52 protein-coding genes and 1 pseudogene (1 of these 53 running past the window's edge) are annotated in these 57671 nt (G+C 35.7%); 35 read left to right on the top strand and 18 right to left on the bottom strand.

All coding sequences use genetic code 11. The features are described 5' to 3' along the window. On the bottom strand, window positions 1-284 hold the beginning of the coding sequence (locus DMP16_RS00270; protein ID WP_069284813.1) for an acetoacetate decarboxylase family protein. Its footprint begins 499 nt before the window's first position; the window shows 284 of its 783 coding nt (coding positions 1-284); its start codon is at window positions 282-284; the stop codon falls past the left edge of the window. A 95-nt stretch (window positions 285-379) separates the two neighbouring features. Here DMP16_RS00270 and DMP16_RS00265 point away from each other — a divergent pair, with 95 nt between their 5' ends. The 9 genes from DMP16_RS00265 to DMP16_RS00225 all read left to right on the top strand — a co-directional run bounded on the left by DMP16_RS00265 (window position 380) and on the right by DMP16_RS00225 (window position 8975). Beyond that, the gene (locus tag DMP16_RS00265) at window positions 380-1780 is read left to right on the top strand and encodes a hypothetical protein (protein WP_069284352.1); all 1401 of its coding nucleotides are present in this window, start codon (window positions 380-382) and stop codon (window positions 1778-1780) included. Window positions 1781-1784: 4 nt separating this feature from the next. Continuing rightward, window positions 1785-2180, top strand: a complete 396-nt coding sequence (locus DMP16_RS00260) for an SCP2 sterol-binding domain-containing protein (RefSeq protein ID WP_069284812.1) — start codon at window positions 1785-1787, stop codon at window positions 2178-2180. A gap of 48 nt (window positions 2181-2228) precedes the next feature. Then, window positions 2229-3776 (top strand): AMP-binding protein, encoded by a 1548-nt coding sequence (locus DMP16_RS00255; RefSeq protein ID WP_069284351.1) that lies wholly within the window; start codon window positions 2229-2231, stop codon window positions 3774-3776. Between the two features lie 87 nt (window positions 3777-3863). After that, on the top strand, window positions 3864-4955 hold the full coding sequence (locus DMP16_RS00250; RefSeq protein WP_069284350.1) for a biotin/lipoate A/B protein ligase family protein: 1092 nt from the start codon (window positions 3864-3866) through the stop codon (window positions 4953-4955). Between the two features lie 84 nt (window positions 4956-5039). Next, window positions 5040-5825 carry a PaaX family transcriptional regulator C-terminal domain-containing protein gene (locus DMP16_RS00245; RefSeq protein WP_069284349.1) on the top strand — a complete coding sequence of 262 codons (786 nt, stop codon included), beginning with the start codon at window positions 5040-5042 and terminating at the stop codon, window positions 5823-5825. Window positions 5826-6043: 218 nt separating this feature from the next. After that, complete coding sequence (locus tag DMP16_RS00240) at window positions 6044-6397, top strand: PaaI family thioesterase (RefSeq protein ID WP_069284811.1); 354 nt, start codon at window positions 6044-6046, stop codon at window positions 6395-6397. A gap of 28 nt (window positions 6398-6425) precedes the next feature. Next, on the top strand, window positions 6426-6641 hold the full coding sequence (locus DMP16_RS10780) for a hypothetical protein (RefSeq protein WP_069284348.1): 216 nt from the start codon (window positions 6426-6428) through the stop codon (window positions 6639-6641). 551 nt (window positions 6642-7192) lie between these two features. Continuing rightward, the gene (locus tag DMP16_RS00230; protein ID WP_069284347.1) at window positions 7193-7909 is read left to right on the top strand and encodes a helix-turn-helix domain-containing protein; all 717 of its coding nucleotides are present in this window, start codon (window positions 7193-7195) and stop codon (window positions 7907-7909) included. A gap of 64 nt (window positions 7910-7973) precedes the next feature. After that, complete coding sequence (locus DMP16_RS00225) at window positions 7974-8975, top strand: NAD(P)-dependent alcohol dehydrogenase (protein ID WP_069284346.1); 1002 nt, start codon at window positions 7974-7976, stop codon at window positions 8973-8975. A gap of 19 nt (window positions 8976-8994) precedes the next feature. Here DMP16_RS00225 and DMP16_RS00220 read toward each other — a convergent pair whose 3' ends face one another. The 4 genes and pseudogenes from DMP16_RS00220 to DMP16_RS11535 form a co-directional block, all read right to left on the bottom strand. After that, window positions 8995-9705 (bottom strand): aspartate/glutamate racemase family protein, encoded by a 711-nt coding sequence (locus tag DMP16_RS00220; protein ID WP_069284345.1) that lies wholly within the window; start codon window positions 9703-9705, stop codon window positions 8995-8997. Window positions 9706-9709: 4 nt separating this feature from the next. Continuing rightward, window positions 9710-11026 carry an MFS transporter gene (locus tag DMP16_RS00215; protein ID WP_069284344.1) on the bottom strand — a complete coding sequence of 439 codons (1317 nt, stop codon included), beginning with the start codon at window positions 11024-11026 and terminating at the stop codon, window positions 9710-9712. Window positions 11027-11129: 103 nt separating this feature from the next. Continuing rightward, the gene (locus DMP16_RS00210; RefSeq protein ID WP_069284343.1) at window positions 11130-11984 is read right to left on the bottom strand and encodes a cyclase family protein; all 855 of its coding nucleotides are present in this window, start codon (window positions 11982-11984) and stop codon (window positions 11130-11132) included. Window positions 11985-12050: 66 nt separating this feature from the next. After that, window positions 12051-12344, bottom strand: a pseudogene (locus DMP16_RS11535) (AMP-dependent synthetase); the annotation flags it as partial. Between the two features lie 216 nt (window positions 12345-12560). On the opposite strand from DMP16_RS11535, the gene DMP16_RS00200 reads away from it, so the two are divergent. Further along, window positions 12561-12779, top strand: coding sequence for a zinc ribbon domain-containing protein (locus DMP16_RS00200; protein WP_306416235.1), 219 nt, complete (start codon window positions 12561-12563; stop codon window positions 12777-12779). A 356-nt stretch (window positions 12780-13135) separates the two neighbouring features. Here DMP16_RS00200 and DMP16_RS00195 read toward each other — a convergent pair whose 3' ends face one another. Next, window positions 13136-13768, bottom strand: a complete 633-nt coding sequence (locus DMP16_RS00195; protein WP_069284342.1) for a helix-turn-helix domain-containing protein — start codon at window positions 13766-13768, stop codon at window positions 13136-13138. A 54-nt stretch (window positions 13769-13822) separates the two neighbouring features. Then, a complete protein-coding gene (locus DMP16_RS11195) occupies window positions 13823-13987 on the bottom strand; it encodes a hypothetical protein (RefSeq protein WP_221929520.1) in 165 nt (54 codons plus the stop codon). A 528-nt stretch (window positions 13988-14515) separates the two neighbouring features. Here DMP16_RS11195 and DMP16_RS00185 point away from each other — a divergent pair. The 10 genes from DMP16_RS00185 to DMP16_RS00140 all read left to right on the top strand — a co-directional run bounded on the left by DMP16_RS00185 (window position 14516) and on the right by DMP16_RS00140 (window position 24434). Then, window positions 14516-15388, top strand: a complete 873-nt coding sequence (locus tag DMP16_RS00185; protein ID WP_069284341.1) for an XdhC family protein — start codon at window positions 14516-14518, stop codon at window positions 15386-15388. Between the two features lie 63 nt (window positions 15389-15451). Then, entirely contained in the window at window positions 15452-16330 is an 879-nt protein-coding gene (locus DMP16_RS00180) for a xanthine dehydrogenase family protein subunit M (protein ID WP_069284340.1), read from the top strand. Between the two features lie 2 nt (window positions 16331-16332). Next, on the top strand, window positions 16333-16815 hold the full coding sequence (locus DMP16_RS00175) for a (2Fe-2S)-binding protein (protein ID WP_069284809.1): 483 nt from the start codon (window positions 16333-16335) through the stop codon (window positions 16813-16815). Further along, complete coding sequence (locus DMP16_RS00170) at window positions 16816-19176, top strand: aerobic carbon-monoxide dehydrogenase large subunit (protein ID WP_069284339.1); 2361 nt, start codon at window positions 16816-16818, stop codon at window positions 19174-19176. 29 nt (window positions 19177-19205) lie between these two features. Next, window positions 19206-20084: a MoxR family ATPase gene (locus DMP16_RS00165; protein ID WP_069284338.1), complete on the top strand. Its 879-nt coding sequence runs from the start codon at window positions 19206-19208 to the stop codon at window positions 20082-20084. Next, window positions 20050-21054, top strand: coding sequence for a VWA domain-containing protein (locus DMP16_RS00160; protein WP_069284337.1), 1005 nt, complete (start codon window positions 20050-20052; stop codon window positions 21052-21054). Before DMP16_RS00165 ends, DMP16_RS00160 begins: the two co-directional genes overlap by 35 nt. A 201-nt stretch (window positions 21055-21255) precedes the next feature. Continuing rightward, the gene (locus DMP16_RS00155; protein ID WP_069284336.1) at window positions 21256-22164 is read left to right on the top strand and encodes an isocitrate lyase/PEP mutase family protein; all 909 of its coding nucleotides are present in this window, start codon (window positions 21256-21258) and stop codon (window positions 22162-22164) included. Further along, window positions 22161-22604 (top strand): heme-binding protein, encoded by a 444-nt coding sequence (locus DMP16_RS00150; protein ID WP_231961153.1) that lies wholly within the window; start codon window positions 22161-22163, stop codon window positions 22602-22604. The genes DMP16_RS00155 and DMP16_RS00150 overlap by 4 nt, the downstream gene beginning before the upstream one ends. Continuing rightward, window positions 22597-23895: a 3-isopropylmalate dehydratase large subunit gene (locus DMP16_RS00145; RefSeq protein ID WP_069284805.1), complete on the top strand. Its 1299-nt coding sequence runs from the start codon at window positions 22597-22599 to the stop codon at window positions 23893-23895. Before DMP16_RS00150 ends, DMP16_RS00145 begins: the two co-directional genes overlap by 8 nt. 5 nt (window positions 23896-23900) lie before the next feature. Then, window positions 23901-24434, top strand: coding sequence for a 3-isopropylmalate dehydratase small subunit (locus DMP16_RS00140; RefSeq protein WP_069284803.1), 534 nt, complete (start codon window positions 23901-23903; stop codon window positions 24432-24434). 36 nt (window positions 24435-24470) lie between these two features. On the opposite strand, the gene DMP16_RS00135 is transcribed toward DMP16_RS00140, so the two are convergent. Then, window positions 24471-25583, bottom strand: coding sequence for a mandelate racemase/muconate lactonizing enzyme family protein (locus tag DMP16_RS00135; protein ID WP_069284335.1), 1113 nt, complete (start codon window positions 25581-25583; stop codon window positions 24471-24473). Between the two features lie 88 nt (window positions 25584-25671). Further along, window positions 25672-27036 carry an FAD-binding oxidoreductase gene (locus DMP16_RS00130; RefSeq protein ID WP_069284334.1) on the bottom strand — a complete coding sequence of 455 codons (1365 nt, stop codon included), beginning with the start codon at window positions 27034-27036 and terminating at the stop codon, window positions 25672-25674. A gap of 340 nt (window positions 27037-27376) precedes the next feature. On the opposite strand from DMP16_RS00130, the gene DMP16_RS00125 reads away from it, so the two are divergent. The 3 genes from DMP16_RS00125 to DMP16_RS00115 all read left to right on the top strand — a co-directional run bounded on the left by DMP16_RS00125 (window position 27377) and on the right by DMP16_RS00115 (window position 29742). Then, window positions 27377-27841, top strand: coding sequence for a DsrE/DsrF/DrsH-like family protein (locus DMP16_RS00125; protein ID WP_143576791.1), 465 nt, complete (start codon window positions 27377-27379; stop codon window positions 27839-27841). Between the two features lie 127 nt (window positions 27842-27968). Beyond that, the gene (locus DMP16_RS00120) at window positions 27969-28481 is read left to right on the top strand and encodes an OsmC family protein (RefSeq protein WP_069284332.1); all 513 of its coding nucleotides are present in this window, start codon (window positions 27969-27971) and stop codon (window positions 28479-28481) included. Between the two features lie 448 nt (window positions 28482-28929). After that, window positions 28930-29742: an N-acyl homoserine lactonase family protein gene (locus DMP16_RS00115; RefSeq protein WP_069284331.1), complete on the top strand. Its 813-nt coding sequence runs from the start codon at window positions 28930-28932 to the stop codon at window positions 29740-29742. Here the strand turns inward: DMP16_RS00115 and DMP16_RS00110 are convergent. Continuing rightward, window positions 29739-30884, bottom strand: coding sequence for a homogentisate 1,2-dioxygenase (locus tag DMP16_RS00110; protein ID WP_069284330.1), 1146 nt, complete (start codon window positions 30882-30884; stop codon window positions 29739-29741). The genes DMP16_RS00115 and DMP16_RS00110 overlap by 4 nt on opposite strands. 88 nt (window positions 30885-30972) lie before the next feature. On the opposite strand from DMP16_RS00110, the gene DMP16_RS00105 reads away from it, so the two are divergent. From DMP16_RS00105 to DMP16_RS00095, 3 genes are all read left to right on the top strand, one after another. Further along, window positions 30973-31995, top strand: a complete 1023-nt coding sequence (locus DMP16_RS00105; RefSeq protein ID WP_069284329.1) for an LLM class flavin-dependent oxidoreductase — start codon at window positions 30973-30975, stop codon at window positions 31993-31995. Between the two features lie 89 nt (window positions 31996-32084). Beyond that, complete coding sequence (locus tag DMP16_RS00100; RefSeq protein WP_143576789.1) at window positions 32085-33194, top strand: enolase C-terminal domain-like protein; 1110 nt, start codon at window positions 32085-32087, stop codon at window positions 33192-33194. Window positions 33195-33242: 48 nt separating this feature from the next. After that, window positions 33243-34013, top strand: a complete 771-nt coding sequence (locus tag DMP16_RS00095; protein WP_069284327.1) for a Zn-dependent hydrolase — start codon at window positions 33243-33245, stop codon at window positions 34011-34013. A 4-nt stretch (window positions 34014-34017) separates the two neighbouring features. Here DMP16_RS00095 and DMP16_RS00090 read toward each other — a convergent pair whose 3' ends face one another. Further along, complete coding sequence (locus tag DMP16_RS00090) at window positions 34018-35364, bottom strand: MFS transporter (RefSeq protein WP_069284326.1); 1347 nt, start codon at window positions 35362-35364, stop codon at window positions 34018-34020. A gap of 1674 nt (window positions 35365-37038) precedes the next feature. Between DMP16_RS00090 and DMP16_RS00080 the strand changes: the two genes are divergently transcribed. The 5 genes from DMP16_RS00080 to DMP16_RS00060 are packed head-to-tail and all read left to right on the top strand — an operon-like array spanning window position 37039 to window position 42945. Continuing rightward, window positions 37039-39090 (top strand): ABC transporter substrate-binding protein, encoded by a 2052-nt coding sequence (locus tag DMP16_RS00080; protein ID WP_069284325.1) that lies wholly within the window; start codon window positions 37039-37041, stop codon window positions 39088-39090. Window positions 39091-39107: 17 nt separating this feature from the next. Continuing rightward, on the top strand, window positions 39108-40166 hold the full coding sequence (locus DMP16_RS00075; RefSeq protein ID WP_069284324.1) for an ABC transporter permease: 1059 nt from the start codon (window positions 39108-39110) through the stop codon (window positions 40164-40166). Further along, window positions 40163-41035: an ABC transporter permease gene (locus DMP16_RS00070; RefSeq protein ID WP_069284323.1), complete on the top strand. Its 873-nt coding sequence runs from the start codon at window positions 40163-40165 to the stop codon at window positions 41033-41035. Before DMP16_RS00075 ends, DMP16_RS00070 begins: the two co-directional genes overlap by 4 nt. Beyond that, complete coding sequence (locus DMP16_RS00065) at window positions 41028-42041, top strand: ABC transporter ATP-binding protein (RefSeq protein ID WP_069284322.1); 1014 nt, start codon at window positions 41028-41030, stop codon at window positions 42039-42041. Before DMP16_RS00070 ends, DMP16_RS00065 begins: the two co-directional genes overlap by 8 nt. Continuing rightward, the gene (locus DMP16_RS00060; protein ID WP_069284321.1) at window positions 42016-42945 is read left to right on the top strand and encodes an ABC transporter ATP-binding protein; all 930 of its coding nucleotides are present in this window, start codon (window positions 42016-42018) and stop codon (window positions 42943-42945) included. Before DMP16_RS00065 ends, DMP16_RS00060 begins: the two co-directional genes overlap by 26 nt. 178 nt (window positions 42946-43123) lie before the next feature. Here the strand turns inward: DMP16_RS00060 and DMP16_RS00055 are convergent, their stop codons facing one another. From DMP16_RS00055 to DMP16_RS00045, 3 genes are all read right to left on the bottom strand, one after another. Then, on the bottom strand, window positions 43124-44389 hold the full coding sequence (locus tag DMP16_RS00055; protein WP_069284320.1) for an MFS transporter: 1266 nt from the start codon (window positions 44387-44389) through the stop codon (window positions 43124-43126). Window positions 44390-44444: 55 nt separating this feature from the next. Further along, the gene (locus DMP16_RS00050; RefSeq protein WP_143576787.1) at window positions 44445-45443 is read right to left on the bottom strand and encodes an alcohol dehydrogenase catalytic domain-containing protein; all 999 of its coding nucleotides are present in this window, start codon (window positions 45441-45443) and stop codon (window positions 44445-44447) included. Window positions 45444-45526: 83 nt separating this feature from the next. Further along, the gene (locus DMP16_RS00045) at window positions 45527-46675 is read right to left on the bottom strand and encodes an MFS transporter (protein WP_069284318.1); all 1149 of its coding nucleotides are present in this window, start codon (window positions 46673-46675) and stop codon (window positions 45527-45529) included. Window positions 46676-46797: 122 nt separating this feature from the next. Here DMP16_RS00045 and DMP16_RS00040 point away from each other — a divergent pair, with 122 nt between their 5' ends. After that, complete coding sequence (locus tag DMP16_RS00040) at window positions 46798-47586, top strand: winged helix-turn-helix transcriptional regulator (RefSeq protein ID WP_069284317.1); 789 nt, start codon at window positions 46798-46800, stop codon at window positions 47584-47586. Between the two features lie 110 nt (window positions 47587-47696). On the opposite strand, the gene DMP16_RS00035 is transcribed toward DMP16_RS00040, so the two are convergent. Then, window positions 47697-49820 (bottom strand): MMPL family transporter, encoded by a 2124-nt coding sequence (locus DMP16_RS00035; protein ID WP_255446745.1) that lies wholly within the window; start codon window positions 49818-49820, stop codon window positions 47697-47699. A gap of 364 nt (window positions 49821-50184) precedes the next feature. Between DMP16_RS00035 and DMP16_RS00030 the strand changes: the two genes are divergently transcribed. From DMP16_RS00030 to DMP16_RS00020, 3 genes are all read left to right on the top strand, one after another. After that, complete coding sequence (locus DMP16_RS00030) at window positions 50185-50412, top strand: antitoxin VapB family protein (protein WP_069284315.1); 228 nt, start codon at window positions 50185-50187, stop codon at window positions 50410-50412. Further along, window positions 50409-50759 (top strand): type II toxin-antitoxin system VapC family toxin, encoded by a 351-nt coding sequence (locus DMP16_RS00025; protein ID WP_069284314.1) that lies wholly within the window; start codon window positions 50409-50411, stop codon window positions 50757-50759. Before DMP16_RS00030 ends, DMP16_RS00025 begins: the two co-directional genes overlap by 4 nt. A gap of 189 nt (window positions 50760-50948) precedes the next feature. Continuing rightward, a complete protein-coding gene (locus tag DMP16_RS00020) occupies window positions 50949-52472 on the top strand; it encodes a long-chain fatty acid--CoA ligase (RefSeq protein WP_069284313.1) in 1524 nt (507 codons plus the stop codon). Between the two features lie 674 nt (window positions 52473-53146). On the opposite strand, the gene DMP16_RS00015 is transcribed toward DMP16_RS00020, so the two are convergent. From DMP16_RS00015 to DMP16_RS00005, 3 genes are all read right to left on the bottom strand, one after another. Beyond that, a complete protein-coding gene (locus tag DMP16_RS00015; protein ID WP_069284312.1) occupies window positions 53147-54415 on the bottom strand; it encodes an MFS transporter in 1269 nt (422 codons plus the stop codon). Between the two features lie 735 nt (window positions 54416-55150). After that, a complete protein-coding gene (locus DMP16_RS00010; RefSeq protein ID WP_143576785.1) occupies window positions 55151-56428 on the bottom strand; it encodes a hypothetical protein in 1278 nt (425 codons plus the stop codon). A gap of 111 nt (window positions 56429-56539) precedes the next feature. Beyond that, window positions 56540-57671, bottom strand: a 1132-nt coding sequence (locus DMP16_RS00005; RefSeq protein WP_185957789.1) for a HEAT repeat domain-containing protein, incomplete at its 5' end; no start/stop codon positions are given.

Below are 57671 nucleotides of genomic sequence, written 5' to 3'. Positions count from 1 at the left end.
GGTTGGTTTTGGTAAAGTACTAATGGCGATATCACTACCTCATTATAAGAACCATATAAGCTAGAAAAGGGATAATAAGCTTGGAAATACATAAATAATGGCTTGTTATCACCTAACGTGACTAGATCTAGATTATCTGGCACAGTTTCACTTATACCATCTGGATTTCCTTTAAAAATTCCGAGTATAGCGTAAAAATCTCTATAATATGCTGGAGGCTTTAAATATATTGGCGCATGAGCAGGCATGGCGAATGCTTGGTTAACATTTAATTTACCCTTCATTAGTTTATCTTTCACTTATAGCTTAATAAACTTTAATCATGAATAGTTTGTAGTCTGATAAAGATTTAAAAATAAGTAGAATTAAAATAATCATAATGGTAACAGAGAAAGAAAGGGAACTATTGAGAAGAGTGTGGAACGAATCCCTTATGAAGCAATTAGCTCACGTGAGGAGTAGAAGGTTTGGATTAGGATATAGATATGACACTGGAGAATCTATAAGAAAGGGAAATTTGGTTGTAGAATATCCAAAGGGATTGTTAGAATTTAAGTCACAGAAAGAACCTATCCCGTTATCCGATGTAGAAAACGCGTTAATTATGTGGTCAGCTGCTGGACCTAATGGATTAATTTTGGCAGATTTAGGCGTTAATAATAACGTAGCTACTTTCATTTACGCTACTGGTAGGACTATTCCTGGTCCAGATAATGATCAAGGATTGGACTTGATATATATTGTTGATGATGGAGTTTACTACTATAGACCATCACAAGCATCAAAAATATATGAAATTGAAAGAGAAGATGATTTGGGTAAAATAGTTGATTGGTACAAAAATTATTCCATTAAATTAGCGAATGGAAGAACAGACTTAGCTGGTACAATGCCCTTCGCTATGGCCTTTAACAAAAACTTTAACGAGATAGGAAGCACGCTACTACTTCCAATTTATGATGCCTCTAGGGTGATAGTTAACATATTATTTCACTATTTTGAATATGAACGTGTACCAATAATAGATGATAATACTGGCCAATTAGCAGACCAAAATGGTGCTATGAAGAAGCTAATTGATAAAGGTTACTTAACCTCTCAAATCCCATTAACGATGGACCTCTTAGATAGGGCCATAGGGGCAGTTGCTGGTGTAGTTGTTGGAACTTCTGTCCAGAACATAAGATTGATGAGCGAAGCTATTGGCTTAGGAAGTTGGATCTTTGGAGGGATTTATGATTATAGTATAATGGGAGCTTTTTCGCCTCAATTCAGAGGATTGGAAGAGGCAGGTGCTGTAGTGTGCCAACCACCATCTAAGAGTAAGAGATTATGGCCATATAAGGTTGGTATAAGAAATGTTAAGATGAGTTTTTCCATTATAGAGGGTTGCAAAGATTCTCCATATAAAAGTGGGGAAGAACTAGTTAATGATTTCTTAAATATAAAGTACGGGAAATATAAGGAGCCAAATGGTTTAGAATATGATGGAATATGGAGCCAAAATAGAGACCCTAATCTAGTAGCTTGGAAAAGGGATATTTATGACATGCTTAGAAGAGATGAAAAGGTAAGAGTTAAAGAAGAGATAAAGGATGCCGTAGTATCCTTTATAGATTACTCAGTAGCAAAGTATGGAATGTTTCCTAGAGTAGATCCTATATGGATTCCAATGGCTGTTCAAGTTCACCATCTGGATGTAGATTTCTACAAGAAGTATTATAAGGAAGAAGTATTAACTGAAAACATCTTAAGGCATTTTGAAATTTGGCACAGGTGAAATGATGAAATTTCCAAGCCTAGAGTGGGCACAGAAACTATGCGCTGAAATAAATGGTATAAATATTGATGAGATAAAATCATGGAATTGGAACATACTATTTATATTAAAAAATGTACAAAATAGAAATATGAAATTCAAGGTTAATATAAAGGAGGGAAAATGCTTAGGAGTAGAAGAGGGAGAAAATCTGGACGCAGATTACGTAATTGAGGGAGAGTATAGTGTATGGAAGTCGATATTACTGGGTGAATTAGATTTAGCCGTAGCCTTACTATCCGGTAAACTAAAGCTCGTTAATGGAGATAAGCTAAACTTAATAAGACACATTAGGGCAGCTGTTAATATCGCAAGTATAGTCAGAGGCAGAGGTATAACTAACGATCTGGAGATACTCTAAAACTATTTGAACATAAGCTTTTTTAATTTTTTATCTAATTCTACTTTAATGAGATATGAAGAAGTGTTAAAAAGTTTTAGTTGGGATGATGTAAAAAAGTACTTTGGGCAGGATTTTAGGGATAAGCTAATAAGAGAAGGAGGAGAGGTTGGGGTACTTAGGGTAGATGATAAGTGGAACAAGCAGTCATTATCTTACTCTCAACTGAAGGATAAAGCTCAAAAACTGAGTTCCTTCCTTAGAAATGAGTTCAAGGTGAGTAAAGGAGACGTAATGGCTTGTCTAGCTGAGAAAAAGATTGAACAAGTAGTTTACCTAGTCTCAAGTTGGATGTTAGGGGCAATATTTGAACCATTATTTACAGCATTCGGACCATCTGCAATAGAAATGAGAATTAAAGATAAGAAACCCAAAGTAATATTAGTACAAGAGGATCAATACGATAAGATTAAAGACCTATTCGACAACATCATCACTTTTCCCGGAAGGAAAGAGAAGTCTGTGTCTTTTGATGAGGCAATATCTTACGATAAATTGAAGAGGGAGGAATGGGAGAAGATTTCATATAATGATCCCTCTGGCTTACAATATACTTCCGGTACAACTGGAAGACCAAAAGGGGCTTTGCAGAACTTCAGAACACTCTATAGTTTATACGTTTATATGAAGTACGGAATAGGTATAAGGGATGATGACGTGTTTTGGACTCCAGCAAGTCCAGGCTGGGCTTATGGTTTAGGAGTTGGAATAATATCACCAATAATATTTGGGAAACCAGTAATTTTCTTCGATAAACTATTCTCACCGGAGGATACTTTAAAATTCGCTGAGGACTTCAAGATTACAAATTTCGCATTTGTTCCTACAGCATATAGAATGATAATGGGGAAAGTAAGAGAGCCTAAGAAGTATAATTTGAGAATAACTAGAGCGAGTTCTGCAGGAGAACCCTTGAATCCTGAAGTGATAAGGTGGTTTAAGGAAAACTTTGGCTTTACTATTAAGGATCATTATGGTCAGACAGAGACTGGAATGATAGTATATAACGGTTGGGGGTATGAGGCTGATATAAAGCCCGGTAGTATGGGATTACCTGCTCCGGGATATGAAGTGACTGTTATTGATGGAGTTATTGCGGTAAACAAGAATACTGAAGGGTTCTATTTCTTAGGATATATAAATGATGAGGAGAGGACTAAAAGGGCATATAGAGGGGATTGGTACTTAACGGGGGATATGGCAGAAGTAGATAAGGATGGTTACTTCTGGTTTGTTGGAAGGGAAGATGAGGTGATTAAGGTTTCTGGCTATAGAGTAAGTCCTTTCGAGATAGAGAGTGTTCTAATCCAACATCCTGCAGTGATGGAAGCAGCTGTATTAGGAGTAGATGATCCAGTTAAGGGTAAAGTTATTAAGGCATTCATAGTTTTAAAGCCTTCATATAACCCCTCTGAAGATTTAGCCAATGATATTATAAACTTCGTAAGGGAGAAATACTCTAAGCATGCCTATCCTAGGGAGGTTAAGTTTGTTAATTCGTTACCCAAAACTGAAAGTGGGAAAATACAGAAATATAAACTGAGAGAAATGTTATAGTGCTGACTTCCTCCCCACCATAAAGGCTTGTCCTCCCTTTATCAAGATACATAACTATTTAAACTAAAAATTTATAATAGAAACGACATGAATATAAGGTTATTATATTTCGAAAAGGCTGATCCACAGATTTTTAATTTAGCTTCAATCATATCTTATGCCTATTCTATAGGCGAATTAGAGGAGTTATATCCCACGTTGATAGTGATGGAAGGTTTCAGTAGACCTTTCTCATATTTAGGTTATTACCAAGATGTTGATAGAGAAGTGAAAATTGAGAATTGCAAAAGGTATAACGTAGAGTTAGTAAGAAGATGGAAGTTAGGAATGGGAAACATTTTCATGGATAAGATAACCGGAGGATGGGCAATCATATTCCCGCAGAGAATGTTTAATAGCTCCACTGAAGCATATGACGTGTTAGTTGGCAAAGTATTTTTAAATGCGGTAAAGGAGTTAGGCGTAAAGGATGCTGAATACGTGAGTCCGAATGATATAAGGATTAAAGGAAAGAAGCTTTGTGGAACTGGAGTAAGTATTCTAAGTAATAAGAGGGAAGTCTTATTCTTCAACGGATTCACCAACCTTTGGCGACCAGATCCAGAATTGCCTTTCAAAGTTCTTAACATACCACCAGAAAAATTTGCAGATAAAGCTATTAAAAAGCCAGAAGAGTACTTCGCCTCAATAGATATAGATGGGATTTTAACGCCTAAGAGTGGCGATTTCAGAGAGTCTTTGACGAATGCGATAAAGAAAGTATTCGATGCAAAAATTGAGATAAGCGAACTTAATGATGAAGAGGAGAAGATCTGGAGTAAATATCTCAGTATACTGAAGTCTGAGGAGTTCATCTTTAGAAGATCGACTGGTAAGTTTATGGCTAAGAACAGTGTATATGATTATAGATTTGCCCAAAAGAAGTATAGAAAGTTGATTCAAGCATCAGTAGCTTTAAGTGGTAATGAGATTAAGGACGTTATGATCACAGGAGATTTCGGGCTAGTTCCTCCGGATCTTGATGAAGATATAACGAGAGAACTAATAGGTTTAAGATGTGATGAATTTAACGTTGCTAAAGATAAAGTCTTAAAACTGATGAAAGAAGGGTATGAAATAATAGGTGCTACACCAGAGGAATTCATTACACCAGTGTTCATGGCTTGTAAAGGAACATAAAATATCAAATTGTTTTAATCATTTTTGTAGAAATGTAGACAATTATTTAAGACTTTAAAGAGTAAAGTAAATAATGATACCTATATGAAACTAAAAACATTAATTTTTACAATCTTAGGGGATTATAATTTGAGCGGGAGAAATAGCTCCATAAGAGCTAGAAGTCTAGTCAAATTAGTGGAGCCCTTTGGTTTTACGAGTAGTGCTGTAAGAACTACGTTACATAGACTAAAGCGTGAAGGACTCATTACGAGTTCAAATAGGGGGAGTTATGAGTTTTCGCAAGAAACTATCTTAAAGTTTGAAACAGCCATAAAGAGGGTTAAAGAATGGAGGTTTGGTCATTGGGACGGTAAGTGGAGGATAGTGATTTACAATTTTAAGGAAGACAATAAGGCTTTGAGGAATAAGATCAGAAGAGAACTACAGTGGTTAGGTTTCGGATCTTTAGCCTCTTCAACGTGGATTTCTCCCAATCCTTTAGAGGGTGTGGTAAATGAAATGATAGAGAAATATTGGAAGGATGGGGGGAAAGTGTACTTATTTATAGCCTCATTTCCTCAAGATCCTCAAATGATAATCAAAAAGTGTTGGAATCTAACTGAAATAGAGTTGAGGTATAAGAATTTCATAGGTAAATGGATAAAATTAGCTGATAATGCTGATAAACTATCCCCTGCAGAGGCTTTCGTAAATAAGATAACCATTTTGCATGAATATAGGAAGTTCTTACATATTGATCCTGGACTCCCTCAAGAACTCTTACCCCCTAACTGGATAGGTTATGAGGCATATAAGCTGTTCAAAAAAATATATGATGATTTATCCCCCTCAGCTAACAAGTATTTTGAAAGCGTTTATGAAGAATAATTACTGCATTGTAACTTTAATAATATGTAGAATCTTAAACAGTGATTGGTAGACTAACTTCTTTCCCACCAGTGAGCCTCTCCTCACTTTGTAACCTAAAAAGTTATACAAGTCTCATTAAGAATTTTATATCAATATAAAATAAATAGATATCTAAGGTGAGAAAAGTGGAGAATGTAACTGAAGAGCAGTTGACAGCTTATATACAATCGCATCCCATGTCACAACTCTTAGGGATTAAAGTGATTGAAATAGCCAAGGATCACGTGATAGTTAAATTTCCCTTTAAAGAGTTAATAAGTATTCCCGGAGGTATCGTCCACGGAGGAATATCCATGTATGTTTTAGATACTGTTTGCTGGTCCGTAGCTAGGTTAGTTTCGGATAGTCAAGTTCTCACATTAGAACTGAAAATAGCTTTTCTTTCACCATTAAAGGGAAATGAGTTTAAGGTGATAGGTAAGATACTTAAAAAGGGCAAAAGGGCTATTTTTGTAGAAGGAGAGATCTATAACGATAAGGGAGAATTATGTGTGAAGGCCTTAGGGACTTTCATGAAGGTTAACGCTTAATTTAAAGCGTGTTAGATACTAAATTTTATTGGCAAAGGAAGGGCAAGCTTTTCTCCCGGGGTTAAAGTTTTTAAGTGAAGGAAGATCATTGAGGGAAGCCATAAAGCGTAGTGAAAACGTGTCCCTCCTCCTCAATACATATTTACAAGTCTCGAGGAGGGTGGGGTTCCTCTACCCAAGGGATAGGGGTAAAATGGCTGAAGACCTAGCTATCGCTGGACGAGTGGGTATTAATGCCCACTAGCTATGAAGGCGGTAAACTTGTGAACCGCCCTAAGGGAACCCTTAAGGCGGGAAGGAGGTCAGATATTAAATACATACGTTTTTCCGTAGCATTTCCTATCCTATCCTAAAGGGTTATGTTGAGGTCTAAAGGACTACCCTTTGTAGGAGTTGCTTCATATTAGCAACGCTTTTAAATGAAGTTGTTTTAACCCTAGCTTGTTACTAATATGATTATTCATAAATTAATGAGTGATCTTTGCTACACAAAATTTATACTTTTCATCTTATTCTTAAAGGTTACTACCATTTTATAAACATTCGTAAACAATTAAAGAATAACTGTAATTTAATAATCTTCATCTTTTCGAAGCTTTGCTACTAAGATGACGTAATATTAAATCTTTATCATTACTTAACCTATACCATATTACTTTTTTTCATCAATACAAATATTGCCGATTAGTTATATAAGAACCAGGTTGTGCTTCCTCTTCATGATTTTCTCTAAATAAGTTATGGTTATTCGAACGCTAAAAGTATTTTATCAACTGAAACAAAGAATTAAATGTAATGGGAAAAGATATTGCAATTACCTTTCATGAGATGATGGTAGATTATATACATGAGAGTGATTGGACTTCAAAGATAAGTGTAGATAGAGAAAGGCTAGTTGTGTCTCCCTTTTCCTCCTATATTTCATCGGAAGGCGAGATAGAGATATCAACAGTTAAGGTTTATTCCAAAGAGGAACTAAAACTTTTAGAAAAAACTTTAAAGTCACATTGGAAGATCAAGAGAATATTATTCTTATATCCAATAAATGATGGATATCCTAAAGTATTAAGGTTAGGAGTCATTGGTGACCTAAGGGATTCAGTTAGAGGGACTGCTTACACTCTTGGGGCAATAGCGGATTCCTCTTTATACTATGAGACAAGGGAGAAGTGGTCTATTTTATTCATGGATAAATACAGCGTTGACGCAATGAGAAGATTTCTTGAAATCCACGGAAAGGTCTTGAATTTTAAGGTGAAGGAGTTTCAATTACCCATAGATGTTCTTTCTAAGTATGAATTTAAGAATAGATCCCTATTTACTGATAGAGAGGTTGAAGTTCTTAGGTTAGCTTATGAAAGAGGTTTGTTTGAGTATCCAAAGAAGAATAAGATTGAGGATGTAGCTAAGGAATTAGGAGTTACTAAGGCTTCATTAAATGAAGTGTTAAGAAAGACGCTAAAGAAGATAATCAAGAACATAGTTAGTAGTTTGGACGACTATTTCTACTAATAATGTAAAACAGCATACTAGTCTGGGTCATAATTTATTAATTACCTATCTAAACCTATTACCCATGAAGTCTAGGGCTATGATTCTTAAGGAGTTTGGCAAACCCTTAGAGATGGGAGAAATAGAAGTTCCTGAGGCAAAGAAGCAGTCAGTTGTAATAAGGGTGAATGGTGCAGGAGTTTGTAGAACTGATTTAAGACTTTGGAAGGGGACAGAACCCAGACCAGGATTCAAATTACCTTTTGTCTTAGGTCACGAGAACGCTGGAACTGTTGTAGAAGTTGGAGAAGATGTTAAGGGGCTCAAGAGGGGAGATAAAGTAATAGTTTATGCGGTTTGGGGAGACTTAACTTGTAAATACTGCAGGCAAGGCAAATATATGTTATGCAGAAATCAAGCTATCCCGGGACAGTCATATTATTATGGTGGTTTCTCTGAGTACCTTTACATCCCTAACTTTATGTTTCTATATAAGATAAATGTGGATCCAATACTTGCTGCACCCTTAGCTGACGCAGGTCTAACTTCTTACTCAGCAGTCAAAAAGGCTTTAAAATACGCTAAAGCTGACTCAAGTATAATACTTTATGGCTTTGGAGGATTAGGAATTTACGCTTTGCAAATAATTAAAGCTTTAGCTCCTTATCTTAAAGTCTACGTTGTTACTAGATCTAAAGAAAAATTAAATCTAATAGAGGAGTTAGGAGGGATAGGCATGAGACCAGAGGAGTTGAACGTTAAGGATGTTAGTGTAGCAATTGACTTCGTTGGAAATGAGGAATCGACTATGAGAATAGCTAAAACTCTCGAAAGTAATGGAGTTATAATTGAAGTAGGTATGGAAGGGGATAAATTATCAATACCAACATTTGAATCAGTAGTTTGGGAATATAAACTAGTGGGAAGTAATTATGGCACCTTCAACGAACTAGGTGAGTTGATGAGTTTAGTAGAACGTAATTTGATAAAACCATTCGTGATAAAAAGAAGTTTAGAGGAGTTAAACGAAGCTTTGAGAGATCTTGAGAGCGGAAAAGTTTTGGGAAGACAAGTGGTAATACCCTAACAGTTTTTGAGGAAAAAAGTCACTTTAAGAATAAAGTTCCCAATTTTACTTGTACATCAACTTGAAGTCTTCTAACAATATCCCATAGTGTAGCACTATTACTACTTATAACCGGCTTATTTAACTCTTTTTCAAGTTTATCTATTATCTCAAAGGTTCTCCAGTTAGTACAAGAGATGAAGAGAGCATCATACTTATTTGTACTCTTAGCCACATTTAATATGAAGCTATAACTATAATCTGGCTCAAGTTTGCCAATCTGAGTATTATCAACTATACCCATTCCTTTTATGTTCACAACTTCAAAGCCATTAGCTTCTAAGAATTGTTTCTCTTTCTCATTCAGCTCTTCTATGTAAGGAGTAACCACCAGGACTTTACTTGCATCTAACGCTCTTAAAGCTTTAGTTACTGACCCAGACGTAGCTACAGCCTTTATTCCAGTTTTTTCCTCTATCCTTCTCTTTATAAGTTCATGATGATTAGGTCCCTTAAATAAACTGCCCGTGGTACAAGCGTAAGCTATTATGTCAACTTTAGCAGTCTTTAGTTCTATTGATGCTCTCTCAGTTTCCTTTTCCATTTCCTCCAATGATTTTAATGTGACATCTGGCAGAATAATCCTTGAAGTATGAACTGTAAAATCTGGTTCTTTGAATACTCTGTTAAATTCTCTCTCTACTGTAGTGTTGGAGGATGGAACTATTACACCTATTTTAGTCCATTTCATTTTCTCACCTAGTAGTAGCTATTTCTTCCTCCCCCTCATAACTCCTTCCTTTAGTTTCCCCTATTACTAAAGTAGCTATTAACGCTATTATTCCCGTTCCTATCATGTAATATACTGGCATATTAATATCATGTGTAACTCCTATTAAATAAGTTAATAATAAGGGAGAGCTTCCTCCTAAAAGCCCTACACCTATCTGATAAGCCATTGAAATTGCGGTATATCTAACTTGTGGAGGGAATAGTTCAACTAGTACAGCCGGTGTAATAGCTCCAGCTAAATAGTATACAAACAAACCTGAAACTGTTATTGCCGTAATCACTAATTCTGGATTCCCACTCCTTAACATAGAGAAGTAGAAATAGGCGAATATTATCCCAAATACCGCATCGATTAACATTTGATATTTTCTTCCTATTTTATCAGATAGTAGACCAAATAGAGGAGATGCAAAAATTCCTATTATTGATACTATTAAAATTGCAAAGTCTACAACAGTTAAGGACACTGCCGGGTAATGGAATTCCTTAGCTAGAGACGTAGCATAAGATATTGAAAGGGTATAGTTTACGTAATACCATACACCATTAAATATCCCAACTAGGAACAATGCAGCTATTATATACTTCCAATAACCTTTTGCTGCCTTAAATAATGGATTTCTCTCTATTTTACCCTTATCTTGTAATTTTTTAAACACTGGTGAGTCCTCTATTCTAAGCCTAATGATTACAGCTAAAATAGCTATTACGAAACCTATTGCAAAAAGTATCCTCCAGCCTATTGTATCAAAACCATTAGCACCTAATATACTTGTTAGCAGAATCGATAGAGCTGAAATGAGTAATGTTGCTATTGACACTGTTGCTTGTAATATGCCAGAATAGTATCCTCTCCTATTAAGGCTTACGTATTCTGAAGTTAGAGAAAACGATCCACCCCATTCGCCTCCTAACCCTATCCCATCTATCAATCTCATCACAGCAAGAAGTATTGGAGCAATAATTCCAATCTGATAATAGGTTGGAAGTATAGCTACAATAAGTGAACTTAAGCCAGCAAATAATAGGGTAAATATTAGTGAATAAATTCTACCGTACTTATCCCCTAGATAGCCGAAGATTATGCCTCCTAGTGGTCTACCTAAAAATCCTATAAAGAAGACTAAGTATGTTAGCAGTAATGATAATAATGGAACTGATGAAGGAAAGAACTCCCTAGCAATTATAGTTGATAACAGTCCATATAAAAAGAAGTCATACCACTCGAATCCTATTCCTAACGTTGTACTTATTATTGCCTTTGTTTTCATTGAGACCATGATATCCACACAAGATACTACGGGATATAAAGATTAAAAATCTTACATCAGTTACTATTAAAAAATATTTATGATTAACAAGATTTAATTTAAAAAATTTTAATCATATGATAGCTATAGGATTCACCGGGGATGCAGTTGCACCTCTAAGCCTTAGCGGAATAACTATTAATAAGAAATCCTTTCTCTTCTCCTCTTGTAAACTATCAACTAAATCATCTAAATACATGTTATCTATAAGCAAAATTCCGTTCTGAGCTATGAGGAATCTATGAACGGGGAAGAAATCCTTAGTACCTCTCGTTATATATTCGCTCCTAGGAGAATCATTCCCAACTAGTCTAAAGCCCATTTCCGCTAACCATTTAGCACCTTCTAGGCCTATACCCGGTTCTTCATCAGTGTAATCTTTCCAACCCGTATATATTATCGCTGCGTCCCCCTTTTCAACCTTTATATTTCCTAGAGCGTTCTTTAGGTCATTTACCGTCACTTCTTCCACTCTATCCTTAGGAGTATAAAATAGTATTCCCCTAGTTATGATGGGAGGTATAGATGTTATATCCAAAGTATTGAAACCTTCTATATCTTCTTCAACCTCCTCAATTTTTATCTTTCCAAATAGCTCTCCCCTTTCTGAAACGTGATTTAAACCATCTAAATGAGTACCAGAATGGTCACATAGGCTTAACCTCATAGTGGCAAACCCCGTTCCCTCTGGTATATCCTTATCCTTATACTTCCTTTTTGCATCTCTATAAGTAGTCAATCTTGACATGTGAACTGGACCATGAGTTTTAATGAACCAGCCATTATATAAAACCTTAGATAGCTGAATTACAAACCCCTTCTGGATTAGATTTTTCAATTCATCCATTCTCTTTATCTTAAAAAATGTACCGTTACTGCCTTTCTCTATATTCAGATTATAAAGAAGTTGTTCCAAAGCGTTTTCCATAGAAAGATATTAGCTAAAGAAAATAATAAAACTTCAATGGAAAAATAATAAAATAGTTGAGGACTTTTAACTCTGCAAGTTAACCCTTCTTTTCAATTCAACTCTCTTAATTTTACCGGACTCTGTCTTCAGTAACAAATTCAACTTCCCTAGGATATGCATACATAACTACTTTTAACTAATTCGACAATCTCTTGCTTAATTTTCTCACTGGGCTCGTAACCAGTCTTTAACACTATAAACGCTTTTATGATCTCAACCTCTCACAGGGTCTTCTTTTCCAATAACAGCTGATTCGAGAACAGCCAGATGTTGGTTAATTATAAACTCTATTTCCTCCGGTCCGACTCTATATTCGCTACATGTATATACTCATCTATATTAAAATTAAGCAGAGTAGGTCTAGAAAACTCCATAGATTGAAAGTTTGCTCTATCTACTCCTACTTAAGGTCTTTATCAAGAAATCGCTTCAGCTCTTAAACCATATTCATCCCTCCAACCCATATCACCAGTTAGCAAAAATCCTCCTCAAATTTTATTAGCTGTAGCCTCTGGATTCTTATAATGCTATAGTATCTGGCAATTTTACTGCTATCAAGGTAATAAGTTCAATCTGAATATTTGGTCTTATCGTAAACTCATCGAGGCTATAGTTGACAAGCTCTATGAATACGGCATAAAGGTGTTTCTAGTTGTTGAATACAATACTTCACGTTTCTGTGCTTTCCATGACGTTGAAGTGAGTGGGAAGCCTAGGGGAGTTATCAATTGCCCTTTAGGTCATACGCAGTGACGTTAACGGTATATAATGAAGAAGGCAATAAAGAAAGTTGTAGGCACGTTGAAAAAACCTATTTCCTTCCTCGTAACGTCAAATGGAGTAGCAAAGGGGAGTAATGCTTTAGACCTCAGCAGAACCCTTGTCCTTTAGGGCTGGGAGGAGGTCAGCATCTCTATATATAATAGTAGTGCTTTCTCTATGCTTAGAAATAGCCTCTCCCGTATTGAAATACTCTGGAATTTCCTAATTAAATTTCGAATATAATATATAGTAGTCATCAGTGCCATACTTTCTTAGATCTATTTTTAGATTACTCATAATTTAAGTAACGAATAATATGATTATATATTCTTCACATTTAAAAATCCTTAAAATATGTCAAACTGATCATCGAGGAAAGCCTTTAGGATTGATTTCTCCGCTCTTCTTATGTGATATATGAGGGTGTTAGGTTTAATACCTAAGGCTTCAGATAGCTCGTAAATGCTTATTTTTCTGGGAGTATCAAAATATCCTAACTTATACGCATCTCTTAATATCTGTATATTTCTCTGACTTAATCCTAATTCCTCAAACCTCATGGAGTATAGCTTTCTGATCTCTCCTCTCTTATCTAACTCCTCTTTAAGGGTACCCAAATTACCTTCTTGTATTATAAATTTCCATCTCTCTAATCCATCATTTATCTTGTGTTCGATTACGATTGCGTCATGTTTTTTCAAAAGTTTAGAGACGGCATTATCTTTACCATAAAGGAATTCTAATAAATAACCTAAGTCACTTATCTTCTCTATCTTGCTAATTTTTAATTTACTAAATTTTCTCATACTACTTATGAAGCTTTTAGAATCCTTTCCTATAATTAGTATCGTAGAAGAGAACCATCTGTCATTAAGAAAGTTCTGATCTATCAACTTTATTTTGACATCATATTTTTGGGTAATTTCCGTCCAGCAATTATCATGTGAGATCTCTGTTGAAATTAAAACATTTCTTTTCATGCATTAACTTATATATGAATATAAATAAAAAATTTCTCATATAGGAATGATGGTTTAACTTCTTCCCCCTAGGGAGGTTTCCTTCATCGATTCGTGCTTACATCTCCCATGCGTCGAGAGGCTCAGAGAACCATAAAGGTTCATTATTGCAATAACTTCCCTAACGTTCTCATAGCCACAATTAACACAATGAAAGTATCTATAACCAACCCCTTTCATATCCTTACTACACTTTGGGCAACGAGTAGAGGAAAACTAGGGATAACATAAGCAACTCTAAGACCATACTTTTTAGCCTCCATTTAATCCAATATTGAACACGTCGGCATTGTACGAGATAAAGCCTATCTATTGGTAAACTCTTCACACTCTTGTTATTCAAATCCTCTAAAAAGATATGAGTGATCAGCCCGTTCACGTAATTTTAAATTGGCAGAGATAAGGATGTACGATAAGGCATCAGTTTACGTCTCTTGGTCTAATACAAAGGTTTGACAAGAGATTAGTAGATCTAAAAAGTTTAAAACTATTAAGCATGGACTTTACATGGAACTCAGCAAGATGACTGAAAACATTCTTCCACAATTTACTCGAAATTCATAAGCATAAGTGAGAATAAAATTTTAAGGAGGTAAAGAAATTGTTATCCATACTCCGAATGAGCAAAAATTAATTATAAAAGGTAAATAATGATGTGATGGTCAAGACTTAAATATTTGGCTTCAAAAAATAAACTATAGGAAGATCATGTTAAGCCAACAATATAAAGGTTATTTCATGGGTTCTCTTGACTTCATAAAGAGAGTTGAAGAGTTAATGGAAAAAGGAGAGGAATTTGCAGTAGTAGAAGTGGTAAATGCTGAAGGTCCAAGTTCATTAAAAGCTGGGAATAAACTTATCGTTAAATCTGATGGTTCATATGAGGGTTGGATTGGTGGTTTTTGCATTAAAGAAGAGATAATAAAGAATTCATTAGAAGTAATTAATATGAGGGTTCCAAAATTTTTACATTTAAAGACTTGTCATGGTGGTACAGTTTATTTATATATCGAGCCTATGGTAGGTAAAAGAGAGATAATAATAGCCGGGGATAATCCTATAACTCACTATCTAGAGAAGTTAGGGGCTGATATGGGATTTAGTCTAATTAAAGTTAGTGATCCAGGTGAAATTAATCAAGTTAAGGTTAGTAAAAACTCGTTTGCGTTAATTGCCACTATGGGCGAGAGAGATCATGAATTCGCTGAAGCATTACTCAACTCTAACGTGAAGTATATAGGAGTCGTAGCTAGTAGAAAGAGAGGAGAAGAGATTTTATCTTACCTAAGGAGTAAGGGATATGGAGAGGATTTGATATCAAGGATTAAGATTCCCGCTGGTATAGATATAAACGCCGTATTTCCCGATGAGATAGCTGTAAGCATCCTAGCTGAGATTATAAAGGTCGGAAAAGAGGCTAAGGCGAAAAATGAGTATGAAATATTTGAAGATCCAGTTTGTGGTATGTCTGTATCTAAGTCGTCTCCTTACTTTTCAACTTTTAACGGTAAGGTTTACTATTTCTGTAGTAAGCATTGTAAAGACAGTTTCGAGTCTAATCCTAAAAATTATATTAAATAATAAAAAATGCAAAGTTTTCCTTGATAGCAAAGCTTTTTTAACTTGCAAAAATAAGATAATTTGATGTATCCTGCAGAATTTGACTATTTCTCGCCTAACGACCTTAAGGAGGCACTAGAACTATTATCTAAATACGGAGATGACGCAAAGATACTGGCAGGAGGTCAAAGTTTAATAATAGCGATGAAGTTAAGAATCATTTCTCCTAAGTACGTCATAGATATAAATAACATACCAAATCTATCTTATGTTAGCGAGTCAGAAGGTTATTTGAGGATCGGAGCATTAACTAGATATTCAGACTTAGAGTATTCCGACTTAATAAGAAATAAATACCCATTACTTCATGAAGCTGTCAAGCATATTGCCGATCCTACGGTAAGAAACTGGGGAACTGTAGGAGGTAATGTATGTTATAATCATCCTGGAAATAACTTACCTTCTGTGATGCTAGCTTACAATGCTGAACTCGTGGCTACAAGTTTGTCTGGAAGTAGAGTTATTAAGGCTAAAGACTTCTTTTTAGGACCATTTCAAACCGCATTGAGAACAGATGAGATCTTGACCGAAATAAGGATTCCAATTCAACAACCAAGGAATGGTGGAAGTTATATAAAATTAGAGAGAAGAGTAGGCGACTTCGCAATAGTTGCATCAGCTGTAAATATATCCGTAGATTATGATGGAACTGTGAAAGAGGTAGGAATCGGGATTGGTGGAGCGAGTAATAATGCAGTTAAGGCTTATAAAGCTGAAGAGATGTTAAGAGGAAGTAGGATAAACGATAACTTGATTAAAGAAGTAGGCAAAGTAGTGAGTGATACAATTCAACCAGTTGAAGAACCGTTTGGTCCTCCAGCTGAATACAGAAAGGCTATGGCTGGAGTGCTAACAGTTAGGGCGATAAAACAATCATTAAGAAAGGCTTTAGGAGGTGTGTGAAATTGGTTAAAGCTGTCCACGTTAAAATAACGATAAATGGCAAACCTTATGAGGCTGATATAGAGCCTAGATTACTATTAGTCCACTTCATAAGGGATATAGCTGGTTTAACTGGGACTCACATAGGATGTGATACTACAAATTGTGGAGCATGTACAGTTATCTTGAATGGTAAGGCTGTTAAATCTTGCACGATATTTGCAGTTCAAGCAAATGGCAAAGAAGTATTAACCATAGAGGGTTTGGCTAAAGACGGAAAGCTTCATCCCATACAAGAAGGATTTTGGGTTAAGCATGGTTTACAATGCGGTTACTGTACGCCGGGAATGATAATGGCAGCTTATCAATTACTCATGAGGAATCCTAATCCAACAGAAGAGGAAATTAGATGGGGAATATCGGGAAATCTTTGCAGATGTACTGGATATCAGAATATAGTTGAGGCAATTAAGTATGCAGCAGAAAAGATGAGAGGTGGGGCTTAGATGGCAGAGGAAACTTTACCTCCTGTTGGAGTTCATGGAATGGGTCATAAAATAAGGCGTAAGGAAGACATGAGATTCTTAATGGGTAAGGGAACTTATGTAGATGATATAAAATTACCGGGAATGGTTTACTTAGCTTTTGTTAGAAGTCCTTATGCTCACGCGAAAATAAAAAGAATAGATATAGAAAAGGCTAAGTCGATGCCAGGAGTTATCGACATAATAACTGGAGAAGAACTAGAAAAAGCGGGATTATCGTGGATACCAACCCTTATGGGAGATAAAATGATGGTATTACCTACTGATAAGGTAGTGTTTCAAGGACAGGAAGTTGTAGCGGTTATAGCAGAAGATAAGTATAAGGCTTTAGATGCAGCTAATCAAATTGAAATCGAATATGAACCTTTAGAACCAGTTATTGATCCTAAGAAAGCTTTAGAAACAAATTCGCCCATTGTAAGACCCGATAAGAAGTCCAATTTAGTCTTTAAATGGGAAGCTGGAGACAAAGAACTTACAGATAAATTGTTTAAAGAGGCTGATGTTGTAGTAAGTCAAGATTTCTACTATCAAAGATTACACGTAGCTTATATGGAGCCAGTTGGATCAGTGGCACATTATGATCCAGTTTCTGGTAAGTTGACATTATGGATGACAACTCAAGCTCCTCACGTCGTTAGAACAGTGTTCTCACTAGTTACTAAAATACCAGAAAATAAGATAAGGATAATCTCACCAGACATAGGAGGCGGGTTTGGAGGGAAAGTTTACGTATACCCCGGTTACGTAGTTTCAGCTTATGCATCAATAAAACTAGGAAGACCAGTTAAGTGGATAAATACTAGATCTGAGGATATGAGAAGCACAGCTTTTGCGAGAGACTTTCACATACATGGAGAATTAGCAGCTAAAAAGGATGGGACAATACTAGCGTTGAGGATTAAGGTGATAAGTGATCACGGAGCCTTTTATGGTGACGCAAATCCATCTAAGTTCCCTGCAGGTCTATTCAGTATTTGCACTGGAGCTTATGACATGAAGTCTGCCTACGTCGAGGTAACTGGAGCTTACACTAATAAGCCTGCTGGAGGTATCGCATATAGATGTTCATTTAGGGTAACTGAAGCATCATATACTATTGAGAGGCTAGTTGATATACTAGCTCATGAATTGAGAATGGATCCTGCTGAGTTAAGGTTAAAGAACTTCATCCCACCAGAGAAATTCCCATATAAGTCTGCATTAGGTTGGACGTATGATAGCGGCAATTACGCTGCTGCATTGAAGAAAGCTATGGAAAAAATAGGTTATTATGAGCTGAGGAAGGAACAAGAGGAGAAGAGGAAGAAAGGGGAATTAATGGGGATTGGGATAAGCACTTTTGTCGAAATAGTAGGAGCAGGACCAGCTGACTTGTTTGATATTGTGGGAATAAAGATGTTTGAGAGCGCTGAAATAAGGATTCATCCCACTGGTAAGGTAATAGCCAGATTTGGAACTAGAGCACAAGGTCAAGGACATGAAACAACTTATGCCCAAATAGTATCTGAAATTTTAGGAATTCCAGTTGAGGATATAATTGTCGAAGAGGGAGATACGGATACTTGCCCATATGGCTTAGGTACTTATGCAAGTCGTAGTACTCCAACTGCTGGGGCAGCAGCTGCAGTATCAGCTAGGAAAATATTAGACAAGGCTAAGAAGATAGCTGCACACCTATTAGAAGCGAGAGAAGAGGACATTGTATTTGAGAAAGGTAAGTTTTATGTAAAGGGCTATCCAGAAAAATCTAAGACTATTCAAGAAGTTGCGTTAGCTGCATATACTAATCCTCCACCTAATCTAGAAGCTGGACTAGAGGCTGTTACATATTATAATCCCCCAAATATGACTTTCCCATTCGGAGCTTATATCTGCGTTGTTGATATTGACAAAGGAACCGGGCAAGTCAAGGTTAGGAGGTTTGTAGCAGTTGATGACTGTGGAAACATTATAAATCCAGTAATTGTTGATGGTCAAATTATGGGAGCTTTGACTATGGGATTTGGTACAGCATTCATGGAGGAAATACGTTACGACGAGAATGGAAATATTTATGGGGGAAGTTTCGCTGAATACTTAATACCCACAGCTGTGGAAACACCGAAGTGGGAACTAGATAAAACCATAACACCATCTCCTCATCATCCATTAGGAGCTAAGGGGGTAGGAGAATCTGCTACAGTCGGGTCTCCAGCAGCATTTGTAAACGCGGTAGTTGATGCCTTATCTCATTTAGATGTTAAGCACATTGATATGCCTATATGGCCTTGGAAAGTATGGAAAATACTTAAGGATAAGGGGATAGCCTCAGATGAATAAATTTTAACCCTTTTTTTAAGTGAAATAAAATGATCAATAGTGTTGATGAACTAATTAAACTATTATCGGACCATAATTACGTAATAGAGAGGGAAGCAGCTGTAGCTGTATTTCTAGCATTAAAATTAGAAAAACCTTTATTGATTGAAGGACCACCAGGATGTGGAAAGACTGAACTAGCCAAAGTTATAGCAAAGGCATTAAATTTACAGTTAGTTAGACTTCAATGTTATGAGGGATTAGACTATTCTCAAGCAGTCTATGAGTGGGATTATCCTAGACAATTGCTGGAAATAAAGATGCTACAGCAATTAAATAACGAGAATGAGATAAGGAAGAGAATATACAGTGAAGAGTTCTTGCTCGAAAGACCACTATTAAGGGCATTAAGGTCAGATAAAAGGGTAGTATTACTCATAGATGAAATAGATAGAGCTGAGCCGGAATTTGAAGGATTTTTATTGGAGTTTTTAGGGGAATTCCAAGTTACAATTCCTGAATTAGGTACAATAAAGGCTAACAGCGTACCTTACGTATTTATAACGTCCAACAAAACTAGAGATCTATCAGATGCCATAAGAAGAAGGTGTATATACTTAAATCTATCATATCCTAAAGAAGAAAGAGAACTAGAGATAATAAAGAGAAAAGTTCCTAATGTAAGAGAGGATGTAGTTAAGTCAGCTATAAGAATAGTGAATGAACTTAGGAATGATGATGAAATAATTCATAAACCTGGAGTGTCCGAAACTATTGACTTTGTTAATGCAATACTAACTCTTAATGTAAAAAATATAGACTATGATACCATAAAACAACTCATAACTACTCTACTTAAGGATGAGGAAGATATAAGACATTTCGTGAGTAAAAATGAGAGAGGAAGAATTGATAGTCAAGATAGCTAACGTATTAAGGGAAATGGGAAGGAATGTAGGTATTGATGAAACTCTTGACGCAATTAATGCAATAAGAGTTATAAAGGATAGGGATCCCTTTACTCTAAAGGCAATACTTAAAGCTACTCTCTTAAAGAATTTTCAACTCATCAATAATGAGGAAAAGCGTAGTCAAAGCCAAAAAGTATTCGGAAACGTTGTGACCCAACAGTACCTCAGTGAAAGCAAAACGCTGTTCATCTACAGCCCTTCAGAGGCTAAAGCAAAGTTAGAGAATTTTAAAGTAGATATCAACGATATAACGAAGTGGAGGAATATTGCAAATAATATTAGAGAGATTACGTTAAGTTATCAAGGGCATAGATTTAAGGTAAAGGAAATTGGGACATTAGATATTAAAAGGACACTAAGAAGAGAAGCGAAGTACGAAGGTGATTATCCAATTATAATAAAATCTAAAAGAAAAATTTTAAAATCTAATATAATTTTGTTATGCGATGTCTCTGGTTCAATGATAGATTTCTTTAAGGAAAGTTTACTACTATCTTTCTTCTTAAAGAGGATGGAGAAAAAAACTGAAATATTCTATTTTAGTACAGACGTAAAAAGAGTAACTAACTTCTTTCAAGTAACCAGCTTGAATCTAATAAATCTAAGAAGTATTTCGTCGACAATTTCTTATGGGAGTGGTACGAGAATAGGAGAAGCCTTGCAAGAGTTAAAGAGGCGTTACGGTTATTATTTAAATAGAAGAAGCAGTGTAGTTATTTTCAGTGATGCATGGGATTTAGGTAATCTAGAACTATTAAAAAGAGAATTAAAGGATATCAAAAAAAGGTGCTTTTTATCTATGTGGATTAATCCTTTAATGGATAGCCCATCATATTCTCCAGCTACTGAGACAGTTAAAATTGTAAATGAAAACGTAGACTTAATGATCTCCCCTAGTAGTCTAATAGATCATAATTTTTCCATTTGAGTCTTGCTTCCTTCCTACTGGAGGGACCTCCCTTATTTTGTAACCTCCATTATTTTGTAAAGTCAGAATAAATATTATAATCTCTTAGCCGATCTCATCCAGCCAAAAGAGTTTGCCCTTCAAGACAATCAATTTAATGCATTCGCGTCATTAATTTTATTACTTAAAAAACTTATTAATCTGGTGTTTATATGATACTATATGGGAGGGGTCCTTCTAAGAGATAAAATTAATGGACCAGATAACCTAAGGAAATTATTGGAATCTAAAGATATATTGGTTTGCCCAGGGGCATATGATGCATTAAGTGCTAGACTAATAGAAGCGATGGGATTTGAGTGTGTCTACATGACAGGATTTGGAACAGCAGCTAGCATGTTAGGCTACCCTGACGTCGGATTAATCACTATGAGTGAGATGGTAGATAACGTTAAAAGGATTGCCAGAGTAATTAGCGTTCCGCTAATAGCTGATGCTGACACCGGTTACGGTAATCCAATAAACATCATTAGAACTATTCGAGAGTATGAGGATGCCGGGGCGTCTGGTTTACATATCGAGGATCAAACTTTTCCAAAGAAATGTGGACATTTAACTGGTAAAGAACTAATACCCCTTGAAGAAATGGTAGAAAAGATTAGAGCAGGTAGAGATGCTAAAAGGAATCCTAACTTCCTCCTAATAGCGAGAACTGATGCTATTGCCGTGGAGGGAATTGACTCAGCTCTAGAGAGGGCTAAGGAATATTATAAGGCAGGAGCAGATATGTTGTTCGTTGAAGCCCCAGAAAATGTTGAACAGATAGAGAGGATTGCAAAGGAACTTAGGGGTATTCCTTTATTATACAATTGGGCAGGAAAAGGTACAAGGTCTCCTTTAATAGATCTAAAGACTCTAAGGGAATTAGGTTATAAACTCGTTATAGTACCAGTAGTAACGCTATTCACAGCATTTAAGGCAATGAAGGAAGTTCTTGAGAGAATGAAAGTAGACGGTCTACCATTAAACGTACTAGATAAAATGGTAAATTTCAACGAATTTGTAGAATTTATAGGCGTTCCAGAAGTACAAAAATTAGAGCAGAAATATGTTACTAGGGTGAGAAAGTGAAGACAACTTTCACTAAAGAGAGCATTTCCGATGATATGGCTATGGTTATGATAAAAGCTGCTACAGAAAAAGCTAAGGAAATAGGAAAGTCATTCGTTATAGCAATAGTTGATGAGAGCGGTGTTCTTAAGTCCTTTTTGAGAATGGATGGTGCACCTCTTTTAAGCGTTCAAGTTGCTATTGATAAAGCTTATACTGCAGTTGGTTTTGGAATGCCTACCCACCAATGGTATGACTTCATAAAGAATGATCCACCTTTAGCATTAGGTGCTCCATCTGGTATTAATAGACTAATAATATTTGGAGGAGGATATCCAATAGTGTTAAACGGTAAAATTGTAGGAGGAATTGGTGTCAGCGGGGGGCATTACACTGAAGACATGAAGGTAGCTGAAGCTGCTTTAGAAGCATTGAAGAAAGAGGTTGAGAGAAGTGGGTAAGACTATAGCGGAGAAAATATTACAAGCCCATTTAGTTGAAAAGCGTAATGAAATAAAGCCTGGCGAAATAATTCTGGCTAAGCCAGATGTGATATTACTCAATGACGTTTCTGGTCCATTGGCTATAAAGCAAGTTAAGAGTATTGGGGCGAAAAGGGTTAAGGATGTAAACAGTTTGGTTCTAGTTTTAGATCACTTTGAACCTCCTCCTTCTCTGGAGGCAGCTCAAAACAATAAAGTAATGAGGGATTTCGCTAAAGAGCAAGGAGCTAACAAGTTCTTCGAGATAGGATCTGGAATAGAACATACGTTATTACCAGAAATGGGATTGGTTAAGCCAGGTTATTTAATCATTGGAGGGGATTCCCACACTACAACATATGGAGCATTTAATGCTTATGGTTCAGGGTTTGGTGCAACTGATATAGCAGTAGCCATGGCATTAGGTTACTTATGGTTTAGGGTACCTGAAAGCCAATTATTCATATTTAAAGGAAGAAGACCACCATTTATCACTGGAAAGGACTTAATATTACATGCTATAAGTGATATAGGAGTAGATGGAGCAAACTTTCAATCTATGGAGTTTTCTGGACCTGCTCTACTTAATTTTAATATAGATGAGTATATGCATGTAGCAAACATGGCTATAGAGGCTGGAGCTGAAGCAGGAATATTTGAGCCTAATGAGGTTGTAATAAATTGGAGTAAGACTTATTTAGGTGAAGTAAGCAGTCTAGTGAAAGCGGATAACGATGCTAAGTATGTAGCGGTTCATGAGTATGATATCACTAGTTTAGAACCTTTGATAGCTAAGCCTCATTCCCCGGGTAATGTTGTGAATGTCAAAGACGTCGAGGGAATACCAGTTAATCAAATATATATAGGAAATTGTGCAAACGGAACAATAACGGATTTGAGACAAGCTGCGGCTATTCTTAGAGGCAAGAAGATCGCTAAGGACGTTAGGTTAATTATAATGGCAGCTACTCGTAACGTGTATAAACAAGCCATAAAAGAGGGTCTTATCGATACATTTATTGACGCAGGTGCCCAAGTATCTCATTCTACTTGTGGAGCGTGTTTCGGAGGTCATATGGGCTTATTAGCAGATGGCGAAGTAGCAATTACTACCACAAATAGAAATTTCAGAGGTAGAATGGGCTCAGCTAAGGCAGAAGTATATTTAGCAAATGCTATGGTAGCTGCAGCTTCTGCAATAACGGGATACATCACGGATCCTAGAAAAGTTGCAGACTGGGATGAAGTTAAAAAGTTTGTATATGGGTGAAAGAAATGATATTTAAGGGTAAGGCTCACGTAGTAGGAAATGATGTTGATACTGACGTAATAATTCCGGGTAGGTTTTTGACTATCACAGATCCTAAGGAAGTCGCAAAACACATTTTTGAGGGAGTAGATCCTGATTTCGTAAAACGTGTTAAACCGGGGGATATAATGGTTGCTGGTAAAAATTTCGGCAGTGGCTCATCGAGAGAACAAGCAGCAATAGGTCTTAAAGCTTTAGGGATAAGTGCGGTAATAGCTAAGAGTTTTGCGAGAATATTCTTTAGAAACGCGATAAATGTAGGACTTCCAATATTCATCTCCCCAGAAGCTGTAGAACATTTAAATAGTTTGATGAAGGGAAGGGAAGTAATAGGATCTTTTGTTAAGTCAACTGACATTGAAGTGGAAATTAACGTAGATACTGGCGAAATTAAAATTATGGATAAGACTTTTAATAGTACTCCTATGCCTCCTTTTATTTTAGACGTCATGAGAAGTGGAGGTATTTTAGAGTGGGCAAAGAGTAAGCTAAATGAATAATTTTTTTACGAAAAGCATTTTTATACGAGGGAAAAATTAGCTAACTTTTCTTCTATCTACTTCGTATTTAGAGATTTTTTCCCAATCAAATTCTATTCCATGACCAGGCTTATTAGGAGGAATAGCGTATCCCTCTTCGAACTTCAGTGTAGAAGCTAATACACCACTATCATTTAGATTACTTCCGGGTAGATGCTCTAGAAATAATGAATTCTTTATTGCTGAAAGTACTTGAACTGAGATTTCTTCACCGAAGTGCGGAGCCATAGGTAATCCTAAGGCTTCTGCAATCCTAGCATATTTCATCCACTCAGTTATACCTCCAGACCTATGAACGTCTAGTTGAACTATATCAACGCATTTGTCTAATATTAATCTAGCTTGCTCATATCCATTATATAAGCTTTCACCAGCAGCTATTGGTATATCTAACTTTTCCCTCAATTGCTTATACTGATCTAGAAGATCAGCTTCGATAGGTTCTTCTAACCAATAAACTCCCAATTCTTCCAGTACCTTCCCTCTTCTCACAGTTTCTTGATAGGACCATCCTCTATTAACATCTACCATTAGAGGCATATCCCCTATAACTTCCTTTACCGCCTTTATTCTCTCTACATCTTCCTCAAACTTTGGCTTACCCACCTTTATCTTGAACGCTTTAAATCCTTGAGCCTTAAACCTTTTTATATCATCAACTAATTCCTCTAAGGAGAAGTTCAAATCTATTGCACTTCTATAAGCTTTCACTTTAGGAGACTTTGGTCCTCCCAGTAATTCATACAATGGCATATCATGAGCTTTAGCTAGTGCATCCCATAATGCGATGTCTATTGCTGAATAAGCTATTCTACTGATACCCTCTAAGCCATAAGAGTAAGAAAGAGACCAGACTTTTTTATTTAATGTCTCGGGATCAATTGAGGGAGAGCTTAAAATCTCCTTAGCCCAATAATCCGCTATTAGATGAAATACCGCACTACCTCCTCTCCCTTGAGTATAAGTCCATCCTAGTCCTTCAATTTCATTAGAAAACCTTATTTTGACTACTGTCCATTCATATGCAGTAAATCTCGCTATAGCGTTTTCTTGAATATGTCTCGAGGGAACCTTATATAATAGTACTTCCATCTCTTTGGGCTGTAACATATATGATGATTGTTATCTGTTAATTATAAGTTTTATTACTATAAAAATGAATAACATGAAACATATTAATAAATAACCAGCCTTCTCCTTAATCAATAAGCTTTCCCTTATTCATCACTCCATTTTCATCTAAGTAATTTCTGATGATATTAAATAATCTAATTTCGTCCTTCTTTTCCTCGCCTATCCATTTCTTCTTTAAAAATCCTACTCCGTGATGATGTGAAATAGTCCCACCGTATTTTAATACAACTTTGGCTGTAGTCTCCCATATCTTCTCAAGTAATTCTGGGTCTTGTTTAAATATAACTACTACGTATAGGCTAGAGCCATTCATGTAAAGGTGACTTAACCTGGAAAGAACATTATATACCCCTGATAACGACATTATAGATTTTCTCAACTCACGATACATTTTAGGTAATTCGCTCCAACTAATAGCTAGGTCTAATGTGTCATTCCAATATCCTTGTGTGACGAGATAAAGTAGCTGTTCCTCATATTTTTTAGCGAAGACTTCCCTCCACTTTTTAACCAGCTCTGGCTCACCTTCCTTACCGTTGTAGGATCTCGCTATCTTCTTAACTATACTTTCCTCAGCGTTTACTAGCTCTTGGTCATATTCTCTTAACCTTATAAGAGAGATAGAATATGGTAAACCCAACATGTAACTACCACTTTCGTTATCATGAATTACTGCTCTATAGGGAGGATGAACGTGTATTGTGTACTCTCTAGCAAACCTTATTGCGTCCTCAAAAGTGTCGAAATAAAAGGCTAAATCTTTATAGTAATTAGCTAATGGCTTTACTCTCAACTTAGCCTTAGTTATTATACCCAATCTACCTTCAGAGCCTATAAATAGATGCATTAATTCTGGACCCATTGAATTCCTTATTGATTTATTTGGACCAACTTCGATTTTCTCTCCATTAGGAAGTATAACCTCTAACCATAACACTAACTCCTCTATATTACTACTACTATGAGACCCAGAACCCTTATGTGCTATCGCACCGCCTATAGTTGCTAAGTAAAAAGATTGGGGATGATAATCTAACGTATACCCCTTATTGTTTAGCCAACTCTCTAAGTCCTTTATCTTTATTCCCGCCTCTACTGTGACCGTTAAATCTTCCTCATTGAACTCAATTACTTTATTAAGATCGCTTAAATCCAATACAACACAATCTTTATTATGGTAAGCACCTCCAACCACACTAGACCCTCCACTAAAAGGAACTAAACATACTTTATATTTGTTTGCAAGTTTGACAATTTCTGAAATTTGATCATTATTGCTCACCTTTAATACTGCAATAGGCTTTCCTATATCTTTGCCTAGATATTCCTCCAAAGCTAGTAAAGGTGTCCAATCTCTTCTATATCCTTCTACGTCTTTAAGGATACTGATGCCTCTGGACTCAACCCCTTTTAAGAATGTATCAAGCAAGGTTATTCACATTTTTTAATTCATTAATTGATACTTTATAAATTTATTAATACATGAAGATTCTTGAACAACAATTTTGTTATTTTGTTATAAATTGAATTTTATTGATGTGAATGAAATTGTGATTTATATATAGAAAGACTTAAGTACGCACACGTTTGAAATTGGACTATGACCACAATTTGTACCTATATTACAATTATATGTGCATATATTTTTTAAGGGAGAGAAATTTCACGCTAGTCGTATCTTGTAATAGCGTTAGATAATATATTCTGTTAAGATCATTATGTTGCACTTATCGTAAGTTTTAAATGTAATGAAAATCATAAAATAATTCATGAGCCAAGAAAGAAAATTAGGAATTGTTGTTCAGTCTGGCGCAGCAAATAGGATATGTTGTGTAGCAGTTTATGCAGCATCAGCATTATCCTCTGGCTGGAAAGTGGTCTTGCATCTAGTTAATGAGGGATTAGTGGCGTTCAGAAAAGACACAGCTAAAAAAGTTTGGTCTAGCTTGAATCCAGAAGACTTTAGTATTTACCCTAAGATGTATGGTCCTAATGTTGAAATTTTTCTTAAAAACTTACAAGAAATGATAAAAACTGGTAAATTGCAAGACTGGTCGGATATGTTTGTTGAGCTTAAAAAGTTATATGGCGAGAAATTAAGAATATATGCTTGTCCATTAGCTGCAGCTACTTATGGTATAAAGAAAGAGGACTTATTGGATATCGTAGATGATATAAAAGGTGCAGAATCCTTCTTAGAGGAAGTTTACCCGGGAATAGTAATGGTATTTTAAACCTTCATAAGGCTAAAAAATTTTTTACAATGGAACTTTTTAAAGGAAATCAGTTAGGTTATTTTCTAGAAAATAATTTATTGCATAATTCTTGCAATTTTAAAATTCATGCAACTAACCATAATTCATGGACTCGCAAATTTCGGATGTGGTTAAAAGGGTTAGAGATGATATAAAAAAGTTGAAAGACGCTAAAGCTCATTTTAGGGTTAATACTACTTTAATTAATGGATTTCATGTGGAAGCATCTGTGAGGGGATTTAAATTAACTATAGATGAGCCTGAAAGTTTAGGAGGAAGTAATAAGGGACCTAATCCAGTAGAGTTACTTTTAATATCCTTAGGTTCTTGCCAATGCATAGTTTTTCAAGTCTACGCTTCTGAGTTAGGAATTAATATAAAGAGGTTAAGTGTAACAGTCGATGGAGAACTAGATCCTAAAGGGTTCCTAGGTATTTCACAAGTTCAAGCGGGATTTACGGATATAAAATACACAATTGATATTGAAACTGACGCTGATCCAGAGAGAGTGAAAAGATTAAAGGAATTAGTAGAGTTACATTGCCCAGTTCTTTCAACGTTAACTACACCCGCTAAGATTACGTCCTCACTAAGAGTCAATGGAGAGGTAGTATATTAATTTATAATGCGAAATAGACTTCCGAAATCCCTACCGTAAATTTAATATTAGTTCATCTCTCAGTTATATCTAACCTCATCTTAAATGGTGTGTCCTCTTTTTTATCAAGGTGATGTTTTAATCGTATAGTATCATCTTGAAGGTATAAAACGAATTATAGAATGTGTTAATATAGCTGGACTCCTCCCAGCCCTAAAGGGCGAGGCTTGTCTTTCATTTTGTAATACTGATTAATAAATAGGTTGGTTGAGATTTATTTTTTATAACCATACAACCTCACTATGATCATGAGTTAACAAAATCTCTGTAAAATTCAAAATATTTTTACTAAGGTTTAGAGCTAATGTTTTTCTTCACTATAATTGTATAATAATTAAAATAAAAATGTATTTTATAAATAGAATGCTTTCAAACTAAAACATATAAATCATAAATGCCATTATGTCTTATGAACCAAGTTAATAAAATCTATCTTCTAGATCACGGTAAGATTAGGGCAGATATAGGTTGGTTTTTACCTACACCTATGACTGTTGAGGAGATGACTAATCCTAAGCCTAGGAATTGGGTTGACGTTAGTGTTATGAGTGCTGTAATAGAGCATAAGGATGGTATTATATTGTTTGATACTGGGATCTCAGAGAAGTCAAAGACCAAATGGCCTAATATGGCGTTGAGCGTATTCCCGATAGTTAGTTTTTCTGACGAGAATAAGATAGAGAATCAGTTGAAGAGTATTGGACTCAAGCCAGAGGATATACACTTTATAGTCTTCTCCCACTTACACTTAGACCACACTGGGAGTTTAGAAATATTCAAATCTTCTAAGCCGGGAATTATAGTTCATGAGAAGGAACTAAAGTTTGCATTATTAAACGCTTGGTTGAACAAACCAGTCCCCTACGTATATGATGACTTAGAATTGTTGAGAAATATGAATATAATGCCTATTACTGGGGAATATTTTGAACTATTACCGGGTATAGAGCTCTTCCTATTTGGTGGGCACACTCCAGGGTCAATAGTTGTTAAAGTGAGGACTAAGAATGAAAATAATTACGTCTTTACTGGAGACTTCCTTCACGTACCAGAAGAACTAGATTACGAATCTAAAGGTTGGTTATTGGGTGACGCTGAGGAATACTTCCTAAACATGAAGAAGCTTAAGGCTATGATGAAAGTTCCGAGAACATCGGTAATAATATCCCATGATCCAAAACTTTGGGATAAATATCCTAAAGCTCCAAAAAGCCTGGATTAAACCCAAGACAATGGATAATTTGGATCATCAATCTCCTTAGCGTAAATACTTAACTTTAGCCTTTTTTGGGTTTCAACTAGTATTGCTACTTCATCATTTAGTTTACCTCTCTTCTCTAAACTGCTCTCTAAGGCTCCGGGCTGAGGTCCATGAGCATGACCTCCCCTATGAACAGTTATATCTCCCTTGGTTATTCCCCTCCTACTCATGAACTGCCCAGAAGAGTAAAAGATCACTTCATCAGCATCAATGTTCTCATGATAATATGAGATTGGAACAGCCTCCGGATGATAATCGAAAAGCCTAGGCACGAAGGTACATATTGCAAAGTTCTCACCAGTAAAAGTAGTATAAACTATTGGAGGTTGATGAATTTTCCCAGTTATTGGTTCTAAGTCATATACGCTAATAGCAAATGGAAATAGATAGCCATCCCATCCCACTACGTCAAATGGGTGATAATCTACAAAGACTACTTGGAACCCCTTCTCACTCCTTATCACAACTCTATATTCCCCCTTTTCATCAAATGTTCTAAGTGTAGGAGTTCTGATATCTCTGTAATAATAGAAAGAACCCTCCATGAGTTGACCATACTCATTCCTATATCTCTTAGGTACCTCTATCTTCTTTCCCTCTATTATGAAAAACTCTGAAGGCTTTCTTATCTCGAAAGTATAAGTTGTCCCCCTTGGAATCAATAAATAGTCCCCTTCTTTTATCTCTAATTCTCCAAATACGCTCTCAAACTTCGCCTCTCCAGTGTGGAGATAATATACTTCGTCAAAGTCTGCATTTCTGTAAAAATAAGGTGAATTACTTTCTAGCTTAGCGTAGGATAGTACTAACTCATCATTGTATAGGAGAGGCTTCCTATCAATAAATGGATCAGAGGAGTTACCTAGTTTTGACGTACTAAGCTTGTGATGTCTATAACCGGATTCTTCCCATTCTTTAATGCTAAAGCTTTTCCACTCTCCTAGCTTTATCACCCTAGTTGGAGGGTTTAAGTGATAAAGTAATGAGTACCTACCGAAAAAGGTTTCAGTACCAAAGACTTCTTCTCTAATAATTTTCCCATCTTTCATAAACAGTGTGTGTCTTTTCTTAGGCAATTCTCCCTGCTTTACGTAAAATACCATATATTATCTATTGTTTAGGACAAATTTAAATATATAATCGAAACACTTCAATGTAAAGTTTATTTTAAATGTATCCTAAATTAGTCTTATGAAAATAAAACCTGAACTCTTTTGGGTAGTAGATTATTATCCAGAAAGCGGTTTATCAAAGGGGGAATATTACGAGCAAGTAGTAAAGGAGATAGAATTTGCTGAGAAGTTAGGTTTCCAAAGTGTTTGGATAGCTGAACATCACTTCTCAAATTATGGAATCGTACCCTCAACACCAGTCTTTCTCTCTCATGTTGCTACAAGAACTAGTAAAATTAGAATAGGACCGGCTGTATCTACGATAGTTTTCAAAAACCCAATTCAAGTTGCTGAGGAGTATTCATTGTTGGACGTTATATCGAAGGGAAGAGTTAATCTAGCTATGGGTAGTGGGTACTTAAAGCATGAATTTCAGGGTTTTGGCATTAACCCTGAATTTAAGAGGGAGATATTTGATGAGGGATTAGAGATAATCTTAAGAGCGATGAGAGGAGAGACTGTAACTTTTCACGGAAAGTATTTCAATTTTGAAAACTTAAGTATAAACATCTTACCACTACAAAAGCCCCATCCTCCTATATGGATAGCTGTTCTAAGAGCTGAAGCTGCATATCATGTTGGCAAGAAAGGATTTAATTTAATGATGATACCTTATGCTACTGTCGATAAGCTTGATGACATAAGTCAAGTTGTGAACTCGTTTAGAGAGGGATTGAAAAGTTCTGGATTAGAAGAAAAGGAGTTATCGTTATCATTTCATACCCACGTAGGAAAGTCTTTTCACGATGCAATAGAACAATCTAAAGACTACTTACATAGATACGTATTTTCAAGATTATATGCTAAGAGGAGGACTTTAGATGAGTTATATAAAAGCGGTCTTTTATTGTTAGGTGGACCAGAGGATATAGCTAACCAGATAGAGTATATCTATAAATTAGCTAGACCAACAAGGCTAATGTTCTTAATAGACTACGGTATGAAGCCCTTAGAGATGGTTGAGGAGAATATGGTACTACTTAAGGAAAAGGTTAGCAAGGCATTAGAAAGTAAAGGTATTACACTCGAATTTAGCGATTAACTTACGGATAAGCTACCTTAGTTAATAAAACTATTACCTTACTTGTATGGTTTACTTTTTTTCTATTTAAGAAATAAATATAGCTAAGAATGAGAGTAAAAGATATCGTATTAGTTAAGGCGAATTATAAACCAAATCTAGAGGCTTATCCTTATACAAAACCCACAGATTATTATGAAATAAAGGGCTTAAATCCACTAGAGTCAGCTGGCTATAATACGGTCTCTTTCGTTAAAATGGTCACAGACAACAATGAGGAAAGTATTGTAGAAGTTAGTGACATGGTTGCAGACATCATTTTGAAGTTAAAAAACGTAATAATCGGAAGGGAAATTGATGAAACCGAACGAATTTTTGACTTGCTTTATAGAATAACCTTACCTTTTGGCAGAAAAGGGATAGTAATGATGGCAATAAGTGCAATTGACTTAATGTTATGGGATCTAAAAGGTAAAGAGACTGGAAAGCCTGTATATAAATTATTAAGCGGTCCGACTAGGGAGAGAATTCCAGCTTATGCCAGTCATTTACATCCAACTGATATAAACGAATTACGAAAAGAGGCTTTAAGCTATCTAGAAGAAGGGTATCAAGCTATGAAAATGAGATTATGTTGTGGTCCATTAGATGGCTATAAGGGGATGGAGAGGAATGAGGAACTAGTTAAAGCTGTAAGAGATGCTATAGGTTATAATGTAGACCTAATGGCTGACGTTTGGATGGCTTGGAATTTAAAGTACGCTAGAAGAATGTTAAAGAGACTAGAGAGGTATGAGTTAAGCTGGATAGAAGAACCACTACCACCAGATGAATACCATGCTTATAAGGTATTAAGTAAGGAGATAGGAATTCCCATAGCAGCAGGGGAACACGCTTACACCGTTGAGGAATTTAAACTTTTAGCAGATTATGGCATAGAGATTTTGCAACCAGATGCCTTATGGTCTGGTGGAATTACCACTCTTAAGAAAGTTCAAGGATTAGCTGAGGCTTATGGATTACAAGTCATTCCTCACACTAGCATACCGTATAATCTGCATTTCCTATTTTCATGCCCTCCTCACATCTGCCCAATGGCTAAGTTCTTAACTAAATATAGATGGATGGAGGACTTCATGGTTAATCCACCGAGACCCAAGAATGGATATTTCTACTTAAACGATAAAGTAGGCTTTGGAATAGAGTATAGTCTTAACTAACTAGTCAGGGATTTCATTTTTATATTAGAGAGATGATGAGGATATTAAATGATAAAGAGAGTTCTCATGTTCAAGGTAGGAGAACATGGAGAAGTACCGGGAGCAGAAGTTTTCTGGATGAGAGAGTTCAACAATTGGATGAAGCTTTCGTTTTACTCTTTTTTGATAGAGGATGGAGATGAATATGTTTTAATTAACACTGGTTTAGTTAGGGATTTAACGTTAAGGAATAAGTTTTTAAGAGAATGGGCTGGTAATGATAGATGTAAGTTCTCCTTTACCGAAGATCAAAGAATAGAAAACCATTTAGCTAGATACAATATTAAACTAGAAGATATATCAAAAGTTGTGATAACCCCAGTCCAAGACTATGCAATAGGTAATATTGACTTATTTGATAAGGCAAAGTTTTACTTCTCTAAAAGAGGATGGTTTGAGGATGTAGTTAATCCTAATCCTTCACCTTTTTTAAATAGAGACATATATTTACCTAGATACGTTAGAGAGTATCTATTTGAAAAGGCGTGGAATAGGATAGTTTTAATTGATGATGATTACATTAGTGAGAACGTCTTCGTTAAGTGGACTGGTTGCCATCATAGGAGCTCGTTATCCATTGTGATAAATGGTCAAAAGAGAATTTGTATAACTGACTCAGCGTTTGTTGCGAGAAACTTTGAGGAGAATATACCAATTGGTATAGCAGAGAATATTTATGAGTGCCTAAACGCTTATGAGTATTTAAGAAAAACGTGTGATATTGTCATACCTGCATATGATCCAAAAAATGTTGAAAGGTTTGGAGAAAAAATAGTTTAAAAAATTATTTTTGCATAATTTTCTGTCCATAAAATTCTTTTAATATTTCTTCTAAAGTTTTTCCCTCAGCTCTTGGTCCAAATAGTCCCCCTATTATGGCATTAGCTACAAAGAAGGCTGTAGCAACAGAGGCTATTGCACTGTAACCTATTGTTGACACGATAGTAGGGACAAATATACTCCATACTCCAATCGCAAACCTCATTGAAGCCCATACTAAAGCTTGAGCTGTATTTCTTATTTCTGTGGGGAAAAGCTCTACTGACCACATTCTAGTTATTGGCCATAGACCCATTCCGTGTCCAAAGCCGAATAATATGACATTAGCAGCTGCTACAGCTAGTATCTTCACTGGTAAAGCTATGGGTATAGCGAATGCTATCGCACATACCATTGCTGAAATTGCATATAATAGTCTTCTGTTAACCTTATCTGATAACTGCATTGGAACTAGTATTACTCCCATAATTGCAGTTATGAACCAGAGTATTTGTATTAAATCTCCTCCAGTAGCACTACTAATTCCCAAATCCTTTACGAAAAATGGTAAGAAGAATCCGAATGTACCAGCTGGTATTCCCCACATAATGTATAATGGGATGATAAATGCAAATCCTTTAGCGAATTGGCTCAATTTAGGCTTGGAATTTTCTATGCCGGAAGTAACACTAGTCGATGGTGAGCTTACACCAAGCTGTTCAATAGCTTTCTTTACATCCTCTTCCTTACCCTTAGCAGCGGACCATCTAGGTGATTCTATCAGTCCTCTTCTAAGTAACCAAGTAATTAGTGCGACCAATGCTAAACTCCCGAAAAGTATTCTGAAAGAGTTTACTCCTACAGAATATGTTCCAACTCCTAGCAATAATATTACTATTGGACCTATATACCAGAAGAGGTTGGTGAAGGACATTAATCTACCTCTTCCTCTTTTAGGAGAGAATTCTGCAATTAAAGACCATGATGTAGGAACATCTACACCCACAGCTATTCCAGTTATTATATACCCTAAAATTAACATGAACGGATTTACACTTGCAATGACTATAATGGTACCTATAATATAGAATATAAGGTCATACGTGTAAATCGCTTTTCTACCATATCTATCACCTAAAGGACCAGCTACTAATGCTCCAATGAAGGCAGCAAAAGCATTAGGACTTAATGCAGCTATCAAGCCTAAGAGGATCGAGCTCAAATGAAAATAGGATACCCAAATGGAAACAGAGGCAGCTCCTGCCACTATCGCCCCGGCATCTAGATAGTCACCTAAGGCAGCTAATATAGTCCATCTATAGTGTACATTCTTTATTGGTGCATTATCGAATGGAGTGAAGTCTTTGCTCATGAGACATAACTAATCTTCCAAATTAATATTATAGCCTCCTTACATGTAAGGAATATTTAAGTAATATAAAACAATAAATTATCTATCATATCAAAGTAAAACTACCGAAGCAAGCTGACTTCTCCCCACATTAAGCTTTTCCTCATTTCGTAAATCTTTAAATATTGTATCATAATAAAATAACGACAAACCTTACCTTTCAAGAAGGGGGTAAAAGTTTTTAAAATATAAAAATCGTAGTCTCTTTTATGCCACTCCCTTCTGGTCAACTTAATAAAGATGAGGAGCAGGGGAACAGATTATCACTCCCGCAATACCAAAGGGGAGTGTAAGAACAGTCGTTCTTAGACTATTCCCTAACGGATACCAAAAAAGAAAGCTAAGCTGACGTAACATCAAAGATGTGGAACGAAATATGAGAGAAGGCAACAGTTCTTCCAACAAAAGAAAATAGACTTCAAGGGTACTTGGAATAAATTCTACGAGAAGTACAAGGGGATACTTGGAGTTAATGCACAAGCAGTATTGCACAAGAATAATGAGGCTTGGTCGTCCCTTTTTCTCTCTGCTAAAGAAGAAAGACCTACATCTTTCCCTAATCAAATTTCATAACCAAGTTATTGGATAGAAAACGGCGAGAGGAATCTTCTTATTACGCAAGACCGTTATAAGGTTGGTGAGGAAAGGCATATTTTAGTGTGAAGGACTGGAAGATGGAAATACCCTTTGCAGGCACACTTAGATGGTTTGGCATATAAGGAAGGATAGAAATACACATAATCAATAAGTTCTATGCTCATATTCCTATAGACGCTAGTAGGGTAGTTTCAAAGAAGAGTAAAAAACCAGTAAAGAACTCCCTCATAATTCACGGTAAAAGGGATAAGATCTAAATAGCCGTTCCTAAAGGTAACAATACAGCCTCAATTGACCTTGGTATAAACATGTTAGCAACGGTTTTAGTTGATCATGGTAAAACTCTATTTTACCGCGGTTCCATAGTTAAGAGTGATTTTCTATTTTCAGAAGAGGATTACTGAGCTTGATGAGTTGAAGAGTAAAGCTGAGAAGGTTTAAGAGTTTCATGCTAGGGAAGAAATTCTTAAATAGAGGGAAAGGCTCTTTGCAAGCTGAGGAAAGCCTCACCCTTCAGGGAGAAGAGGAAGTCAGAAGATTAATTTCCGAGATCAAACTTCACAACACGGTTTTTCGATAGTTCAATGTTATTATAATTCTTCTTATAATTATAATAATTTTTAAAGATATTTTAATATTTTATCGTATTATTCTTAAGTCATAAATAAAGTTAGATGCATGTGAGATATTTTAGAAGTGGATCACAGTTTCTGATATTTGACGTATAGTCCAGTTGAACTGACTTCCTCCCCGCCATAAATGGCTAGGCTTTCACCACGCTGTAATTTGTTATTAAAAGTATCACACTGTGTAGGCACTATAAAAAGTTAATCTCAAGCTTTATAAACATCCTCTAATAATACGCTTTATTACTTGCTTTAGTTTTTCACATAATTTGCATAAAATCAACTTTTAATGACATAACTGATTCAAAAATTTTTTATAATAGTAGATACATTACCCAGTAAATTTAGGTAGTTAATGAAGTACATATGTGATAAAAATTTTTATAATAGTGTACCTTAAACTATACTCGTTATGAGAAGGAATAAATTAGTTTTAGGAATTAGTAAATATATAATCGCTATTATAGTAATTATCATAGTAATAATAGGAGCAATAGTAGGTATACTTTTAATATCTAATCACTCGAAGACTAACCTCGTTACAACAGTTTCATCCACTACTAGCATGACAAGCATACCTACATCATCATCTACCATACCAATTGCTACTAACGTCTCAGTACCTTCTTCCATTACCGTAGAAGAAGCAGCTGCTCCCGTGAGCGTAGATCCAGCTACTAGCTATGATATTGCAGGAGGCGAGATTATTCAAAACGTATATCAGACACTAGTATTCTATAATGGAACCAATACATCTAGCTTCATAGGAGTTCTAGCAGAGAACTGGACTGTACTGAATAACGGTACTACTTATGTATTTCACTTATGGCCTTTTATAAAGTTTAGTGATGGGAGCCCACTAAACGCTACTGATGTATGGTTTTCAATATATAGGACAATGCTAATAGATCTAGGAATATCTATCTATGTTAGCCAAGGATTAGCAGTAAACAACGGTGTGGGATTTGTTGGTACTTTACCAAATGGAAAAACTGGAACTATTATGTTACCGAACGGAATCGTTCAAGCATTTGAAAACGCTGGATACAGTTTTTCGTCAAACCAGACTATAGCTATGGAGCAAGCTGCTTATGACTTAGCGTACATCCTTTCCCACTTCAATGTGAGCAATCAGACCATACAGAAAATAATGTCCTATCCTCATCAAGCCGTAGTTGTATTGAATCCATATACCGTAGAATTTAATCTAGACTATCCATACTCAGCTTTCTTGGCAGCAATATCGACTAGTGCAGGTGCAATAGTCGATCCAGTATTTGTTGATGAGCATGGAGGAGTTCAAATAGACTCTCCAAATACTTATCTATCTACTCACGCTTTAGGATCAGGTCCTTATGTTCTTGAAACCCCTATAGGTGGTTCTTACGTTATACTGAACGCTAGTCCGAATTACTGGGCTTCACAAATTCCAAAGAATATGGTAAATCCTATGCTTGAAACGCCAAAAATTAAGACTATAATCATAGACTATCAAACTAATGAAGCAGTAAGAATTTTAGACCTACAACAAGGTAAAGCACAAATATCTCAAGTTGACGTTATACAATTGCCAGAACTAATAGGTTCTTCTGGTTTATCAACTCTTCAGAGTGAAGTATCTAAAGGCATATATCCAGTAGTCTTCACATCCGGAAATACGACGATATATGTATGGGGACCATCAGCTCAAATAGATTTTCTGGCTATAGACGCATATCAATATCCATTTAATATTACAGCTGTTAGGCTCGCAATAGCCCACGCGATAGATCCTACGGTTATACAACAACAAGTTTACAAAGGATTTGCGGTCAGTTATGTGGGTCCTAATGACCCAGCATTACCTTACTATAACTCGTCAATACAAGGTTATACGTATAATCCTTCTTTAGCAATTAAATTGTTAACTCAAGCAGGTTTTAAATTAGTATTGCCTAATGGGACAGTTATAAATCCGAATGGTAAACCATTCCCTACGATAACTTTAACATATCAGTCTGGTAGCACTGCACTACAAGATGAGGCATTATTAGTGCAACAACAGTTAGCTCAAATAGGGATAAACGTTCAATTAAACGCTGAGTCTGCAGTAACAATAGTCGAATCTTACCTCAATCCTCCAAATTCTTCCGCTTATCCTGCATTCCAATTAGCCGGTAACTTTCCACCAGTATTAAGCCCTATTGATCCAGCAATATATCTTCTATCTATAGCAAGATTACATCACGGTAATCCAGCCTTCGTAGATAATACAACAATTAATCAATTGATTATAGAAGCGGTTAGGACAAGTAATCCAACACAATTACAGCAAATATTTAATAACATAACATTATTAACGTTAGCTCAAGCCCAATACGTCTGGTTAGATGACTTCTTAGCATATACTGTAACGTCATCCACTATTCACGGATTGTGGTACAGCCCAGGATTAGATGGGATGTTCTACGCGGACCTATATTGAAAGAGAGGTGAAAGGGGATTTTTTATAAGCTCATAGGAAAAAGAATTATTGAAGCTTTTTTTGTGATACTTGGAGAGTTACTTATTGTTTTTTATTTAGCAAATGTTGCAGCTCCTAATCCGGCTTCCGTTTGGGCAGGTCCAGAAGCGTCTCCTGCTCAAATTCAGATAATTACTGAGCTTTATCACTTAAATCAACCTTGGTACGTTCAACTTTACTACTATATTTTAAACTTCTTTACCGGGAAGTGGGGGATTTCACCATTGTATCAAACCCCAGTGATTACATTGATTGAGGAATATCTACCCGTAACTTTAGAACTAGCTATCATAGCCTTAATACTGAAAATATTAATAGAAGTCCCATTAGGAGTAATCTCTGCGATTAGGGCTAACGGATATCTCGATAACGCTATAAGAATCATATATACAATTTTAAGAAGTGCTCCACCTTTCATGATAGCGTTAGCTTTACTCTTAGCATTCGCATATTATGTTCATCTATTCCCTCCTTCGTATTACATGAATCCTATTTTATCTGTCCACGAACCTAAGTTCTACGTTTCAATTGGTGGTCATAAATATTATATATGGTTAATTGACAATATGCCTATCCTAAACTCCTTATTAGTAGGTGATATCCCAGCCTTTGTATCGTCATTACAGCATGCAATACTCCCGGCATTATCGCTAGTGTTAATAGGATTTGGAGGTGTAGTTAGATTGACTAGAAACTCTATGCTTGAGGTTTTAAACATGGAATACGTGAAGACGGCGAGAGCTAAAGGTCTAAAAGAGAGGATCGTAATTTTTAGACACGCTTTGAAGAACTCATTACTACCATCTGTTACTATAATTAGTATAATCTTTTCTGGACTAATGCAAGGAAGTCTAGTAGTTGAAACGATATTTAACTACTACGGAATAGGATATTTAGTTGCTGAAAGCCTTCTAAATTTAGATTCTCCTACCCTCATAGCTAGTACTGTTATAATTACAATAGTAGTTGTAATTTCTAATCTAATTGCTGATATTTCCTACGCATTTCTAGATCCTAGGATAAGGGATGCGATATGAGTCTTCAGTCGCTTAAGATAATCAGAAGAAACAATAATTTGCTTATTGGCACCGCTATAATATTATTCTTTTTCATTTTAACGTTATTATCATGGGCTGATATTCACTTGATAACTCCCTATAATCCGAATCAAATAAATTTCGATCAATCTAATTTACCTCCATCACCATCTCATATATTTGGAACTGATCAAGAGGGAAGGGACGTATTTTCAAGAGTTATAGCTGCCTTACCTATAGACTTCTTCATACCATATCTCATAGTAATTGCATCATTAATCATTGGTCTAGTGATAGGGATTATCAGTGGATATTATGGTGGTCTAATTGATGAGGCACTTATGAGAATTACGGATATATTTTTAGCTTTCCCCGGGATATTATTAGCATTGGCAATAAGCGAGATTTTAGGTACGACACACTTATCGCTAAGATTATATTTCAGTGCTATAGCTCTAACCATTGTGAATTGGCCAGTTTATGCTAGGCTAACTAGGTCCCAAGTACTTCAGATAAAATCGATGGGTTACATAACCTTAGCCAAAGTGGCAGGATTAGGGAATTATTACATAGTTAGAAAGCACATTTTACCAAACCTATATTCAACGCTACTGGTTTATTCAACTCTAGACCTAGGTACTATAATTCTAAGTTATTCTATCCTCGCATTTTTTGGGCTCGGCGCTCCTCCACCAACACCTGAGTTAGGAAGAATGGTCTATGACGGTTTATCATCGCTCCCACAAAATTGGTGGTCCTCTTTATTTCCAGCATTAATAATAACTTTAATGGCCCTTGGTTATTCCTTAGCTGGGGATGGATTAAGGGACGTATTATCCTCAGATGTAGGTGAGATTAACAATGGATAATAAATTACTCATAATTAGGGATTTATGGATTAGCTATTCTAAGGGAGGTAAAAGAGGATATGCTGTTAGAGGAGTGGATTTGGAGATAGAGAAGAATCAAATAATAGGAATCGTCGGAGAAAGTGGTTCTGGTAAAAGTACATTAGGACATGCGATTATTGGATTGTTGCCTAATAATGCTAAGATAGAGAAAGGGAACATAATATTCGAGGGAACTGATTTAACTAAAGTGAGAAAGGAGGACTATTTCAAGTTTAGAGGGAAAAACGGTATTTTCATAATCTTCCAAGACCCGATGACCAGTTTAAATCCTACAATGAAAATAAGGGATCAACTAGGTGAGATTCTCAGAAACGAGCCTAGAAAAGATGAGTTCTCACATTCGACCTTATTTTTCGGTTATCGTAAGAAGAACATTGTTAGGGAAATAGATGAGTTAAAGGAATCATTAAAGAAAGTAGGATTTAGAAACCCTGATGAAATTTTGTCCAAATATCCACATCAGTTGTCAGGTGGAGAGAGACAAAGGACAATGATTGCAATGGCTTATTTATTAAAACCTAAGGTCTTGATCGCAGATGAGCCTACTACAGCGTTAGACGTAATTAACCAAGCTGTAGTGTTGAAAATGCTAATGGAGTTAAAGGAGGAGTATAAGACTTCTATAATATTCATAACCCACGATCTGACATTAATAAGTCAAATAAGTGATAAGATAGCGGTGATGTACGGTGGAATGATACTAGAATATGGAAAAAGTGAAGATATAATAAAAGATCCTCTTAACCCATATACCAAAGGATTACTATCCTCAATACCTAATAGCTTTAAAGGTGAGGGTAGAGTATCCTCAATACCCGGCTTCCCACCTAACATATTTAGTTTACCACTCGGTTGTCCGTTTTATCCTAGATGTAGTTCAAATATGAAGATTTGTGAGTCTCAAATTCCAAAGGAGAAATACTTGGGTGATGAACATTATGTCAGATGCCACCTCTATAGTTAACGTAAAAAATCTAAAAGTAGTTTACAACAAGAAGAAAACAGCCTTAGATGGTATTTCAATTCACGTAAATAAGGGAGAGACATTAGGGGTAATAGGAGAATCTGGAAGCGGAAAAACAACGTTGGGATTATCTATCTTAAGATTAATAAAGATCACTGAAGGGGAAATACACTTCAAGGGGCTTAACATAACCAATTGGAGCGAGAAACAGCTCAGAAAGATTAGGAAGTTCATGCAATTAGTTCCTCAAGACCCATATTCTAGCATGAATCCGAAGTTAAAGATAAGAGATATAGTTATAGAACCCATACTAAATGAGAAATATGATTTAGATGAGAAAGCTAATAAGGTCTTACAGCAAGTGGGATTAGATCCCTCAATTAAGGATAGATACCCTAAGGAACTTTCAGGTGGTCAAAGACAAAGGGTATTAATAGCTAGGGCTATGATAGGAGATCCGGAGTTCATAGTACTGGATGAGCCAACATCCAATCTAGATGTTTCAATACAAGCTCAGATCTTGAATTTATTGTTAGACATGCAGGAACAGAGGAATTTATCATATTTGTTCATAACTCACAACATTCAAGTGGCTAAATACATGTCTAATAGGATAGCAGTCTTATATGGAGGGAAACTGGTAGAATTGGGTGAAACTAAGGATGTAATTAAGGATCCTCTGCATCCATACACTATGGAACTACTCGAATCTATTCCCTCAAGTGAATTCAAAGTGAAATTGAAACAAGGCTATAATTACGTAGAGGGCAATAATAAAGTAATTACGAGAGGATGTATCTACTTTAATAGGTGTAAGTTCGCAAAACAGGTTTGTAAGGAGGTTAACCCAGAGTTAAGGCAAATTAAAGTTAATCACTTCGTCGCATGCCATCTCTATTCTTAATAATAAATTACCTCAATTATCATATTTAATCGTGTTAGATTTTTTTAAATGCTGACGAATTATTTAACGTTTATCATCAAATTGTTGAAAATCAATTGGAAGAAGTCGTGTAGTCATGGAGTACTCTTTTTACAATACCATTATTTTAATGTTAGTAAAAAATAATGTAACTTTAACCCTAAAAATATATGTTTAATCTCTTATATCTCGTCAGTATTGAAGCTCCAAGGAAATATATGATACCCACGATTGCAAACATTTCTATACCGGGATTATAGGAATGAGTAATTGTCAGCATATATCCAAATACTATTGGAATAACTATTCCCCACAGAGTTTCCCATAAGCCAATGTGTCCTCCCCATTGACCACTATACTCGGGTGGAACTATAAATGAAGGGGCAGCCCATTGTATACCAGACCATCTCAAGAAGAAAAATGACGCACATAATATCGTTATTGCCTCTACGACGGAATTAGACAAAGTGACTAGCAATAGACCTAAGGTAACTGAGATGGAACTCACAGCAAAACCTATTTTTAAAGCAGTATTAGCCCCAATCCTTTTTATAAGATAATCTATCACGAACCCACCAGTGATCTCCCCGAAGAAACCAAATCCCCAAATTAATGCCGTATAATACAATGTTAAGGTTAACGTTAGACCCTTTGCATAATATAAATACTCCGGTAACCACGTAAATAGACCAAAGAATATACCAGCTTGAGCCCCTAATCCCATCATGTAAGCCCAATAATCCCTAGTCTTAAACCAATAGATTATAGGCACTTTCTTCTGCTGTAAGATAACCTCTTGATTATTTTTAATATAGTTAAGCTCATCTTGACTAATTCCAGGATGCTTGTCAGGGGTATCATGTACTAAAAACCTCAATACAATACCTAGCAAAATGGAAATTATCCCAACTACGATTAAGGCTACTCTCCATGCGACATTACTTGGAAAGAATAATAAAAACCATATTAGCACCAATGAACCTAATACTACTCCCACATTAACTCCTGCATCACCTATAGTACCTCCCCTAGCTTTCTCCCCCTTAGTTAACCAATTAGCTGTTATTTTAGTCACAGCTGGAAATCCTACAGCTTCAGCAACTCCTAATAAGACTCTAGCGATAATTAAGTAAATAGCTGATAAGGCAAAAGCTGTTATTATTTCAATCACACCCCAACCCATCACGAATGAGCTTAGGACTGATCTAGGACCATATCTATCTAATAGATAACCAACAACTGGATTCATTATTAAATAGCCGTAAAGAAATCCGTTTCCTATTAATGCTATCTCTATAGGGTTTAAGGAAAATAGTTTAGTCAATATTGGTTCAGCTGATGGAACTATCCCCCTATCTACATAGTCAACTGTTATTATAACGAACATCAGAGCGATTATTGTCCATCTTACATGGTTAGAGGGCATAAATCTACTAAATCTTACCAAGAATAAAAGCTTTACTCAAAAATATTTTTTAATGCTACTGAATTATTATAATAATTTTCAAATTATTTTCATCTAATAAGAGAGAGGGTAAAATATCTGGATCACTAAGTTTAACTACTTTAGTAATATACTTCAAATAATATTGCTGATTAGCGTAAACTATCTCACTAGCCTCAATGAAGTCTGTAGGATTATAGATTATTGAACCCTTAATCGTCAGCTCTCTTCTTATTAACGAATCTCTGTGAAAGCTTAGTACTTCATTTCCTAAGCCAGTTATGACGATTTCAGACTTAGAAGGGATGAGATCAAGGGCTGACTCTATCTCTCCTATACTCTTATTATCTCCTACGGTATCAAGAACGTTTATTGCCTTATTGCTTAAGGCTTCCCTTATGGAAGGAAAAGCCCTTATACCTATCATCCTAGCTAACTCTAACTTCCTCTCATTCTTCTCCACTGCTACCACATCATTAAAGCCTAAAATTCGAGCTGTCTCATATGCTAGACTACCCGTTCCACCCAAGCCTATAATTACTGACCTTCTATCCTTTTCCTCGAACTTCTTGAGAGCGTGAATCCCTACAGCAACTGGCTCAATTATTGGGCCTAATATTTTCTGTAGGTCTTCTGGAAGTTTTAGGAGAAATCTTGGATCAACCATCATATACTCCGAGAGTCCCCCATCAGTTCTAACTCCTATCATCACCTTGTTCCTACACGCATTAAAGTTCCTGTTTAAGCAGTCAATACATTTTTCACAAAAATAATTTGGATAAAGTGCCACATAGTCTCCAACTTTTAACTCATTTCCAGCTATGTCAATACCATTTCCCTCCATTACAATTCCGGCTATCTCATGACCTAGAGCAATAGGCTTCTCTAACTTATATTTGCCTAATAGAATTGACTTATCAGTTCCGCAAACGGAATAGAAGATGGGTTTTATTTTGATATGTCCCTCCTTTAAAGTCTCATCTTGCATCTCAACTTTCTTAAAACCTTTTCCGTCAAATATTATTTTCCACGTCATAAAGAAGAGAAATGATAAGACAAATATAACGCTATTTATATCATCTTAACTTTTTAACGCCCTTTGAATTCTATCTTAAAAGTCTATCTCGAAGAAGATATTCCTCTCATATAGGTCCTATAAAAGTAGGAAAGTGAGATTAGGATCAAGACAGAACTTAAAACATACTCTGAGCTTGCCGAGACGAATTGGAACATGAAATTCCCTAGAGGGAAACCTATTAGGCTACCTAATGCTGTCGATGATTGAGTGAATCCAAAGGCACCTCCCCTATTTCCAGATGATATGCTCTTACTAAGTAACGTCAAAATCGAGTTCTGGACTATTCCATTTCCTATTGCTATTGTAACTAATGATATATATGTTAAGTTTTGATTGATTGGAAATAAGAGAAGAGCGTAAGCGAAAAGGGACACTAATAGACCAATCACTGTTGAAACCTTCTCCCCTACTATTCCTATTAATCTATAGACTAAAAGGAATTGTACAATAGCCTGAACTGTTCCTACTATTCCTAATATTAGTCCTATTTGTTGAGGACCCCACTCGTAAAAATACTTTCCGTAGAAGGCTAAAGTACCTTGAAGAATTGCGAAACTCAAGGTAACCGTAAGTATTAAAATGAAGAAAGAACTCGACATTTTGAGAATATCCTTTAAAGAGCTTTGCTTGATGATAACTCCAGTATTTTCATCCTTTAAAGTTAATAAAACTGATAGTAAGTTAATTAAGCTTAAAATCGACACTATAATGAACGTATTCCTATATCCTAAAGGGGATAAAGCACCGCCCATGATCGGACCAGCAACAAATCCCACACCAAATGAGCCGGATATTATTCCTATATTACGAGATTTCATTCGTTCCTCATCCATGCTAGTTACATATGAAAGTATTACGGGTAAATTACTCGTTAAAGAGCCTGTTATGAATCTGGCTAAGAGTAATAGGTAGAAAAACGGGGAAAGACCTATTATTAAATACCCTACTACTTCTGAGCTTATTCCTAATAAAAGTACGGTTTTCTTGCCTCTTATATCGGATAATCTACTTATATATGGTGAGAAGATTAATTGACCAATAGAATAGGCAACTGTAAGTAAGCTAAACTCAATTGGTGTTGCCCCTAATTTCAACGAATAGTAAGGAAGGATTGGGATTATAATACCAAAACCAACCGAGTCTAAAAAAGCTGTAAGAGCTAGAGTGATTAGCGTTCTTCCTTCAGCCATAGGAGTAGCTATTTCTTAACGAATTTAAGACTGTTTTAGTTTTAACCTAATAGAAAACGTAAGTTAGCTTATCTCATGCTATTAAGCCAACTGTTTTTAAGCTGAGAATCAGATTTTATAGCGTGGATGAGACTGATAGAGAAATAATCTTTAACCTACTAAAGAATGGTAGGGTTTCTCAAAACAAATTAGCAAAGATAGTCAATTTAGCTCCTCCATCGCTTAATGCTCGGTTTAAAAGACTTATAGATGAAGGAATAATAAGGGATTTTAAGGTTTTCATAAATCCTAATCTAATTAATAAATACTTCGCGTATTATGCTTTCCCTAACTTGAGGGAAGCTCACTCTGATAAAATTTTCGTCAAGTTTAATTGTCTAGAGAACTTCAACGTATATGGGTTTTTAGGTAATAGCATAAACGAAATAAGGGAAACGGTGAGAGGGATTGAGGCTGAGGTAGGGAATCCGATAATGGAGTATTTACCTCCTCAGAGTCCTTTAAAACCAAAGAAATTACATTTGCTTCTTTTAAGAACGTTGGTTGAAAACCCTAGAGCTGAAATGGGTGAAATAGCTCATGCCTTGAACCTTAAGGTCTCTAAAGTTAAGAGGTTAATGAGCGAACTTAAAGGGGTGACTATTATTCCAGAGGTGGATCTCATAAAGGCGGATTCTCTTCTCCTAGGAGTATTCACTAAGAAAGTGGATGAAATAAGGAACATCACGAATAGGTTTTCAATTATTACTATAAGTGGAGTATTAGGTGGAGTTGACGTAAGTTTCGTGGGATCAATAAGGAATGCTAAAGAGATAGTTGATAAGGTTAGGGGAGTAGATCCTCAAGCCCAAGTTATGTTAGTATATAATTATGAGATAAGAACAGATACTAGGAATCTAGAGTTGGAGTAGCTATTAAACTCTTTTAAAAAATTTTATGGAAAAAATAACTTTAAACTCAGTTATTGATTAGGCAAATCAATTATTTAGATGATTACTTTTTTATCTCAAAATTGTAGACGTCAATTGTTCAATCCTTTAATTCCCTTTTCAACTCCTAAAATTGCTAACATGGCTGGGAAATATATTGTCCTTATTATAAATGTGTCGATAACTAGGGATAATATGAAGGCGATACCTAACTGCTCCAAAAATCCTACTGGAATTAATGCTAAAGCTCCTAAAGAGCCAGCTAATATAAGTCCAAGTGAGGTAACCACTATCCCCGTCCTCGCTATAGCTAACTGTATTCCTTTTTCCTGTCCATACTGATTGACCTCTTCAATTACTCTGGATATTATGAAAACAGTGTAATCGTTCCCTAAACTCATTAGTATAACAAACAATATTACCGGTATGAGATAAATTATGGGTTCATGAAGTATGAAGGTAGATATTGCGTAAAGTAAACTTGTAGTCCAGGTTATACTTATTATGACACCAGAAATTGAAATTAATGGAAACTTCCAAGACCTAAATGAAACTCCTATAATTAGTGCGACAAACAATGTGATCAATATTTCCAATTCTCCGAAATTGTGAGAAGCTACAGTCCTTTGATCTATTACCGCTGAAGTTAAACCTCCAACTAGTAGACTGTGATCTTGCTTAAGAATGTTAACTGTCCTTATAGCGTTTGCAGAAAAAGGATTGTAAGAGGTATAAGCTATAAACAAGATATACTTATCGTTAATAGTGAATGCTGAAACGTTAGTGTTATTAGTTATGTTCCTACCATTAACATATGGTCCGTATACGTTTGTTATTCCGGGAGTTGAGAGTATCTCTTTAGCAGTATTTATAATCTGCGTATTTGTAACACTTTCGTTTATCTTCATTAAAATGACTATTGGATAAAGTTCATTAGCCCCAAACTTACTCTCTATAAGATTCAAAGCCTTAACAGAGGGAAGGCTATTTGGTAACCCAGCGTTAAAATCATAAGTAGTTGGAACATTCAAGAATAATATAATTGATGGTATTGCTAAGGCTATGATTATTGTAGCAATAACGTATTTTCTCCTTACCGATACATTGCTAACACGGTAAAATATTGAACGTTCTAATTTTTGACTACTTATATTACTCAGCCCCTTGATGGAGAACACTTTTTTGCCAGTCACCGAAAGGATTGATGGTAATAGAGTAAGTATTAATATAGTTGATATCACTACAGCTGAGAATAAGACCAATCCCCAGCTTAAGAAATTAGGTATTAAGGAAAATGCTAATAGACTTATTCCCACAGTTAGCCCACTTACTAATACAGCTCTACCTCCTTTACTAATCGCTATCTCTAAAGCTTTCTTATCCTCCTTACCCTCTCTTAACTCTTGCCTAAATCTTGCCATAATGAATACGACATAATCCGTCGTAACTCCTACTAATACTGCCGTCAGCGTATAATTTACTACATAATTTACTTTCACTACTAGACTACCTACTAGGAATATAGCCACGTAACCAATTAGAGTAGTTATAGATATGAATAATAGAGAGACTAATGACGCTTTATAAGACCTCAATGTTATCCCTACTGCTATGGCTAAAATTATGAAAACGAGCCCGAAGGCAAACGCGTTCTTGGAGCTAATTTGCTGAGTCTCATAAGCTATTGCCCCTTCACCGGTTAAGGTAGCATTATTTCCAAAGAATTTTTGCATTATAGTTTTTACATAAGGATATGCCTCTTGGGATGGAGTGTTCCCATTTGGAAGTACATATCCTGAAGATTTATTGAATATGATAAATATCAAAAAAGTAGTATTATCAGTACTTACATATCTTGACGTAATGAAATTAGGAGCACCTTTAAGCCCATTTTCTTCTATATACTGAATTGAATATAGATGAGATTCTGTTGTGTTATGAAAAACATTAGATAATATATCATTAAGAAAGGAAATATATTCACTGAAGGGAGATTGAACTTCTGATAAATAAGGTATATTGGCTTTAAGTAAAGAGTCTTGGAAGGATAGGGTGGCATTGCTTACATATGGTGAGAAAGGATTTTCTTGAACGACCACTATTAATGTGTCATTATTGTATGACGTTCCATTCAGGATGTTTGTGACTATTGCTGACTCACTATTTGCAGGTACATTTTGTTCATTAGAGTAAGTGATATAGTGACTGTAATTCATTACAGCTGGTATCATTAATAAGATTAATACTACCCATAAAACGATCCATTTCCGATTTAATAGGAAATTTAATGACATAATGATTGCTATGTGGACACACATTAAACACTGTCTTAGTGTGAATCTAAGAAAGATTTATATATATGAAAAATTTTACGCCAAGTATAATAGAAAGGGAAAAATATCAAAAATTTCCTCTCTCATGCTTAAAAAATTTTTATCCAAAAAAGAGTATGTGTGGATATGATGCCGTCGTAAAGGTGTAAACTATAAAATGCAATAATTTATTAAAATCCAATTCATCAGCAAGTTGATGTAAACGTTTAAGAGAAAACGTTAAATGTTTAATTATTAATTATTAATTATGGTTGGAAGGATAACTACAATATCTGTTTCTGATAGTGTAAAAGAAATCTTAGAGAGAGAAAAGGGTGACATGAACTGGGACGAGTTTTTATTAATCTTGGTTAATGAGTATAAGAGAAAGAAAAGAGAAGAGGGACTAAGGGAATTAATGAAAATCTTGACTGAGGATGATATCAAGGAAATAGAAAAGAGCCATGAAGAGATGCATGAGGAATTTAAGTTATGACTCTCATAGACACTTCAGTCATTGTCGAGATATTAAAAGGAAGATTAGAGGCTATTGGTGATTCATTATCCATTATTTCTATGATGGAAATTGGAAGGGTTATAGATGACGAGAAGAGAAAGAAAACTTTTGAGAAGTTAAAGGAGATTTATTTAATATACCCTATTGATGAAAGGGTAGCAATAGAGTACTCTAAACTTTATTATGAGTTGAAGAAGAAGGGAGAGATAATGTCTGATCTAGATCTAATCATAGCCTCTACTGCTAAGGCTTACAATCAAAAACTAATTACGAAAGATAAGGACTTCCTTAAGGTAAGGAATTACGTAGATGTTGAAATTATTTAATTACAATCATATAAGAATTACTCATAATAAAAGCAAGAACAAAGAAACATTGAACTTACTTTATCTAATTTTTTTCTAAAGGTTAAGATGGGAATAATAGCTATTACAATAGTTAGTTTGTATTTAATAAAAGTGAACAACTTTCCTTTTGTGAGTAAGGTTTATTAGTTTTGTAAACTACTTATAATCATGGACTCTACAATAATGGATTATAATTTAAATATCAAATCAATATTTTGGAGAGCTGAGAAACTTTTCTACAGTCAAGAGATAATATCAAGGACTCATGAAGGAGTAAAGAAATATACTTATGCAGATTTCGCATTGAGAGTTAAAAAATTAGCGAGATTACTCAAAGAGAAGGGATTGGAAAAAGAGAGCGTTGCATCTATTGCTTGGAATACTCACAGGCATCTTGAAGTTTATTTTGCAGTTCCTATGCTAAATGGAGTTTTACACACTGTCAACGTTAGGTTTCACACAAGTGAAATGGATTATGTGATAAAGGAGATGAGAGACAAAGCTGTTTTCATGGATAAGGATATAGATTATAAAGGGGACTTACCCACTTTTATTTTTGATGAAAAATATGATGAAGAGGTGGATTCTCAAGAACCATTAGATAGTTTCCCAGACGTAGATGAAAGGCAAGGTGCTATAGCGTGTTTTACTTCAGGAACTACTGGTAAGCCAAAAGGAGTAATTTATAGTCACAGAAGTGTCTTCATACACTCTTTGTCCTTACTAGCTAAGGATGTAGTGGGAATATCCTCAAGTGATACTGTAATGCCTATAGTTCCCATGTTTCACATCTCAGCATGGGATATACCATTTGCCTCACTGATGACTGGAGCAAGACTAGTCTTGCCCGGACCAAGACCTAAGGCAGAGGATATAGTAAATCTGATTAAAAGCTTTAATGTAACGATAGGTGTTGGAGCTCCTACTGTTTGGATTGATGTCGTGAACTACGCAGAAAGAGAGAATATTAACCTATCCCCCTTAAAAGTTGTCGTAACTGGAGGAGCCGAACCACCTCTAGGCTTAATCAAGAATCTCAAAGAGAAGTTTAACGTTAAAACAGTTCACGCGTGGGGTATGACGGAGACTGAGGCTATTGCGACCGTAAATAGGAGCGATGACGTAAATAAATTAGTGGAACAAGGTATTCCCATACCAGCATTTGAGATAAGCTTAATAAGCCCTGATGGCAAGGAATTGCCTTGGGATGGTAAATCTGTAGGAGAATTAGTAGTTAAAGGAGCCTTCGTTACGAAGAGGTATTCTAATACTGATGCGAATGTCTTACATAACAATGAGTGGTTTAGGACTGGTGACGTGGCTAAAATAAACAAAGACGGTAGTATCAAGGTTGTTGATAGGTTAAAGGATTTAATAAAGAGTGGTGGTGAATGGATAAGCTCTGTAGACTTAGAGAACGCGATAATGTCTTATGACAAGGTTTTAGAGGCTGTAGTAGTTGGGATACCAGATGAGAGGTGGGGAGAGAGACCAGTAGCCTTAGTAGTTAAAAAATCTGGTGTTAACGTTACTGCTGAGGAAATCATTGAGTATTTGAAGTCTCTGAATAAGTTCGCTAAGTGGCAATTGCCAGACAAAATAATATTCGTTGATTCAATACCTAAGACTAGTACGGGGAAATTGGATAAAAAAGTAGTGAGAGAAGAAATAAAGAAGTTATTAATGAAATGATAGTTACGCTTTTTTCTCATGAAAAAGTGCGTATACAATAATAAGCTAAAATATCCAAGTTTAACTTACCTTAAGGAAGTTTATTAATAATAGATGATTAAATTTCAATAATAGATCATATTTAAGACAAAATACTTTAGTAATATTCAAAAAAGTGAAATTATTATTCACAAATAAAGATAAGGACCATGAGGAATTCATGAATTGAGTTTTCTATCTACTTGCCGAGTATATTATTTATAAGAAATACAGTATGTTAGATTAGATGAAAAATTTTAACTGAGTTGATAAAAGAACGGCAAACCTTTTAAGGCAGGGTAAGGTTTTTAAACTCTTTCTCTCATAAAACTCCCTTCTGGTCAACTTCATAAAGATGAGGAGCCGATCATTACTCCTGCAATACCATAGCGTCACTACAAGTTAGACTATTCCCAAATCGCTATCAAATCGGTGAGCTGACATAACTGGAAAACTGTGGACTGACCTCCTCTTTGCCTTTAAGGGCTTGCCGTTATTTTATCAACTACGAGAGGGGGGACAGTTCTTCAAATAAAAGAAGCTGATCTAAAAAGGTACTCAAGTATATCTTTAATAGCTACTTAGAATATATTACAAACTCATCTCCTCTTCTTAAAGGTTTTTCCTCATTTTGTTAAAAAATTTATTATACAATTTTAACCTCTTTCCCTCACTAGTAACATTACTATTCCTGCGAGGAATGCGAATAATGCCATGGCATATATTCCCGGCAAGAAGGAGCCCGTAAATGTTTTCAGAAATCCTACTACTATTGGTCCTACTATTCCACCTAAATTTCCTATAGCATTTATTAAACCAATAGACGCTGCTGCACCTTCTCTTTCCAATGCCTTCTGTGGTACAGCCCAGAAAGGAGAAAGGAAGCTATAAATGCCTATTGCAGCAATGGCAAATAATATGAAAGATAATACTACAATGCTGGCACTAAGGGCACTTAACGCTAGTCCTATCCCAGCTATCAAAAATACTGCAAAAGTTATGAATTTGTGATTTTGATGTCTATCTGAATATCTTGCAATGAAGACTAAGGATATTGACGCTATTATATATGGTATTATCGATAAGAAGCTGGCTATACTAGCATTAACTTTTGCTATATTACTTATTATTGTAGGAAGCCATATAGAATAGCCATACAAGCTCGTAACGCCTAAGAAATAAACTATTGCTAGTAATATTACGTCTCTAGACGCTAAGGCTTTGGTCCACTTAACTTTAATCTTACTTACTGATTCTTCCTTCATAGCTTGATCTAATGCTTCTTTTTCATCTTTACTTAACCATTTAGCATCTTTAGGAAAGTCTGTCAACAAAAGATAGGCTATTAATGCACCTATTAATGCTAAAATTCCCTCATACCAGAACAAGTACCTCCAACCTGGGTAATCTCCATATACTGCAAATATTGAACCCGCTACTAAACCACCGATTATTCCAGAAATCGGAATAGCTGCATTAAATATACTATTCGCAAATGCTCTTTCCGGCTTCAAAAACCATAAACTCAAGTAGAACATAACACCAGCATAGAATGGACCCTCAGCGATACCCAATAAGAACCTCAACACTTCAACTTGTGGTACACTGGTTACGAAACCAGTTAAGATAGTTATTATCCCCCAAGCGGTAAAAGCAATTGCGAAAATCCTCCTCACACCATATTTATTAACACCCAAATTTGAGAATATTTGAGGTATGAAGTATCCTACGAAGAATAGTGATGAGGCTAGAGACGCTATTACTCCTACCTGTTTTGCTGGAACCCCTAAATACTGGAACATCCCTGCATCTATCGCATATGAGATGTTTACTCTGTCGAGGAAGTTTACAAGATATAAAAATAAAAGTACTGGAAGTAGTCTAACTAACCTTTTAGGTCTTGACATTTCTATTAAGGATTTCATATTTGTTAGTACACAATTATGCTTAATAAATTATTCTAGGAAATTATAAGAACATCAGTATTTATTTTTTATTCTGCAAATTAATCAAAACAACATTACTAATGTCTTCATCACATCTCGTGACTCTCTCTGGATAATAATGACTGAATTATTTAAAATTCCCTAACTTGTATGAAATATTAGGAGTTAAACCAAATAGACACTCTACGTATTCTAGGATACTTACCACGCTTAGGGTTCTTAAGCCAACCCTTGTATATTGCTATAGCGTTTCTGTAACAATCTTGAGCCTAGGGTGAAGGTTATAACTCTCTTTTAAAACTTCATAAATAACCTTATGAACCTCCTTAATTAAGTTCTTGTCAAGCTTACTTTCCCTTTAACTAACTAAGCACATATCTTAATCCTTTTCTTTGAATAAGGATGATTAGGGGGGAAATCAGTAAGCTTAGTGTGCCTCGAATCCTAACCCAGCCTTCTTAGCTCCCCTACTCATAGACGAGGAGATAGGGAAAAGAGTTCATATACTTTGTTATCCCCGCTATGAATGGCGAGGCTTTCATTAATTCGTAAATGTAGACGTGAGGATTTGGAATTTAAGAAAGCCTAATGCGTAATTGAGATTTTTCATGTATAATGATATAAGCTTTACTGTTAGCACAGTTGATTGCCTTTCAAAGCGGATTCATGAACTAAAGAGAATCGGAGGTAACTACGAGCCCGTGATAAGTAGCTTTAATAAGAGAAAACCTCTTTAACTTTTTGCCAATCCTTATAGGACAAGTATATTTCTTTAACTTCACCGTTCTCCACTTCTACCTTAATCTTTACCTCATCTCTTAGAAGACCTGCATGTAAGGCAGCTTCACCCCTTTTATCATAAATGTCTTTAGCTACTCGTTGATTACCATAAAGTTCATCTAACATAATCTCTTCTCTTAGCTCTCTAATTTTCTCCTTAACCTTATCATAAAGTATTCCCAGTTCTTGATCTATTATCTTATAAGACGTATCAGAGAAAGACTTGTACACTTTATCATTAAGCTTCTTCAGAAAGCTAAACCTTACCGGTATTTCACAGGAAGAACTTACGCAAAGCTGGTATATTGCACTTAACAGAATTGATAGATAAACACTGTCAGCATCGTTTTCGCATTTATATTCAATCCTCAACTTTCTCTCCTCATACTTTATCTTGACGTCCAATCCTTTAACCTCTCTACCTCTATATTCGAATAAGGAGTAAACTAATGCAAGAGGAGAGCTCAACTTCAATGTGTTATACGCTATCTTTAGAGCAGTATCGGTCACATTAACTTGCCGAATTCTAGGCATCTCCTCTGTGAAGGGATTAGTCAATATGTATTTATCTAAGCTAGCTGGAACATAGCTGTAAAAGTCTACCTTTATCGGCTTCTCACTTATGACAGAGATTATTGATGCCAAATCCCTACTCACTGTAGAGGTTAATGTAGCTAAATGTGGTTCGCTTAACGTATTATCCACTATTATACCTTCCTCTGGAGGTTCTTCCTTTAGTCTATCATAAAGGCTAATTATTCCTGCTATATACATTAAGGAGAGATCTGAGATGGACTCGAACTTCGTAATCGGAAGATCTGACTTCACACTAATACTAGTACTAGATGGTAAGACAAATACCTCAGCGTTTATCCCATCCTTTTTAGCTATACATGATATATAATCTCTCACCTTCTTGACTAACTCAGCATAAGAGTTTACCTCATCTTTTAGCCAAATAGCTCCGTAATCTTGAAGGTCTAAATAAGCGTTTACCTTTTCTCCACACTCTATTGCGTATTGATTTATTATCCTCTTCTCCTTCTTAGCCGTAAACAGTACTGAGTCTTGGACTAGAATGTAAACTTTTTCTACCTCCTCGCTTAGAAGTTTTAAAGGTGTTAAGCCCTTTACTCTCTTGTTTACCTTCTCATAAGTTACTTCTCTCCATGAAGATGGATTTCCCCATGAAGTTATCAATACTTTATTCATACTCGCTATAGATATCAAAAGAATAAATATTTTCTGACAAGTTAATTTCACTTTTAGCTTTCTGTAACATTCTACATATTTAACAAAAAATAAGACTTTCGTTTAAACTGTTCATTTTTCACTCTCAATAGCTCTTAAGGCTGCAGCTCTAATCCTCCCGTCCTCATCCTCATTATTCGCTATCTGGATAAGTAAGTCCTTCTCTTTTAATTCGCTGAGAGAGTTTACCACAGCCGATCTAACTTCTGAGCTCTCATCCTTTATCATAACCCTCAATATCTCCCTAACCCTAGGATCCTTAAACCTCCATAAATGCTTAACTGCAGTAGCCCTAATTGTTGCTACCTCACTCCTTATACCCTTCTCTAAGACAAAGTTAAAGGAGTCATCGTCAGCAAAGTACGATAGTGACTCAATGACAGCTGAGGATATAACATGATTATGACTTGGCTCCTCAAAGTAAGACTTAATTAATTCTTTAAATCGAGTCAAACCAATCTTTCCAAGAGAGATTATTGCATCAGCTTTAACGTAATAACTCTTCTCGTCCTTGAGAAGGTTAGCTAAGAACTCTCCACTCTCTTGACTATACTTAAACTCACCTAACGCTTTAACTACTCCTCTTCTAGCCTTTGATGGTTCTACCCTTATTGAAGTTAAGTATTTTAAAGCTTCTTCATTACCAATCTTACCTAAAGCCATGGCTGACTCATACTTAACTCCCCAAAACTCATCCTTTAGTAACTCACCTAATGCTGATAATGCCTTGACGCTTGTAAACCTAGTCAAACCGTTTATCGCATTTATTTTACACATTATATCCTTGTCCCTACTCTCCTTTATCAGCATCTCCTCACCCTGCATATCATTTGTTACTTTAAACCACTTAAACTTGGGGTCTAGGCATACGTATTCACCCTCTTCCTCAACTTCTCCCTCTCCTTCTATCGTTAAAATTTTTTCACTTCCATCCCTCTTCATAACCCTAACCTCTAGAAACATGTCGTACTTTATATCGCCAGTTTGTTCTATCTTGATCCTCTTACCGTCATAATGAACGTTAACTATTGGATGACCTGCAGTATAAACGTACTGGTCAAAGAACCACGTTAAGTCCTCATTTGCCACCTCTTCCATTGCCTTTCTGAAGTCCTCAGTATCCACTGAGGAGAACTTGTATTTTTCTAAATAGTTCTTTATCCCCAGTTTAAACTTGCTGTCACCTAGGTAGCTTCTTAGGGTG

The organism is Sulfolobus sp. B1, from assembly GCF_007050195.1.
Taxonomy (GTDB): Archaea; Thermoproteota; Thermoprotei_A; order Sulfolobales; family Sulfolobaceae; genus Saccharolobus.
This window is presented reverse-complemented; position numbering and strand designations above follow the sequence as displayed.

Excerpts from the sequence above, each read along its gene's own strand:
- DMP16_RS00265 (WP_069284352.1), top strand. The coding sequence starts at position 380 with ATGGTAACAGAGAAAGAAAGGGAACTATTGAGAAGAGTGTGGAACGAA.
- DMP16_RS00260 (WP_069284812.1), top strand. The coding sequence starts at position 1,785 with ATGAAATTTCCAAGCCTAGAGTGGGCACAGAAACTATGCGCTGAAATA.
- DMP16_RS00255 (WP_069284351.1), top strand. The coding sequence starts at position 2,229 with ATGAGATATGAAGAAGTGTTAAAAAGTTTTAGTTGGGATGATGTAAAA.
- DMP16_RS00250 (WP_069284350.1), top strand. The coding sequence starts at position 3,864 with ATGAATATAAGGTTATTATATTTCGAAAAGGCTGATCCACAGATTTTT.
- DMP16_RS00245 (WP_069284349.1), top strand. The coding sequence starts at position 5,040 with ATGAAACTAAAAACATTAATTTTTACAATCTTAGGGGATTATAATTTG.
- DMP16_RS00240 (WP_069284811.1), top strand. The coding sequence starts at position 6,044 with ATGTCACAACTCTTAGGGATTAAAGTGATTGAAATAGCCAAGGATCAC.
- DMP16_RS00230 (WP_069284347.1), top strand. The coding sequence starts at position 7,193 with ATGGGAAAAGATATTGCAATTACCTTTCATGAGATGATGGTAGATTAT.
- DMP16_RS00225 (WP_069284346.1), top strand. The coding sequence starts at position 7,974 with ATGAAGTCTAGGGCTATGATTCTTAAGGAGTTTGGCAAACCCTTAGAG.
- DMP16_RS00220 (WP_069284345.1), bottom strand. The coding sequence starts at position 9,705 with ATGAAATGGACTAAAATAGGTGTAATAGTTCCATCCTCCAACACTACA.
- DMP16_RS00215 (WP_069284344.1), bottom strand. The coding sequence starts at position 11,026 with ATGGTCTCAATGAAAACAAAGGCAATAATAAGTACAACGTTAGGAATA.
- DMP16_RS00210 (WP_069284343.1), bottom strand. The coding sequence starts at position 11,984 with ATGGAAAACGCTTTGGAACAACTTCTTTATAATCTGAATATAGAGAAA.
- DMP16_RS00195 (WP_069284342.1), bottom strand. The coding sequence starts at position 13,768 with ATGAAAAGAAATGTTTTAATTTCAACAGAGATCTCACATGATAATTGC.
- DMP16_RS11195 (WP_221929520.1), bottom strand. The coding sequence starts at position 13,987 with ATGAAAGGGGTTGGTTATAGATACTTTCATTGTGTTAATTGTGGCTAT.
- DMP16_RS00185 (WP_069284341.1), top strand. The coding sequence starts at position 14,516 with ATGTTAAGCCAACAATATAAAGGTTATTTCATGGGTTCTCTTGACTTC.
- DMP16_RS00180 (WP_069284340.1), top strand. The coding sequence starts at position 15,452 with ATGTATCCTGCAGAATTTGACTATTTCTCGCCTAACGACCTTAAGGAG.
- DMP16_RS00170 (WP_069284339.1), top strand. The coding sequence starts at position 16,816 with ATGGCAGAGGAAACTTTACCTCCTGTTGGAGTTCATGGAATGGGTCAT.
- DMP16_RS00165 (WP_069284338.1), top strand. The coding sequence starts at position 19,206 with ATGATCAATAGTGTTGATGAACTAATTAAACTATTATCGGACCATAAT.
- DMP16_RS00160 (WP_069284337.1), top strand. The coding sequence starts at position 20,050 with ATGAGAGAGGAAGAATTGATAGTCAAGATAGCTAACGTATTAAGGGAA.
- DMP16_RS00155 (WP_069284336.1), top strand. The coding sequence starts at position 21,256 with ATGGGAGGGGTCCTTCTAAGAGATAAAATTAATGGACCAGATAACCTA.
- DMP16_RS00140 (WP_069284803.1), top strand. The coding sequence starts at position 23,901 with ATGATATTTAAGGGTAAGGCTCACGTAGTAGGAAATGATGTTGATACT.
- DMP16_RS00135 (WP_069284335.1), bottom strand. The coding sequence starts at position 25,583 with ATGTTACAGCCCAAAGAGATGGAAGTACTATTATATAAGGTTCCCTCG.
- DMP16_RS00125 (WP_143576791.1), top strand. The coding sequence starts at position 27,377 with ATGAGCCAAGAAAGAAAATTAGGAATTGTTGTTCAGTCTGGCGCAGCA.
- DMP16_RS00120 (WP_069284332.1), top strand. The coding sequence starts at position 27,969 with ATGGACTCGCAAATTTCGGATGTGGTTAAAAGGGTTAGAGATGATATA.
- DMP16_RS00115 (WP_069284331.1), top strand. The coding sequence starts at position 28,930 with ATGAACCAAGTTAATAAAATCTATCTTCTAGATCACGGTAAGATTAGG.
- DMP16_RS00110 (WP_069284330.1), bottom strand. The coding sequence starts at position 30,884 with ATGGTATTTTACGTAAAGCAGGGAGAATTGCCTAAGAAAAGACACACA.
- DMP16_RS00105 (WP_069284329.1), top strand. The coding sequence starts at position 30,973 with ATGAAAATAAAACCTGAACTCTTTTGGGTAGTAGATTATTATCCAGAA.
- DMP16_RS00100 (WP_143576789.1), top strand. The coding sequence starts at position 32,085 with ATGAGAGTAAAAGATATCGTATTAGTTAAGGCGAATTATAAACCAAAT.
- DMP16_RS00095 (WP_069284327.1), top strand. The coding sequence starts at position 33,243 with ATGATAAAGAGAGTTCTCATGTTCAAGGTAGGAGAACATGGAGAAGTA.
- DMP16_RS00090 (WP_069284326.1), bottom strand. The coding sequence starts at position 35,364 with ATGAGCAAAGACTTCACTCCATTCGATAATGCACCAATAAAGAATGTA.
- DMP16_RS00080 (WP_069284325.1), top strand. The coding sequence starts at position 37,039 with ATGAGAAGGAATAAATTAGTTTTAGGAATTAGTAAATATATAATCGCT.
- DMP16_RS00070 (WP_069284323.1), top strand. The coding sequence starts at position 40,163 with ATGAGTCTTCAGTCGCTTAAGATAATCAGAAGAAACAATAATTTGCTT.
- DMP16_RS00065 (WP_069284322.1), top strand. The coding sequence starts at position 41,028 with ATGGATAATAAATTACTCATAATTAGGGATTTATGGATTAGCTATTCT.
- DMP16_RS00060 (WP_069284321.1), top strand. The coding sequence starts at position 42,016 with ATGTCAGATGCCACCTCTATAGTTAACGTAAAAAATCTAAAAGTAGTT.
- DMP16_RS00055 (WP_069284320.1), bottom strand. The coding sequence starts at position 44,389 with ATGCCCTCTAACCATGTAAGATGGACAATAATCGCTCTGATGTTCGTT.
- DMP16_RS00050 (WP_143576787.1), bottom strand. The coding sequence starts at position 45,443 with ATGACGTGGAAAATAATATTTGACGGAAAAGGTTTTAAGAAAGTTGAG.
- DMP16_RS00045 (WP_069284318.1), bottom strand. The coding sequence starts at position 46,675 with ATGGCTGAAGGAAGAACGCTAATCACTCTAGCTCTTACAGCTTTTTTA.
- DMP16_RS00035 (WP_255446745.1), bottom strand. The coding sequence starts at position 49,820 with ATGAATTACAGTCACTATATCACTTACTCTAATGAACAAAATGTACCT.
- DMP16_RS00030 (WP_069284315.1), top strand. The coding sequence starts at position 50,185 with ATGGTTGGAAGGATAACTACAATATCTGTTTCTGATAGTGTAAAAGAA.
- DMP16_RS00025 (WP_069284314.1), top strand. The coding sequence starts at position 50,409 with ATGACTCTCATAGACACTTCAGTCATTGTCGAGATATTAAAAGGAAGA.
- DMP16_RS00020 (WP_069284313.1), top strand. The coding sequence starts at position 50,949 with ATGGACTCTACAATAATGGATTATAATTTAAATATCAAATCAATATTT.
- DMP16_RS00015 (WP_069284312.1), bottom strand. The coding sequence starts at position 54,415 with ATGAAATCCTTAATAGAAATGTCAAGACCTAAAAGGTTAGTTAGACTA.
- DMP16_RS00010 (WP_143576785.1), bottom strand. The coding sequence starts at position 56,428 with ATGAATAAAGTATTGATAACTTCATGGGGAAATCCATCTTCATGGAGA.